The organism is Streptomyces sp. JHA26, assembly GCF_002005565.1.
Taxonomy (GTDB): domain Bacteria; phylum Actinomycetota; class Actinomycetes; order Streptomycetales; family Streptomycetaceae; genus Streptomyces.
In genome coordinates, this window is the sequence record NZ_BDJC01000047.1 from 1 (window position 1) to 57671 (window position 57671).

The 57671-nt window shown below is 73.2% G+C and carries 47 protein-coding genes and 1 pseudogene (1 of these 48 running past the window's edge); 30 read left to right on the forward strand and 18 right to left on the reverse strand.

Translation table 11 applies throughout. The features are described from left to right. A pseudogene (locus JHAT_RS24930) lies at window positions 1-591 on the reverse strand (hypothetical protein); the annotation flags it as partial. 20 nt (window positions 592-611) lie between these two features. Continuing rightward, window positions 612-1805, reverse strand: coding sequence for an AAA family ATPase (locus JHAT_RS24935; RefSeq protein ID WP_107482014.1), 1194 nt, complete (start codon window positions 1803-1805; stop codon window positions 612-614). A 408-nt stretch (window positions 1806-2213) separates the two neighbouring features. Between JHAT_RS24935 and JHAT_RS24940 the strand changes: the two genes are divergently transcribed. From JHAT_RS24940 to JHAT_RS24955, 4 genes are all read left to right on the forward strand, one after another. Then, a complete protein-coding gene (locus JHAT_RS24940) occupies window positions 2214-3008 on the forward strand; it encodes an RNA polymerase sigma factor SigF (protein WP_077800498.1) in 795 nt (264 codons plus the stop codon). Between the two features lie 162 nt (window positions 3009-3170). After that, window positions 3171-4301 carry a hypothetical protein gene (locus tag JHAT_RS24945; protein ID WP_077800499.1) on the forward strand — a complete coding sequence of 377 codons (1131 nt, stop codon included), beginning with the start codon at window positions 3171-3173 and terminating at the stop codon, window positions 4299-4301. A 144-nt stretch (window positions 4302-4445) separates the two neighbouring features. Then, on the forward strand, window positions 4446-5768 hold the full coding sequence (locus JHAT_RS24950) for an aminotransferase class I/II-fold pyridoxal phosphate-dependent enzyme (RefSeq protein WP_107482015.1): 1323 nt from the start codon (window positions 4446-4448) through the stop codon (window positions 5766-5768). Next, window positions 5765-6829, forward strand: a complete 1065-nt coding sequence (locus JHAT_RS24955; protein ID WP_077800500.1) for an MBL fold metallo-hydrolase — start codon at window positions 5765-5767, stop codon at window positions 6827-6829. The genes JHAT_RS24950 and JHAT_RS24955 overlap by 4 nt, the downstream gene beginning before the upstream one ends. Window positions 6830-6911: 82 nt before the next feature. Here the strand turns inward: JHAT_RS24955 and JHAT_RS24960 are convergent, their stop codons facing one another. Both JHAT_RS24960 and JHAT_RS24965 read right to left on the reverse strand, forming a co-directional pair. Then, window positions 6912-7538, reverse strand: coding sequence for a DedA family protein (locus JHAT_RS24960; RefSeq protein ID WP_077800501.1), 627 nt, complete (start codon window positions 7536-7538; stop codon window positions 6912-6914). Then, window positions 7535-8308, reverse strand: a complete 774-nt coding sequence (locus tag JHAT_RS24965; RefSeq protein ID WP_171991038.1) for an MBL fold metallo-hydrolase — start codon at window positions 8306-8308, stop codon at window positions 7535-7537. The genes JHAT_RS24960 and JHAT_RS24965 overlap by 4 nt, the downstream gene beginning before the upstream one ends. An 83-nt stretch (window positions 8309-8391) precedes the next feature. On the opposite strand from JHAT_RS24965, the gene JHAT_RS24970 reads away from it, so the two are divergent. The 4 genes from JHAT_RS24970 to JHAT_RS24985 all read left to right on the forward strand — a co-directional run bounded on the left by JHAT_RS24970 (window position 8392) and on the right by JHAT_RS24985 (window position 13065). Next, window positions 8392-8793: a recombinase family protein gene (locus JHAT_RS24970; protein ID WP_077800502.1), complete on the forward strand. Its 402-nt coding sequence runs from the start codon at window positions 8392-8394 to the stop codon at window positions 8791-8793. Window positions 8794-8918: 125 nt separating this feature from the next. Continuing rightward, window positions 8919-11051, forward strand: coding sequence for a phage holin family protein (locus JHAT_RS24975; protein WP_077800503.1), 2133 nt, complete (start codon window positions 8919-8921; stop codon window positions 11049-11051). Window positions 11052-11135: 84 nt separating this feature from the next. Beyond that, the gene (locus JHAT_RS24980; protein WP_077800504.1) at window positions 11136-12548 is read left to right on the forward strand and encodes an amino acid permease; all 1413 of its coding nucleotides are present in this window, start codon (window positions 11136-11138) and stop codon (window positions 12546-12548) included. A gap of 91 nt (window positions 12549-12639) precedes the next feature. Then, window positions 12640-13065, forward strand: coding sequence for an OsmC family protein (locus JHAT_RS24985; protein WP_077800505.1), 426 nt, complete (start codon window positions 12640-12642; stop codon window positions 13063-13065). An 83-nt stretch (window positions 13066-13148) separates the two neighbouring features. Here the strand turns inward: JHAT_RS24985 and JHAT_RS24990 are convergent, their stop codons facing one another. After that, a complete protein-coding gene (locus JHAT_RS24990; RefSeq protein WP_077800506.1) occupies window positions 13149-13964 on the reverse strand; it encodes an SAM-dependent methyltransferase in 816 nt (271 codons plus the stop codon). A 41-nt stretch (window positions 13965-14005) separates the two neighbouring features. After that, the gene (locus tag JHAT_RS24995) at window positions 14006-14869 is read right to left on the reverse strand and encodes a helix-turn-helix transcriptional regulator (protein ID WP_077800507.1); all 864 of its coding nucleotides are present in this window, start codon (window positions 14867-14869) and stop codon (window positions 14006-14008) included. Window positions 14870-15090: 221 nt separating this feature from the next. Between JHAT_RS24995 and JHAT_RS25000 the strand changes: the two genes are divergently transcribed. Next, window positions 15091-15516 (forward strand): hypothetical protein, encoded by a 426-nt coding sequence (locus tag JHAT_RS25000; protein ID WP_077800508.1) that lies wholly within the window; start codon window positions 15091-15093, stop codon window positions 15514-15516. On the opposite strand, the gene JHAT_RS25005 is transcribed toward JHAT_RS25000, so the two are convergent. Then, the gene (locus JHAT_RS25005; protein ID WP_077800509.1) at window positions 15498-16313 is read right to left on the reverse strand and encodes a helix-turn-helix domain-containing protein; all 816 of its coding nucleotides are present in this window, start codon (window positions 16311-16313) and stop codon (window positions 15498-15500) included. The genes JHAT_RS25000 and JHAT_RS25005 overlap by 19 nt on opposite strands. Window positions 16314-16455: 142 nt before the next feature. Here JHAT_RS25005 and JHAT_RS25010 point away from each other — a divergent pair, with 142 nt between their 5' ends. From JHAT_RS25010 to JHAT_RS25020, 3 genes are all read left to right on the forward strand, one after another. Then, window positions 16456-16761: a 4a-hydroxytetrahydrobiopterin dehydratase gene (locus tag JHAT_RS25010; RefSeq protein ID WP_077800510.1), complete on the forward strand. Its 306-nt coding sequence runs from the start codon at window positions 16456-16458 to the stop codon at window positions 16759-16761. 4 nt (window positions 16762-16765) lie between these two features. Then, entirely contained in the window at window positions 16766-17506 is a 741-nt protein-coding gene (locus JHAT_RS25015; protein WP_077800511.1) for a class I SAM-dependent methyltransferase, read from the forward strand. 77 nt (window positions 17507-17583) lie between these two features. Continuing rightward, window positions 17584-19458, forward strand: a complete 1875-nt coding sequence (locus JHAT_RS25020; RefSeq protein WP_077800512.1) for a rhamnogalacturonan lyase — start codon at window positions 17584-17586, stop codon at window positions 19456-19458. Window positions 19459-19759: 301 nt separating this feature from the next. Here the strand turns inward: JHAT_RS25020 and JHAT_RS25025 are convergent, their stop codons facing one another. Beyond that, window positions 19760-20173, reverse strand: coding sequence for a VOC family protein (locus tag JHAT_RS25025; RefSeq protein ID WP_077800513.1), 414 nt, complete (start codon window positions 20171-20173; stop codon window positions 19760-19762). 162 nt (window positions 20174-20335) lie between these two features. On the opposite strand from JHAT_RS25025, the gene JHAT_RS25030 reads away from it, so the two are divergent. Further along, complete coding sequence (locus JHAT_RS25030) at window positions 20336-21010, forward strand: hypothetical protein (RefSeq protein ID WP_077800514.1); 675 nt, start codon at window positions 20336-20338, stop codon at window positions 21008-21010. 84 nt (window positions 21011-21094) lie between these two features. Here the strand turns inward: JHAT_RS25030 and JHAT_RS25035 are convergent, their stop codons facing one another. Further along, window positions 21095-24016: a glycoside hydrolase family 48 protein gene (locus JHAT_RS25035; protein WP_077800515.1), complete on the reverse strand. Its 2922-nt coding sequence runs from the start codon at window positions 24014-24016 to the stop codon at window positions 21095-21097. A gap of 516 nt (window positions 24017-24532) precedes the next feature. On the opposite strand from JHAT_RS25035, the gene JHAT_RS25040 reads away from it, so the two are divergent. Together JHAT_RS25040 and JHAT_RS25045 are read left to right on the forward strand one after the other, a co-directional pair. Then, window positions 24533-26269 (forward strand): glycoside hydrolase family 6 protein, encoded by a 1737-nt coding sequence (locus tag JHAT_RS25040; protein WP_077800516.1) that lies wholly within the window; start codon window positions 24533-24535, stop codon window positions 26267-26269. A gap of 148 nt (window positions 26270-26417) precedes the next feature. Further along, complete coding sequence (locus JHAT_RS25045; RefSeq protein ID WP_077800517.1) at window positions 26418-27338, forward strand: trans-aconitate 2-methyltransferase; 921 nt, start codon at window positions 26418-26420, stop codon at window positions 27336-27338. Between the two features lie 92 nt (window positions 27339-27430). On the opposite strand, the gene JHAT_RS25050 is transcribed toward JHAT_RS25045, so the two are convergent. The 3 genes from JHAT_RS25050 to JHAT_RS25060 all read right to left on the reverse strand — a co-directional run bounded on the left by JHAT_RS25050 (window position 27431) and on the right by JHAT_RS25060 (window position 31340). After that, window positions 27431-28267 carry an aldo/keto reductase gene (locus tag JHAT_RS25050; protein ID WP_077800518.1) on the reverse strand — a complete coding sequence of 279 codons (837 nt, stop codon included), beginning with the start codon at window positions 28265-28267 and terminating at the stop codon, window positions 27431-27433. 83 nt (window positions 28268-28350) lie between these two features. Next, window positions 28351-30177, reverse strand: a complete 1827-nt coding sequence (locus JHAT_RS25055) for a long-chain fatty acid--CoA ligase (protein ID WP_077800519.1) — start codon at window positions 30175-30177, stop codon at window positions 28351-28353. Between the two features lie 275 nt (window positions 30178-30452). Beyond that, complete coding sequence (locus tag JHAT_RS25060) at window positions 30453-31340, reverse strand: LysR substrate-binding domain-containing protein (protein ID WP_077800542.1); 888 nt, start codon at window positions 31338-31340, stop codon at window positions 30453-30455. Between the two features lie 142 nt (window positions 31341-31482). On the opposite strand from JHAT_RS25060, the gene JHAT_RS25065 reads away from it, so the two are divergent. Then, window positions 31483-32520, forward strand: coding sequence for a bile acid:sodium symporter family protein (locus JHAT_RS25065; protein ID WP_077800520.1), 1038 nt, complete (start codon window positions 31483-31485; stop codon window positions 32518-32520). A gap of 6 nt (window positions 32521-32526) precedes the next feature. Here JHAT_RS25065 and JHAT_RS25070 read toward each other — a convergent pair whose 3' ends face one another. Continuing rightward, on the reverse strand, window positions 32527-33444 hold the full coding sequence (locus JHAT_RS25070) for a zinc-binding dehydrogenase (protein WP_077800521.1): 918 nt from the start codon (window positions 33442-33444) through the stop codon (window positions 32527-32529). Window positions 33445-33527: 83 nt separating this feature from the next. Here JHAT_RS25070 and JHAT_RS25075 point away from each other — a divergent pair, with 83 nt between their 5' ends. Beyond that, window positions 33528-33971 carry a MarR family winged helix-turn-helix transcriptional regulator gene (locus JHAT_RS25075; protein ID WP_077800522.1) on the forward strand — a complete coding sequence of 148 codons (444 nt, stop codon included), beginning with the start codon at window positions 33528-33530 and terminating at the stop codon, window positions 33969-33971. 187 nt (window positions 33972-34158) lie between these two features. Here the strand turns inward: JHAT_RS25075 and fdhD are convergent, their stop codons facing one another. From fdhD to JHAT_RS25100, 5 genes are read right to left on the reverse strand one after another with little or no spacing between them, the layout of a single operon-like run. Continuing rightward, entirely contained in the window at window positions 34159-35007 is an 849-nt protein-coding gene (fdhD, locus tag JHAT_RS25080) for a formate dehydrogenase accessory sulfurtransferase FdhD (RefSeq protein WP_077800523.1), read from the reverse strand. 17 nt (window positions 35008-35024) lie between these two features. After that, window positions 35025-35885 (reverse strand): 2Fe-2S iron-sulfur cluster-binding protein, encoded by an 861-nt coding sequence (locus JHAT_RS25085; RefSeq protein ID WP_077800524.1) that lies wholly within the window; start codon window positions 35883-35885, stop codon window positions 35025-35027. After that, complete coding sequence (locus JHAT_RS25090) at window positions 35882-37807, reverse strand: NADH-ubiquinone oxidoreductase-F iron-sulfur binding region domain-containing protein (protein ID WP_077800525.1); 1926 nt, start codon at window positions 37805-37807, stop codon at window positions 35882-35884. Before JHAT_RS25090 ends, JHAT_RS25085 begins: the two co-directional genes overlap by 4 nt. Beyond that, window positions 37788-39710 (reverse strand): molybdopterin oxidoreductase family protein, encoded by a 1923-nt coding sequence (locus tag JHAT_RS25095; RefSeq protein ID WP_077800526.1) that lies wholly within the window; start codon window positions 39708-39710, stop codon window positions 37788-37790. The genes JHAT_RS25090 and JHAT_RS25095 overlap by 20 nt, the downstream gene beginning before the upstream one ends. Beyond that, a complete protein-coding gene (locus tag JHAT_RS25100) occupies window positions 39707-40678 on the reverse strand; it encodes a 2-dehydropantoate 2-reductase (protein ID WP_077800527.1) in 972 nt (323 codons plus the stop codon). Before JHAT_RS25100 ends, JHAT_RS25095 begins: the two co-directional genes overlap by 4 nt. A 211-nt stretch (window positions 40679-40889) precedes the next feature. On the opposite strand from JHAT_RS25100, the gene JHAT_RS25105 reads away from it, so the two are divergent. The 13 genes from JHAT_RS25105 to JHAT_RS25160 form a co-directional block, all read left to right on the forward strand. Next, window positions 40890-42227, forward strand: coding sequence for an OFA family MFS transporter (locus JHAT_RS25105; RefSeq protein WP_077800528.1), 1338 nt, complete (start codon window positions 40890-40892; stop codon window positions 42225-42227). Then, window positions 42196-42339 (forward strand): hypothetical protein, encoded by a 144-nt coding sequence (locus JHAT_RS34745; protein ID WP_171991039.1) that lies wholly within the window; start codon window positions 42196-42198, stop codon window positions 42337-42339. The genes JHAT_RS25105 and JHAT_RS34745 overlap by 32 nt, the downstream gene beginning before the upstream one ends. 143 nt (window positions 42340-42482) lie before the next feature. Next, on the forward strand, window positions 42483-43430 hold the full coding sequence (locus JHAT_RS25110) for a beta-ketoacyl-ACP synthase III (RefSeq protein ID WP_077800529.1): 948 nt from the start codon (window positions 42483-42485) through the stop codon (window positions 43428-43430). Between the two features lie 159 nt (window positions 43431-43589). Further along, window positions 43590-44267, forward strand: coding sequence for a GntR family transcriptional regulator (locus tag JHAT_RS25115; RefSeq protein WP_077800530.1), 678 nt, complete (start codon window positions 43590-43592; stop codon window positions 44265-44267). Window positions 44268-44506: 239 nt separating this feature from the next. After that, window positions 44507-45688 (forward strand): ROK family transcriptional regulator, encoded by a 1182-nt coding sequence (locus JHAT_RS25120; RefSeq protein ID WP_077800531.1) that lies wholly within the window; start codon window positions 44507-44509, stop codon window positions 45686-45688. 104 nt (window positions 45689-45792) lie between these two features. Beyond that, window positions 45793-47310 (forward strand): sugar ABC transporter ATP-binding protein, encoded by a 1518-nt coding sequence (locus tag JHAT_RS25125; protein ID WP_077800532.1) that lies wholly within the window; start codon window positions 45793-45795, stop codon window positions 47308-47310. Continuing rightward, window positions 47307-48326 carry an ABC transporter permease gene (locus JHAT_RS25130; protein WP_077800533.1) on the forward strand — a complete coding sequence of 340 codons (1020 nt, stop codon included), beginning with the start codon at window positions 47307-47309 and terminating at the stop codon, window positions 48324-48326. The genes JHAT_RS25125 and JHAT_RS25130 overlap by 4 nt, the downstream gene beginning before the upstream one ends. 17 nt (window positions 48327-48343) lie before the next feature. Further along, a complete protein-coding gene (locus tag JHAT_RS25135) occupies window positions 48344-49387 on the forward strand; it encodes a substrate-binding domain-containing protein (protein ID WP_077800534.1) in 1044 nt (347 codons plus the stop codon). An 85-nt stretch (window positions 49388-49472) separates the two neighbouring features. Beyond that, complete coding sequence (locus JHAT_RS25140) at window positions 49473-50756, forward strand: Gfo/Idh/MocA family protein (protein ID WP_077800535.1); 1284 nt, start codon at window positions 49473-49475, stop codon at window positions 50754-50756. Between the two features lie 15 nt (window positions 50757-50771). Continuing rightward, window positions 50772-51770, forward strand: a complete 999-nt coding sequence (locus JHAT_RS25145) for a sugar phosphate isomerase/epimerase (protein WP_077800536.1) — start codon at window positions 50772-50774, stop codon at window positions 51768-51770. A gap of 267 nt (window positions 51771-52037) precedes the next feature. Further along, window positions 52038-55760, forward strand: coding sequence for a ThuA domain-containing protein (locus JHAT_RS25150; protein WP_077800537.1), 3723 nt, complete (start codon window positions 52038-52040; stop codon window positions 55758-55760). A 130-nt stretch (window positions 55761-55890) separates the two neighbouring features. Then, window positions 55891-57102: an inositol-3-phosphate synthase gene (locus JHAT_RS25155; protein ID WP_077800538.1), complete on the forward strand. Its 1212-nt coding sequence runs from the start codon at window positions 55891-55893 to the stop codon at window positions 57100-57102. Further along, window positions 57099-57671: part of an SCO3242 family prenyltransferase coding region (locus JHAT_RS25160; protein ID WP_077800539.1), annotated on the forward strand (this coding region is incomplete at its 3' end). The annotated region continues 168 nt past the right edge of the window; the window shows 573 of its 741 annotated nt. The genes JHAT_RS25155 and JHAT_RS25160, both read left to right, overlap by 4 nt.

Here is a 57671-nt window from a genome sequence, read left to right on the forward strand (position 1 = left end):
GGCACGCACACCGGGGACCGCCGCCGCGAGGGCCTGCGCGGCGTCCACGGCGGCCTGTCGCGCGGCGGCCTCGGCGGCCTCGTCCGCGGCCTGGTCCGGCGTCTCGCCCCTGGCGTCCCGCCGGGCCCTCTCCGCCCGCTCGGCCCGCTCCTGGGCGTCCCGGGAGTGCTCCAGCAGCCCGCGCAGCACGGAGGCCTGGGCGAGGACGGCCATGGCGGCGGCGTAGGGGTCCCCGACCGTCTCCCGGCGCAGCTCGGCGAACTCCGGTGACTCCGTCAGCGCCGTGAGGGCCTGGTGGTTGACCAGCCGGGAGACGGACATCTCCGTGCGGCCGCGCAGGCGCGGGCGGGCCTGGTAGGCGGCCAGGAACGCGTCGGTCAGGAGGTCGGCGGCGTGTTCGTGGCGCTCGGTCAGCTCCGCGGTCAGCTCCCGCAGTCCGGCCGACTGCTCGTAGGTGTCGCGCCAGGTGAGCCGGTCGAAGCGGTCCGCGACCACGGCCGAGGTGTGCTTCCCGGAAGCGGTGGCCGCCCGGTGCGGTCGTGCCCCGGCCCCGCCCGCCGGTCCGCCGGGTCCGCTCGGTGCCGTTCCCATGGTCCCGTCCGTCCCGCTGCTCAGAGCCGGTCCTGCACCGTGCTCGCGTCCACGCCGAGGGCCTCGGTGAGGACGCGGGCGCGGACGGCACGCCAGCGGCCGGTGACCCGGTCGATGGTGGCGGTGGAGCGGCCCGCGCCCGCCGCCTCCCCGCGCAGCTCCTCCAGCCGCTTCCCCGCCGTGGCGAGCCTGTTGTGGGCCTTCTTGATGACCCACTCGCTCAGCGCCTCGCGGGACTGCCCGGCCATCGCGTCCAGCTGGACCTCCAGCTCCTCGACGACGTCGGCCAGGTCGAGCGCCTCCTTGGCGTCCGGGTTGACCAGCTGCAGCACCTCGCGCTCGACGACCGGGCGCTGGGCGGGGGAGTCCCACAGCACGTGGGTCAGCACCGACAGGTCCCTCGCGGCGACCTCCGGACGGCCGTCGAGGAACGCGGAGGCCTGGAGCAGGCCCACCGCCTGCCGCCACCGGCGGTCCGAGGCGACGAGCTCCTTGCGGCGCAGGGCGGCCCGCAGCGTGCACACCGCGTCCACGATCGCGTCGGGGACCTCCACGGCCGGGACGGCCTCGGTCACGGCGTGCTGCAGGGCGGCCAGCTCCACCGTGGTCCGCCGCGGGGCCGCCGGGCGGGCGACGGCGGAGCGGACCAGCGCGGCGAAGTTCGAGGGGTCCTCCAGGTACCTCACCTCGATCCGCACCAGCAGCCGGTCGTAGATCGCGGCCGAGTCCTCTCCCCCGGGCAGCTCGTTGCTCGCCGTGATGGCGCCGATCAGCGGGCAGCGGATCGGCTCGCCGCCGTTCTCCGGGTGGTAGATCCGCTCGTTGAGGTAGCCCAGCGTCTCGTTCAGCGCGGCCGTGGAGCACTTGAAGATCTCGTCGATGAACGCGATGTGCGCGGTCGTGGCGCGGCCGTCGTAGACCTGGCGGTACTCGCCCCGGGCCAGCGCGGCGACGTCGATGGGACCGAACATCCTCGTCGGCGCGGTGAACTTCGACAGGAGGATCTCCCAGTAGGACGCCCCCTCGACCCTGCCCGTGAGCTCGCGGGCCATCTCGGACTTCGCCGTTCCGGGCGGGCCGAGCACCAGCGAGTGCTGTCCGGCCAGCAGCGTCACCACCAGCGTCCGCACCACGTCGGCCCGCTCGTAGAAACGGTCCGACAGCTCGTCGCCGATCGCCCGCAGCCTCCGGGCCGTGTCCTGCGCGTCCTCCATGGTCGACTCCCTTGCCTCCGGCACCCCGATGGGCCGACGAGACGGCCCCGCCCCCCGAGGTCACGACGCGGTGACAACGTAGCCGAGGCGATCGCCACGGTGCCGGGCCACCCCCCGTCCCCGTATCGGAACCGGGGACCGGGGTGTTTGACGCGGGCGCGCGGGGGCAGGCGCAGTTCCAGTGCTTCGGACAGGAGGCACGTCCGTGGGAGCCGCACGACGCCGCCGCGGACGCGTCCGTCCTGTTCCCGGACGCCCTCCCACGGTGACCGCCCGAACCCAGGGCCGTGTCGTCGCACCGCCGGCGCCCGTCCCGCGCCACGGAGAGCTCCGCGAGCCCCGGCGCCGGCCGGGCACCCGCCCGGCGGGACGACAGGACCCCGCACTCCGAAGGAGTTGCGACGCACCATGCCGATCCAAGCCGCCGCGAAGCACCCGCACGACGACGCCCCCGACACCGCGGACGCCTTCCACCGTCTGACCACCCTTCCCGAGGGCCCGGAGCGCGACGCGGTCCGGGACCGGATCGTCGAGGCCTGGCTGCCCATGGCCGAACGGCTCGCGGGACGCTTCCGCAGCCGCGGCGAGAGCTACGAGGACCTGCGCCAGGTCGCGGCCCTCGGTCTCGTCAAGGCCGTCGACCGGTACGACCCCGCCCGCGGAAGCGCCTTCGAGAGCTACGCCGTACCCACCGTCACCGGTGAGATCAAGCGCCACTTCCGTGACCACATGTGGACCCTGCACGTGCCGCGCCGGGTCCAGGAACTCCGCAACCGCGTCCGCTCCGCCGGGCAGGAGCTGTCCCAGACCACGCCCGGCCACAGGCCCACCGTCGCCGAGATCGCCGCACACGCCGATCTGAGCGAGGAGGACGTCCGGGTGGGCATGGAGGCCCTGGAGAGCTTCACGGCCCTGTCCCTGGACGCCGAGGTCTCCGGCAGCGACGACGGCTACTCGCTCGTCGACGGCCTCGGCGCCTCCGATCCGGCCCTCGACACCGTCGTCGACCGCGAGGCCGTCAGGGAACGGCTGGCCGCCCTGCCCGAGCGGGAGCGCGCCATCCTCTACATGCGGTTCTTCGACGACATGACCCAGAGCCGCATCGCCGAGCAGCTCGGCATCTCCCAGATGCACGTCTCCCGGCTGATCAGCCGGAGCTGCGACCGGGTGCGGGAACAGGTGCTGCGGGATCCGGCGGCCTGACCCGGCGGCGCGGCGGGCGTCCGAACCCGTCCCTCACCCACACGGGCGCCCCGGTCCCGCGAACGGCGCAGGGCGGCGCGCGCCGCCGGGCCGGGCGGGCTGTGATGGCCGGGGGCGCGAGTGCCGTGCCCCCGCAGCCGTCGCTCGAAGGAGCCCGAACCCATGCGCCGCACCACCCGTGTCCTGTCCGCCGCCGTACTCTCCGGTGCCGCCCTGGGCGTCTTCGCCGGGTCCGGCTCGGCGGACCCGGGCGGCACCCCGCGGCCGGCCGGCGCCGGTGGACCGGCCGCCGAGGTCAGTCCGGCCGACGCCGGTCCGGGCGACACCGTCACCGTCTCGGTCACCTGCGACCCGGCCGGCGGGGCCGCGCCGGACACCCTCGACGCGGTCTCGCCGGCCTTCGACGGGGGCACCGTCGCGCTGCTGAAGGTGGCGGGCGCGGACGGCGGGACCTCCCGGACCGCCTATCGCGGCACCGCGCGCATAGCCCCCGCCGGGGAACTGGAGGCCGACCCGGACGCGGCGGGCCCCGCCTCGCCGTGGACCGTCGACGGCACCTGCCCGGCGTCGTCCGGCGGTGGGGGCAGGCCCTGGAGCGCGGCGATGACGGTGTCCTCCCCGGCGAGCGGCGGCGCCGAACCCGGCCGGTCCCCGGGGAACGCCGCCCCCGAGCCCTCCTGCCGTCCGTCCACCGGGCCCCGCGACGAACCCGCCGTGCCGCGCGAGGCGCCGGTCGTGCCGCGTGAGGAACCCGTCGTCCCCGACGGCGAGCCGACGGCACGTGACGAGACCGCGCCGTATGCCGAGCCCGCCGCCCCGGGCGACGAGGCGGTACCGGACGAGGCGGCCCCGGGCGACGGGTCCGCCCTCGACGGGGAAACCGTCCCGGGCGACGGGTCCGTCCCCGGCGGGGAAACCGTCCCGAACGACGAGGCCGTCCCCGACGACCAGTCCGCCCTCTCCGGCCGGGCCGCCCCCGACGACCAGTCCGCCCTCTCCGGCCGGGTCACCTCCTACGACCGGTCCGCCCTCCCCGGCCGGGCCGCTCCCGCCGGCCACTCCGCCACGCACGGTGTGCCCTGCACGACCAGGCCGCCGTGCCCCGGGCCCACGGCGTGGGACGCGTCCTGCGGCGGCGGGAAGGCGGAGCACGGGGTGCAGGCCGGTACGGGAGGGTCCCTCACCGACTCCGTGCCCGCCCTGGCCGCCGGCGGCGTCCTGATCGCGGGCGCGTTCGGCGGGGCCGCGTACCGGCTGCGGCTGCGGCTGCGCAGGGGGACCCGGGCCCACTGACCCGCCCCGGCCGGGGTGATCGACGCGACGCGGGCCGGAGCCATGACCGGGCGGCCCGATGGGTACTCGGTGCACGACCGGAGCACGAGGAAGGAACCGGACCGTGGCCCGGCGGTGACACGACCCGGCACGACGGAGGCACCCATGCGGCGGACGGACCCCGAGGACGACGCCCCCGAACGCCACGCGGCGCCCGGGGCCGGGAGCCCCGTCGGCCGCGTGCCCGGGGACGACGACCCCGAAGGCCACGGCACCGTCCGCCAGGGCCCGCACCTTCCCGAGGACGGGCTGCCCGTGCTGCCCGAGCTGTCCGCCGTCCTCGCCGCCTCCGCGGGCCGCGCCCACGAGGAACCCGCCGGTGGCGCCCCGGCCCTGCTGGACGCCGCCTGCGGCTACTGGAACCGGCGCGGACTGCCCACCGACCCGGGCCACGTGGCCGCCGCCCCCGGCGCGGGCGCCCTGCTGCTCGCGCTGACCGCCGCGCTCGGCGGCGACGTCCTCGTACCGCGTCCCTGCGCCGCCTGGTGGGCACCGTACGCACGGCTGCTGGGCAGACCCGTCTTCCACGTCCCCACCCCCGCCGAGTCCGGTGGCGTCCCCGATCCGTACGCCCTCCTGGAGACCGTGCGCCGCGTCCGCGCCGAGGGCGGCGACCCGCGCCTGCTCGTGCTCTCCGTCGCCGACGACCCCACCGGCACCGTCGCGCCGCCCGAGCTGATGCACGAGACCGTCGAGGCCGCCGTCGGCGAGGGACTGCACCTGGCCGACGACGAGACCTGGCGCGACACCCTGCACGACCCGCACGCCACCGTGCTGCTCAGCCCCGCCGAGATGCTGCCCGACCACGTCACCGTCGTCACCGACCTGGCCGGCGCGCTGCTGCCGCCGGGCTGGCCGGCCGCGGTCGCCCGCTTCCCCGCGTCCGCCGCCGGGAACGGCCTGCACGCGCGCGTGCTCGACGTGCTCACCGCGCTCGGCGCCCGCATCGCCGCGCCCCTGACCGCCGCGGCCGGGTACGTGCTCACCGAACCCGAGTCGGTCACGGCCCGCCGGTCGGCAGCCGTACGCCTGCACGCGCGCGTGGCCGCCGCCGTGCACGCCGCCGTCGTCGCCGCGGGCGCCACCGCCCGGCCCCCGCAGGCCGGGCGCCACCTGTACGCCGACCTCGGCCCGCTGCGCGACGCGCTCGGCGCCCGGGGAGTCGGCGACGCCCAGGAACTGGAGGACTTCCTCACCGCCCGGCTCGGCATGCCCGCTCCCGGCGGCCACCGCTTCGGCGACGACCTCCTCGCCCTGCGCGTCCGGCTGTCCACCGGCCCGTTGCTGGGGGACACCGACGAGCGGCGCGCGGAATGCCTCGCCGCACCCGACCCGTTGGAACTTCCGCACGTGCACGCCGCGTTGACCGGTCTGAAGTCGGTCTTCGGCGATCTCTGTGACGCTCAGCGATGGGAGCCTCCTCGATGACGCAGCAGCCCCGGTCGACCGCGAGCACCACCACGCCCGTCCAGGACCAGGACACCCGCGCTCCCTCGGCCACGGCCGCCCCCTCCCCACCGCTCGCCGAGCCCCGGCCGCTGGCCGAACGCCGGGTGTGGCCGCGGACCTTCCACGACCGGCTGACCGCACCGCTGCCCGGTCTGAAGGCCTTCGCCAGATTCGCCCGCGAGGGCGCGGTCAGACCCGGCCCCGAGGGCCTCGCCGACATCCCCAGGCTGCCGTACGCCCCCGGCCCGCCGCCCCGCGTGGACGCCCGCACCGTCGCGGTGACCTGGGTGGGACACGCCAGCTGGGTGGTGAGCATCGGCGGGCTCACCGTGCTCACCGACCCGGTCTGGTCCCGCCGCATCATCGGCACCCCCGCCCGCATCACCCCCGTCGGCGTCGCCTGGAACGACCTGCCGCGGGTCGACGCGGTCGTCATCAGCCACAACCACTACGACCACCTGGACGCCCCGACGCTGCGCCGGCTCCCGCGCGACACCCCGGTGTTCGTCCCGGCCGGGCTCGGCCGCTGGTTCCACCGGCGCCGGTTCACCCGCGTCACCGAGCTGGACTGGTGGGAGGGGGCTCTGCTGGACGGGGTCCGCTTCGACTTCGTGCCGGCCCACCACTGGTCCAAGCGCAGCCTCACCGACACCTGCCGCACCCTGTGGGGCGGCTGGGTCCTCACCGGCCCCGACGGCCGGTGCGTGTACTTCGCCGGCGACACCGGGTACGGCCACTGGTTCTCCCGCATCGGCCGCCGCCACCCCGGCATCGACCTCGCGCTGCTCCCCATCGGCGCCTACGACCCGCGCTGGTGGCTCAGCGACGTGCACTGCGACCCGGAGGAGGCGGTCCGGGCCGCCCGGGACCTGGGGGCCCGGCGGATGGCGCCGATGCACTGGGGCACCTTCGTGCTGTCGGCCGAACCGGTCATGGAACCGCTCACCCGCGTACGCGCCGCGTGGGAGCGGGCGGGCCTGCCGCGGGAGGACCTGTGGGACCTGCCCGTCGGCGGCTCCCGCGTGCTGGACGACGAGTGACTCCCGCGTGCCGGACGGCGAGTGACTCCGGCGTGCCGGACGGCGAGCCGGCGCCAGGCGTAGGGGCCGCGTTCCGCCGTCCCTACGCCTTCGCCGGCCCCCGCAGCCGGCGCCAGGCGCTCGGTGCCGCGCCCACCAGCACGGTGAGCGCGATCGCCGCAGCCACGCCCTCCCACGGCTCGCTGAACAGCGAGCCGCTCAGGATCCCGATCAGCTGGTACGTCACCGCCCAGGCCACACAGGCCGGCAGGTTGCCCCGGGCGAAGCGGCGCGAGGGCCACTCGGCCAGCAGGCAGGCCAGCATCACCGGGATCCGGCCGGCCGGCACCAGCCGGGACAGCACGAGCACCGCGACGTCGTGCTCGGCGAGCTTCTCCCGCGCCTGCTCCAGCCGGTCCTCGGGCGCCCGGGACCGGATCACCTCCAGCCAGCGCGACCCGTTCTTCGAACCGACCCCGCGCCGCCCCAGCCAGTACAGCGCCATGTCCCCGCAGAACGCGGCCAGCGATGCCGTCACGAACACCATCAGCAGCGAGAACGGCAGCGTCTGGTGCATCGCCACCACCGCCGCCGAACTCACCAGCACGCCCGTCGGCACCACCGGCACCAGCGCCCCGATCAGCACCAGCAGGAACAACGACGGATAACCCAGCGCCTGCTGGGTCGGTTCGGTCGGGATGCTCGTCACGGCGGTGCCCAGCAAGGTCACCTCGAGGCCCCCACCCGCACGCTCTCGCCGTGCCCCAGCCGGTGCACCACCACGTCCGGCGCGCGCAGCGCCGACAGGCGCACGAACTCGTCGCCCGGCGTGTGGAACTCGTGGGGGCGCACGGCGTCCATCCCGATCGGCCAGTACGTGCCGTAGTGCACCGGCACCGCCGTGGACGGCGCCAGCCGGGCCAGCGCCTCGGCGGCCCGCCCCGCGTCCAGGTGGTCGGGCCCCAGGTACGGCCCCCAGCCGCCGACCGGCAGCAGCGCCGCGTCGACGGGCCCGACCTCCTTCTCCATCCCGTCGAACAGGCCGGTGTCCCCGGCGAAGTACGTGCGGCCCTCGCCCTCGACCACGTAACCGAGCGCGGGGGAGCGGTGCGGGCCGAGCGGCAGCCGCCGCCCGTCGTGCCGCGCGGGCACCACGCGTACGCGCAGGTCACCGACCGTCGTCTCGTCACCGGGCGCCACCTCGGTCAGCCGCAGGTGCCCGAGCCGGCGCAGCCCCGGCACCGCCCGTCGCGCGCCCCGGGGCACGAGCAGGCGCGTGCCCGGCGCGAGCCGCGCGAGCGACGGCACGTGCAGGTGGTCGGCGTGCAGGTGGGACACCAGCGTCACGTCCGCGCGCCAGGCGTCCGGCGGGGGCACCGGGCCCCGCCGGCGGCGCAGGTGGGCGAGCCGGCGGACGAACAGCGGGTCGGTGAGCACACGTATGTCCGAGTCCTCGACCGTGCAGGTGGCGTGACCCCACCACGTGAGCTCCACCGGCACCTCTTTGCCTCCTTCGCGCGACTCCCCGAAGCCTACGTCCAGGAGTAGGGTCGGCGGCGAAAACGGGAGGTGAGGGGGACACCGTGAGGACGTTACGGGTGACGGCGATCGCGAGTCTGACGCCACTGGAACGGCTGGACGACGATCCGTTCCTCGTCGACTCCCGCAGCCAGCACGCCATGTGCGCACGCTGGGCCGCCGAGCAGGGGTACGTCGTCACCCGGGAACTGCTGGTCAGCGGGTTGCGACCCGACCACGACGCGCTGTGGGACGACGTGCGCCCCGGGCAGGACCTGTTCGTGGCGCCCAGCCACCGGGTGCTGCGGAGCGCGCTGTCGTCCGTGGAGGAGTTCACCGCGGAGTGCGCGCGGCGCGGGGTGCGGGTGGAGACCGTCGGGCACGAGGAGCCGTCGTACGACGCCCGGATGAAGGCGTGCGTGCACCGCAGGCTGTCGATGCCGACGGCCGGGTACGACGGCCGCTGACCACCGGCCCGCCGGGAGACCGGGCGTGTCCCGGGTGAACGGGGCCAGGGGGGACAAAAAGGCGTTCCGGAGCGTTGTGGCAGGGTGGGGAGGGCCCGCGCGGACGACGGGCCGGGACGTGAGGTGTGCGGAGCGTGGGTGGAGGGCGTTGGCGCCGGGGCGCCAGTCAGATCGGGCGCAGCATCGCCGTGTGGGCCGTCTCCACGGTGACCATGCTGGTGCTCGCCGGGATCCTCCCGGACTTCCGGCTCCAGTCCCCCGACGGTGACAGCGCGACCGACATCGCCGTCACCGCCGCGGTCGGCGCCGGTGCCTTCGGCTTGTTGTCGGCCCTGGTGTGGCCGCTGCTGGTCCGGCTGCTGCTGCTGGTGCCCGCGCTGGTCCTCGGGCTGCTGGTCTTCTTCCTCAACGGCGGACTGCTGCTCCTCGCGCTGGACGTGAACCCGACCGCGCGCGGCGGCGTCGCCCCGGAGACCGCCGTGGTGGTGGCCGCCGTGATGTCCGCCGTGGCCTCGGCCACCGGGGGTGCCCTGGCCGTGCGCGACGACGACGCCTACCGGCGCCGGCTCTACCGGCTCGCCGACCGCCGCCGCAGATCCGGCCCGCCCTGCCCGACCGGCCCCGGCACCGTCTTCCTGCAACTGGACGGCGTCGGCCACGACGTGCTGCTGGACGCGGTCGACGGGGGCCTGATGCCCACCGTCGCCCGCTGGCTCGGCCGCGACGGCTCCTCCGCGACCCACCGGCTCGCCCCGTGGCGCACCGACTGGTCCAGCCAGACCGGCGCCAGCCAGCTCGGCATCCTGCACGGCAGCAACCACGACGTCCCGGCGTTCCGGTGGTACGAGAAGGACAGCGGCGAGGTGGTCGTCTGCAACCGCCCCACCAGCGCCGCCGACCTCCAGCGGCGGGCCATCGAGCGCACCGGCGACGGCGGACTGCTCACCTTCGACGGCGCCAGCCGCGGCAACCTGTTCAGCGGCGGCGCCGACGAACAGGCCCTCGTGCTGTCCATAGCCACCCGCCGCCGCAGCCGGGAGAACCGCTCCCGGTCCGGCTACTTCGCCTACTTCTCCGACCCGGCCAACGCGGTCCGCACCGCCCTGTCCTTCGTCGCCGAGGTGTGCCGGGAGATCGGCCAGTCCACCCGCGCCCGCGTCCACAAGGTCCGCCCCCGCGTCTCCCGCGGCGGCCTCTACCCCTTCGTCCGGGCCTTCGCGACCGTCGTCGAGCGGGACGTCGTCGTCGCCGCCGTGATGGGCGACATGCTCGCCGGACGCACCGCCGTCTACGCCGACCTGGTCGCCTACGACGAGGTCGCGCACCACTCGGGACCGCGCAGCCGGGACGCCGCGAAGGTCCTCCAGCGGCTCGACCGGTCCCTCGCGCTGATCGAGAAGGTCGCCGAGCACGCACCCCGCCGGTACCGGATCGTGGTCCTGTCCGACCACGGCCAGAGCCCCGGCGAGACCTTCCGCTCCCGTTACGGCCTCACCCTCGCCGACCTGGTGCGGGCCGGCTGCGGACTGCCCGTGCCGCGCCGGGCGCGGCGCACCCGCAGCGGCGCCGAGGCGCGCACCGCCGTCCGGGCCGCCCTGCACCGGCCCGTCGAGGAGGGCGAGGAGCGGCGCCGGCCCGCCGACCGCCACTCGGAGCCGGTCGTGCTGGCCTCCGGCAACCTCGGCCTCGTCTCCTTCCCGGACGTGCCGCACCGGATGAGCCGCGAGGAGATCGACGCCCGCCACCCGGCGCTGCTGCCCACCCTCGCCAACCACCCCGGCATCGGCTTCCTGCTGGTGCGCAGCGAGGAGCACGGCGGTGTGGTCCTCGGCGCGCGCGGCGCGGAGATGCCCCTGGACCGGCTCGACGAGGACCCCGGCCCGCTCGCGCCGTTCGGCCCCGGAGCCGCGGACGCCGTGCGCCGCACGCACTCCTTCCCGCACACCGCCGACATCATGGTCAACTCCTCCCACGACCCGGCCGACGGCGAGGTCCTCGCCTTCGAGGAGCAGATCGGCTCCCACGGCGGGCTCGGCGGCGCCCAGTCGCGGGCCTTCCTGCTGTCGCCCGTCGTCCTGTCCGCGCCGGCCGGCGACGGGACGGACATCGTCGGCGCCGAGCAGGTCCACCGGGTGCTGCGCCGCTGGCTGCGCGAGTCGAACGGCCCGCAGGTCCCCGTGGACGATTCCCGGTCCACGAGCCGGGACGGCGCACCTTTTGCGGTCCCCGAGGGGCTCGCGCAGGACAAAATCGCCTGATTTGGCACTGTACGCGTGGATGCCGGACCATGGGCGAGGCCCCGGCGATCCCGGGCACTCGTTCCAAGGAAGGCGTTCCACCCCATGCACGTCACCGGGACCGTCCCCCCACCGGCTCCGGACCAGCGGGAGACCCCCGCGGCCCCCACCCCGGAACCCGGCACCACCCGGCACGCCCGCCGCTTCGGGCTGCCCGTCGCCACCGCCCTGGTCATGGGCAACATCATCGGCGGCGGCATCTTCCTGCTCCCGGCCTCGGTCGCGCCCTTCGGCACGATCAGCCTGCTCGCCTTCGGCGTCCTGACCGTCGGCGCGATCACCCTCGCCCTGGTCTTCGGCCGGCTCGCCGCCCGCGACCCCCGCACCGGCGGCCCCTACGTCTACGCCCGCGGGGCCTTCGGCGACTTCGCCGGCTTCCTCGCCGCCTGGGCGTACTGGATCACCACCTGGGTGTCCAACGCGGCGCTCGCCGTCGCCGCCGTCGGCTACCTCGACGTCCTGATCCCGGTGAACGACCACCGCTGGACCGCGTGCCTGGCCGCGCTCGTCCTCCAGTGGCTGCCGGCGCTCGCCAACTTCGCCGGCACCCGCTACGTGGGCGCCGTCCAGCTGGTGTCCACGGTGCTGAAGTTCGCGCCGCTGCTGCTCGTCGCGATCGGCGGACTGTTCTTCTTCGACCCGGACAACCTCGGCCCGTTCAACGCGACCGGCGGCAGCGGCATCGGCGCGGTCTCCGCCGCCGCCGCGATCCTGCTCTTCTCCTACCTCGGCGTGGAGTCCGCCGCGGTCAGCGCGGGCGAGGTCAAGAACCCGCGCCGCACGGTCGGCCGGGCCACGGTCATCGGCACCTGCGGCGCGGCCCTCGTCTACCTGCTCGGCACCCTCTCCGTCTTCGGCACCGTCGCCCACGACCGCCTGGTCGACAGCTCCGCCCCCTTCTCCGACGCCGTGAACGCCATGTTCGGCGGCGCCTGGGGCGGCTGGGCCGTCGCGGTCGCCGCCCTGGTGTCGATGACCGGCTGCCTCAACGGCTGGACGCTGCTGAGCGCCCAGACCCCGTACGCCGCCGCGAAGGACGGCCTGTTCCCGGCCGTGTTCGCCCGCAAGCGGCGCGGTGTCCCCACCGTCGGCGTCGGCGTCACCGTCGTCCTCGCCTCCCTCCTCACCGTCTACAACTACACGTCCGGCTCGGCGAAGATCTTCGAGGTCCTGGTCCTCGTCACCACCTTCACCGCGGCCGTGCCCTACCTGCTGGCCACCGCCGCGCAGCTCTTCCACCTGGTCTCCGGGCAGCGCGAGCGCGTGAACCGCGCCCGGCTGGTGCGCGACGCCGTGATCGCCTCCGTGGCGGCCGCGTTCTCCCTGTGGCTGGTCGCCGGCGCCGGTTACGCGGCCGTCTACCAGGGCGTGCTGTTCCTGTTCGCGGGCGTACTGGTCTACGCGGTGATGGCGGCCCGGCGGCAGCGGACCCCGGAGGGGGAGCGGTCTTCCGGGTGAGCCGGGCCGGAGTGTGATCGGATGGGGGCGGGAACCCGGACACGGGCTTCCCACCGCCCCTGTACAGCAAGAGCATTCGAGAGGATCCGCCGTGGCAACCACGCGCTCCGCACACACCGTCTGGGAAGGCAGCCTGACCGAGGGAAGCGGTGTCGTCACCTTCGACTCGTCCGGCATCGGCGAGCAGTCGGTGTCGTGGCCGTCGCGCGCCGAGCAGGCCAACGGGAAGACCAGCCCGGAGGAGCTGATCGCCGCCGCCCACTCCAGCTGCTTCTCCATGGCGCTGTCGCACGGCCTGACCGGCGCCGGCACCCCGCCCGCCAAGCTGACCACCTCGGCCGACGTCACCTTCCAGCCGGGCACGGGCATCACCGGCATCCACCTCACCGTGGAGGGCGACGTCCCCGGCATCGACGAGGAGGCGTTCACCGCCGCCGCCGAGGACGCCAAGAAGAACTGCCCGGTCAGCCAGGCCCTGGCGGGCACGACCATCACCCTGACGGCCAAGCTGGCCTAGGGCCCGCCGTTCGGGTCGGCCGGAGGGAACGACGCCTTCCGGCCGACCCGGGCGGGGGCGGGCGTGCGGTACAGGGAGGGGGCTCAGGGCTTGCGCGCCACCCCCGCGTACACCGGGACGATGCCCTCCGCGTGGACCGCCACGTCCTCGGGGTCCGGCCGCCACCCGATCACCGGGATGACGCCGGGGCCGAGCAGCTCCAGGCCGTCGAAGAACCGCGCGAACTCGGCGAGCGGACGCGGGTGGAACGGCGTGCCGCCGCGGGCGAACAGCGCGGCGGCCCGGCCGACCGCCTCGGGGTTCAGGTCGGGCGTGACCTGGGAGAGGATCAGGTGGCTGCCGGGCGCGAGGACGTCGACGTACCGCTTCAGCAGCCCGTACACGTCGTCGCCGTCGACCGCGTCGTCCAGGTAGTGCGTGAGGGCCACCAGCGACAGGGCGACGGGCCGGTCGAAGTCCAGGCACTCGCCCGCCAGCCGCAGGATGGTGTCCGGGTCCCGGACGTCGGCGTGGACGTACTCGGTGGCGCCCTCCGCCGAGCCGTGCAGCAGCGCCTCGGCGTGCCGGAGCACGATCGGGTCGTTGTCGGCGTACACCACCCGCGCCTCGGGCGCGACGCCCTGGGCCACCTGGTGCAGGTTCGGCTCGGTGGGGATGCCCGTGCCGATGTCGAGGAACTGGCGCACCCCGGCCTCGGCGACCGTACGGACCGCCCGCTGCATGAACCGGCGGTTGGCACGCGCCCCGCGCACCGCCGTGTCGTCCGCGGCGAGGATCCTGCGGGCCAGCTCCTCGTCCACGGGGTAGTTGTCCTTGCCGCCCAGCCACCAGTCGTAGACACGGGCCGGATGCGGCCGGCTGGTGTCGACGGGGGCGGACGCGGCGTCGGGTCCGGTCATGCGGTGTCTTCTCCCTCGGGGGGTGCTGTCGGGCGGCCGGGTCAGTAGTCCTCGCGGTACTCCCGCAGGATCTTCTCGGTGCGCTGGGCGGAGGCGGCACGCGCCGTCATGTGGTCCAGGACCTCCAGGTGCGTGGAGACCTCCTCGCGCGAGTCCAGGTACAGCGCACCGGTCAGGTACTCGGTGAAGACCATGTCGGGCAGCTCCGGCTCGGCGAAGCGGAACAAGGTGAACGGCGCGTACGTCCCCGGGTGCGGACCGTCGTCGAACTCGGCGACCTGCAGCGTCACCCGGTCCCGGGCGGAGAGCTCCAGCAGCCGGTCGAGCTGTTCGCGCATCACCCGGCCGTGGACGCTGACCGGGCGCCGCAGCACCGTCTCGTCCATGATCACCCACAGGTGCGGCGGGTCCGGCCGGTCCAGCAGCCGCTGCCGCTCCATGCGCAGGGACACGTGCCGCTCGACGGCCTCCCGTCCCGAGTTCCCTATCGTCCCGGCGTCCAGGACCGCGCGCGCGTAGTCCTCGGTCTGGAACAGGCCGGGCACGAAGTGCGGTTCGTAGGAGCGGACGATCCGCGCCGCGCCCTCCAGGCTCACGTACAGGCTGAACCAGTCCGGCAGCACGTCGGTGTAGCGCTGCCACCAGCCCGGCCGGTTCGCCTCCTCGGCCAGCGCGACGAACGCCGCGACCTCGTCCTCGGGGACGCCGAACTCCGTCAACAGGATCTGGACGTACGGTATTTTCAGGGCGACCTCGGCCGTCTCCATGCGCCGTACGGTCGCCGGCGCCACCCGGAGCACCTTGGCGGCCTCCTCGCGCCTGAGGCCCGCCGCCTCCCGCAGCTCCTGCAGCCGCCTGCCCAGCACCACCTGACCCACGGTGGGTGCCGCCCGTCGCTCGCTCACGCCACGCCTCCCCAACGCGCCCAAGTCCGCCCGCAGTCTGTCATGTTCCCCTGTCGGTTCCACAAGGGGTGCGAGGGAGGGGAGGGGTCGATTACCCCCCGGGTAATCGACCCCTCCCCTCCCGGACGGGATCGTGGAGACACCGGGGGCCGGACCGGCGCACTCCGGCCCGGCCCCCGGCTCCCCGCAGCCTGTCCGATCCCGACGGAGGATGACTCACCATGTCCACGAACCAGCTCGCCGTACTCGCCCGCACCCTCGAGCCGCAGCTGATGCTCCGCCGCTTCCTGACCCTGGACGCGGCCGTGACCGGCGCCAACGCGCTCGCCTACCTCGCCCTGTCCGGGCCACTGGGCCGCTTCTTGGGGGCCGGGCCCGGGCTGGTGGCCGGTCTCGGCGCGTTCCTGGCCGCGTACGCGACGGCCGTGGGTCTGCTGGCCGCACGCCGGCACCCGCCGGCGCTCGCGGTGCGGGCCGTCGTGGAGGCCAACCTGGCCTGGGCGGCGCTGAGTTTCGCCGCCCTGGCCCTCTGGCTCACGCCCACCACGGCCGGCGCGGTGTGGACCGTGCTCCAGGCGCTCGTCGTCACGGGCTTCGCGCTGCTGCAGCACGCCGCGCTGAGGCAGCGTCAGGAAAGGGACGTGTGAAGGTACTCGACCGTCGCCGGGTCGGCCGGGAGCAGCGTCTCGATGGCCAGCTCGGCGACCGTCACGTCCATCGGTGTGTTGAAGGTGGAGATGGACGAGATGAACGACAGCGTCCGGCCCCCGTGCTCGATGCGCAACGGCAGCGCGAAGTACGGCACCGGCTCGTCCGGCTCCTCGTCGTGGGCGTCGTCCGGCACCGGGTACGCCGCGACCTCCTCGTACAGCGCCCGCAGGGATCGCGAACGGTCCAGGGCGATCTGCCGCCGCATCTGTTCCAGCAGATGACCGCGCCACTCGCGCAGGTTGCGGATGCGCGGCGCCAGGCCCTGCGGGTGCAGCGCCAGCCGCATCGCGTTCGGCCGGGGCGTGAGCAGGTGCCCGGGCAGGCCGTCCATCAGCATCGCGACGCCCTGGTTGGCCGCCAGCACGTCGTACGTCGCGTCGACCACCAGCGCGGGATAGGGCTCGTAGCCCTTGATCAGGCGTTCCATGCCCGCGCGCAGCGCGTCCAGCGCCGGGTCGTCCAGCGGGGTCTCCGGATAGTGCGGGGCGTAGCCCGCCGCCAGCAGCAGCGCGTTGCGCTCCCGCATGGGGACGTCGAGCCGCTCGGCGAGCCGCAGCACCATCTCCTCGCTCGGGCGGGAACGGCCCGTCTCGATGAAGCTGATGTGCCGGGCGGACGAGTCGGCGCGCAGCGCCAGCTCCAGCTGGCTGACCCGCCGCCTGACCCGCCAGGCCCGCAGCAGCGGACCCACGCCCCGGGCGGTGGGGGTGGTACCGGACACGAGTGCGGTCATACGCCGAACGGTAGTCGACCGCGGGCCCGCCCGGCCGGTGCTCCGATCCGGGCCGCGACGGCCCCGCTGTGGCAGGCTGGGAGGGGAACCGAGGACGTACGGGGCCGCCACCCGCGCCCCTGGCAGACGAGGAGCGCAGCCCATGCCCGTCGAACCGCTGTCGCAGAAGGAGATCGAGGAGCGGCTGGCCGAGCTGCCGGGCTGGTCCCTCGACGCCGGTCGCCTCACCCGCGCCTACCGGCTCGCCTCGCACTTCGCGGCCACCGCGATGGTCGTCCACATCGCGCAGGTGCAGGAGGAGCTCGACCACCACTCCGACCTGACCCTCGGCTACAACACGGTGACCCTGGCGGTCAGCACCCACAGCGCGGGCGGCGCCGTCACCGAGAAGGACGTCGAGCTCGCCCGCAGGGTGGAGGAACTGGCCGGGGGTCACGGGGCACACTGACCGTGTGCTCGACTACGACCAGGAAGCGGAACGCTACGACGCCCTGCGCGGCGGCGAACCCCGTGCCGAAGCCGCCGCACGGGCCGTCCTGAGCCTCGTGCCCCCTCGGGCGCGCGGCCTGCTGGACGTCGCCTGCGGCACCGGCATCGTCACCGGCCGGCTCGCGGCCGCGCGGGAGGGGCTGCGCGTGACCGGCGTCGACCTCGCCCCCGCCATGGCCCGCCGCGCCGCCGCCCGGCTCCCCGGCGCCGTCGTGCTGGCCGACAGCCGCCGACTTCCCTTCCGGGACGGCGAGTTCGACGCCGTGAGCAGCGTGTGGCTGCTGCACCTGGCCGGCGGCGTCGAGGACGCGCGCGCCATCGTCGGCGAGTGCGCCCGCGTGCTGCGGCCCGGCGGGGTGTACGTCACGACCGTCGACAAGGGGGCCGCGCACAACGTGGGCAGCGACATCGACGCCGTGCTCGCCGAGCGGCCGCCCAGCACCGCCCACGACGCCGCCGAGGCGGTCGAGTCGTACGCCCGCGCCCACGGCCTGGCACCGGTCGGCGAGGCCCGCTTCACCGGCCACGGCCAGGGCCGCAGCCCCCGGCGCACCATCGCCGACCTGCGGCGCGGCTGGTTCGTCACGCTGCCGCCGGGCGGGGAACTCGCCGAGCGCTTCGCCGAGCGCCTCGCGGCCCTGCCCGACCAGGACCGGCCCCGGCCCGATCCGGTCTTCACCCTCCGCGCGTTCGCGAAACCGTAGCCGGAGGGCGGCAACCCCGCTGTCCCCGGCGGCGACTGGGGGACGGAAAACCGTCCGTCCCCCAGGAGGTCCGCCCCGTGAGCCACCCCCACAAGCACCGCAGACGCCCCCTCGCCCTGGCCGCGGCCCTCGCCGCCGCCGGACTCCTCGGCACCGGCCTGACGACCCTCACCACCGACACCGCGCAGGCCGCCACCGCCCGGCAGGCCGAGGCCCTGGACCGGGGCGTGGTCAGCGTCCACACCGCCGACGGCAACCTGGTCGGCTGGCGCTGGCTCGGCACCGACCCGGACGACGTCGCCTTCAACGTCTACCGGGCCGGCACGAAGGTCAACTCCTCGCCCGTCACCGGCTCCACCACCTACTTCCACGCCGGCGCCCCCGCCCAGGCCGACTACACGGTCCGCGCCGTGGTGAACGGCGTCGAACAGGGCGACTCGGTCCACGCGATCCAGTTCCGGGCCGGCTACAAGGACGTCCCCGTCAGCCCGCCGGCCGGCGGCACGACCCCCGACGGCGTCTCCTACACCTACGAGGCCAACGACGCCTCCGTCGGCGACCTCGACGGCGACGGCGCCCTCGACATCGTCCTCAAGTGGCAGCCCACCAACGCCAAGGACAACTCCCAGGCCGGCTACACCGGCAACACGATCGTCGACGGCGTCAGGCTCGACGGCACACGCCTGTGGCGCGTCGACCTGGGCCGCAACATCCGCTCCGGCGCCCACTACACGCAGTTCCAGGTGTACGACTACGACGGCGACGGCAGGGCCGAGGTCGCCATGAAGACCGCCGACGGAACGAAGGACGGCACCGGCGCGGTCATCGGCAGCTCCTCGGCGGACCACCGCAACTCCTCCGGCTACGTCCTGTCCGGCCCCGAGTACCTGACGATGTTCGACGGGCGGACCGGCAAGGCCATGGGCACCGTCGACTACGTCCCCGCCCGGGGCACCGTCTCCTCCTGGGGCGACTCCTACGGCAACCGCGTCGACCGCTTCCTGGCGGGCACGGCGTACCTGGACGGCTCCCGGCCCTCCCTGATCATGGCCCGCGGCTACTACACGCGCACGGTCGTCGCCGCCTGGGACTGGCGCGGCGGGTCCTTCACCCGCCGCTGGACCTTCGACACCAACTCCTCGACCAACAGCGGCAAGGGCTACGACGGGCAGGGCAACCACCAGCTGTCCGTCGCGGACGTCGACGGCGACGGCAAGGACGAGATCGTCTACGGCGCCATGGCCGTCGACGACGACGGCGGCGCCCTGTGGACCACGCGCAACGGCCACGGCGACGCCATGCACGTCGGTGACCTGGATCCGTCCCGCCCCGGCCTGGAGGAGTTCAAGGTCGACGAGGACGGATCGAAGCCCTCGTCCTGGATGGCGGACGCGCGCACGGGGCAGGTCGTCTGGTCCACTCCCGCGGGCGGCGACAACGGCCGGGGCGTCTCGGCCGACATCTGGTCCGGCAGCGCGGGCGCCGAGTCCTGGTCGTCCGCCGAGAGCGGCATCCGCAACCCCAAGGGCACGGTGGTGAACGGCCGCAAGCCCTCCAGCACCAACTTCCTGTCCTGGTGGGACGGCGACCCCGTCCGCGAACTCCTCGACGGCACCCGCATCGACAAGTACGGCACCTCCGGTGACACCCGCCTGCTCACCGGCTCCGGCGTCGCGTCGAACAACGGCACCAAGGCCACGCCGGTCCTCTCCGGCGACATCCTCGGCGACTGGCGCGAGGAGGTCGTCTGGCGGACCAGCGACAACAAGGCCCTGCGCATCTACTCCACGCCGTACGACACAGACACCCGCATCACGACGCTGCTCCACGACACCCAGTACCGCACGGCTCTGGCCTGGCAGAACACCGCCTACAACCAGCCGCCCCACCCGAGCTTCTTCATCGGCGCCGGGATGGCGAGGGCACCGAGGCCGGCGGTGTTCACCCCCTGACCCCGGGCGCCCCGGTCACGCGGCCGGGGCGCTCCCGATCCCGAACCGATGGGCTCCGACGGGCCAGGCCCCCGCGGCGACGTGCGGCGATGGCATCCCGTTTCCGCACCTCCCGGGGGACCATGACGGACAGCGCTCCCGGCCGGCCCGCCACTTTGCCCGCCCCTGCCGAGCCGCCCGTCGCGCGGGGGAAGGGACCCGGCCCGCCCGCCGCCGGGCTCCTCGGCCCGGCCGTCCGCTGCCCGGCCACCGTCCGCACCGCCGCCGTCGACGCGTGGCTCCCCCTGCTTCGAAGCACGTCCTACCGGTCGCGCTCGGGCCAGATGAGGCCCTGATCGGTCCAGATGACACCCTTGTTGCGGCAGAGGCAGAAGGGGTGGCCGACGGGGTCGGTGTAGACGCGGAAGCCGTAGCCGTCGGGGTCGGCGCAGTCCCGCTGCAGGGTCGCGCCGAGGGCCAGGACGCGGTGCTGTTCGGCCTCGATGTCGTCGACCTCGAAGTCGAGGTGGAACTGCTTGGGGTGCTCGTTGTCGGGCCACTGCGGGGCGCGGTAGTCCTCCACCCGGATGAAGGCCAGCTCGATCTCGCCGAACCGGATACCGGCCCAGTTCTCGTCGCTGCCCTCCTTGACCGGCAGCCCCGACACCTCGGAGTAGAAGGCTGCCAGTGTCATCGTGTCCGGGCAGTCGATGATGAAGTCGGTCAGGCGTAGCATCCCGCGATCTTGCCACGGGACCGAACGGGCCGGACCCCGGGTCGGGCCCCGGGGCATCGACCGCACCGCGCCACCGACACGGTTTCGTCACGGGATCTTCACCCCGGGTGTTTCCGGGAGATGATGTGCCACGCAACCGCATCCGCCCCGGGGGGAAGAACCTTGAGTAACCACATCACGCCGCCGCCCGTGCCGCCCTACTGGCCGCCGGCGCCCCCGCAGCCCCCGAAGCGGAATCACACCGCGCTCGTCGCGGTCGCCGCCGCCGTGGTCGCCGCCGCGGTCGCGGTCGCGGTCACCGTCGGTGTCACCGGCGACGACGAGGCGAAGCCGGCGCCCACGGTCACCGTGACCGAGACCGTGGAGGCCGGGGCCGACGGAGACGCCGGGGACGCCGCCGCGGCCGACGAGGAGACCGAACCCGCCCCCGAGGCGTCCGACGACGGGGTGTACGCCCTCGGCGACACCGCCACCTACGCCAACGACATCCGGGTCGGCCTCTCCGGTTTCAAGCGGGCGGTGTCCACCGACACCGCCATGCCCGAGAGCACGCCGTACGTGAGGTTCACCGTCAAGGTCGACAACGGCGGCAGCGAGACGCTCGACGCCACCGCGCTCACCGTCAACTGCTCCTACGGCAAGGACGGCCACAGCAGCGAGGCCGTCTTCGACAGCGCCACGGGCCTGAACGGCGGCCCCGAGACGCAGCTCCTCGCCGGACGGTCGATCAACGTGCCGTGGGGCTGCGAACTCCCCAAGGGCGAGAAGCTCGTCCAGGTCGAGGTCGTTCCGGACTACGAATCGGACCCCGCCATCTTCACGGGCGAGATCAAGTAACACGCCTTCGGCGGAAGGCTGCGGGCCGGACACACCCGGCCCGCAGCCGGAGAACCGCTCCGTCCGCGGTGCGCCTCGCGGGGACTACTCGAGCAGCTCCGCGTACGCGCCCATGGCGAGGGCGATGTCCGCCTGCGCCCAGAAGCGGTGGTACGTGAACGTGGGCGCGGCACCGCCCGCGAGATAGCTCTCGATCTTCGACCAGGCGGGGTCGTCCTGGTAGAAGGAGCGGATCGAGGCGAAGGTCGACGACGAGTCGATCGTGTCGCCGTTCGGCATGGTGCCGCTCCAGCCGCCGGGGACGGAAACCGCGTCGTCGAAGCGGTTGTAGTCGGCGCGGGTCTCCGGGACGGCGATGCCGAGCGCGTCCTGGTCGTTCTCCCACATGCCGTCCAGCAGCGCCTTGGCGGTGGCGGCCGCCTCGGTGTCGCCCGAGCGGTCGGCGTAGTACGTCAGGGTCTTGGCGTACGCCGCCGCCACACCGACGTCGTTCGTGTAGTCGGCGACCGTGACGTGCAGGCCCGCGTTGGCGCCCGGGGACGCGGCGTTCCAGGTGTCGGGCTTGCCCGACCACTGCAGCGTCGACGGGATCCGGAAGCTGCCGTCCGGGTTGACCGTCGTCTCCGACAGCGCCCAGTCCACCCACTTGTCCAGGACCGTCTTGGCGTCGGCGTCACCGGTCTGCTGGTAGTACTCGGCGACCCGCTCCATGGACCACGCCTGGAAGCCGAACCACTGGTTGGACGGCGGGTCGTGGTACACCGGCTTCTCGTCGTAGTACATGCCGTAGAAGGTCGGCGTACCGGCCGGCGGCGTCGCGTACCGGCCCGCCCAGCTGTTGGTCGCGCCGCCCGCGATGGCGCCCTCGTCGGACTGCAGCCAGCGGTAGAACTCCAGCTGCCGGTCCAGGGACTTGGCCCAGTCCGCCGCGCCCGTCGCCGACTTGGGCTTCAGGTCGGCGTAGCTGCTCAGGGCGTAGGCGGCCAGCGGGTTCTGGTAGCCGCCGTGGGCGTGGCTGGAGCCGATGCGCCAGGCCCAGCCCGCCGAGGTGTCGGTGGCCCCGCCCCAGGCGTAGTACCAGGACAGCAGGTAGTGCGAGGAGTCCTTGCCGGTGCCGGCCGGGCAGCTCGCCGGGCCCACGCAGGTGCCGACCTTCTTGAAGTACTTGTCGTACATCGCGTAGCGCAGGTAGTCGCCCATCTTGGCCGCCTTGGCCACCGTTCCGGAGACCGCGGCGCCCTTGCCCTGCTGCTTGGCCCAGACGTCCGCCCAGTACGCGGCCTGCACGGCGCGCGCGTCGGCGTCCGGGGCGTTGGTGAACTTCCACTGCTTGGCGTAGGAGGAGTCACCGGTGAACAGGTCCAGGTAGCCGTTCCTCCCGCCGTACTTGAAGGCGTCGCAGGTCGGCTGCGGCACCGTCTCCCACACCGACTCCTGCGCGCCGCGCTGGAAGGTGTTGATGTACGACGGGCCGGTGTCGGAGGGGCCCGCCTCGCACTTGCCGGGCGAGTTGCCGTAGCCGTAGGTGTTGTCGACGTCCTGGAGCCAGTGCATGCCGTACACGTCGTCCGTGCCGTACGCCGACTTCAGCTCGGCGGCGATCGGGTCCGGGCCGACGGGCACGGTGCCGTCGAGCTTCGCCGGGTACTCCTCGGGCGTGTCCAGCTCGGGGGCGTACGTGGCCGGCTTGGACGCGTTGTAGAAGGAGCTGGTCGGCTGGTCGGCGTGCGTGGGGATCATGTACTTCTCCATGATTCCCCAGGCGTTGTTGAACTTGGACCAGTCACCGGTGACCTTGCCGTACATCGCCTGGAGCCACAGCAGGTAGCTGTACGCCTCGGACGTGGTCTCGTGCCCGTGGTCCGGTGCCTCGACGATCAGCGTCTCCACCGAGTGGTACGGGATGCCCTCGGGGGAGAAGTAACCGCTCGCCGGATCGGTGATCTTGCCGTACAGCTCCAGGAAGCGGGCGTCGTAGTCCTTCGCCGCCGCCAGCTGCGTCACCGTCACCGAGGCCTTGCCGTGCCCCGGGGCCGTCGACTCGAAGACCGCCGAGCCGGTACCGGAGGCGTCGGCGGCCACGGTCACCTTCTGCGCGGTCTGCCAGTTCGACGGGGTGAAGGTGAGACGGGCCCCGCCGGTGACGGACAGGCCGGTGTTGCCGCTCACCCGCGCCGTCGTCACCGTCACGTCCGCAGCCGGCTGCTTGGACAGCTTGACCTCGTACGTGGCCGACTCGCCCTGCTGGACCCCGAGTTGACTGGGCGTGGCGACCACGGCCGGTCCCGAGGCGACGGTGATGCCGACCGGGGTCGAGTCCGCGGAGGCGCCCTCGCTGTCGTAGGCCTTCGCCACCAGGGAATGACTGCCCACGGTCAAGCCGGAGGCCGAGTACGTGTAGGGCGCGCTGGTGTCCGTGCCCAGCAGGGTGGTGTCGTCGTAGAACTCCACCTTGGCTATGGTGGCGCCGTCCGCGGCGGCGGCCGTGGCCGCCAGGGGCACCGCCTCGCCCTGCGTGTACACGGCGCCCGCCTCCGGGCTGGTCAGCACGGCGATCGGCGGCTGGTGCGCGCCGGTGCACGGGGTGCCGTTGACCGCGAAACCCGTCGGTGCGGTGTTGGTGCCGCTGTAGGTGAACTGCCCGCCGGTGGAGACGGCGGCGCCGGCCGCGATCCGCGCGTTGTACGGGGCGTTCCTCACGGTGACCGTCCGGCCGGACTGGGACCAGCTGCCGTTCCAGCCGTTCGTCAGCTTCTGGTCACCCGTGTAGGAGTAGGTCAGCGTCCAGCCGTCGATGACGTCGGAACCGCGGTTGGTGAGGGTCAGATCGGCGGTGAAACCGGAGCCCCAGTCGTTGGTCCGGTAGTCGACGCTGCACTGGAGCGCCGCCGCCCGGGCGGGAGTCGCACCGGTGCCGACCATGGTGAGGGGAAGGGCGAGGGCCGCCGCCGCGGCCGTCCACAGGTGCCGTGTGCCACGGCGTCTGCGTCTGCGTAAGGGGTGCATGGTGCTGGTTCCTCCTTGCGGCTCGAAGGGGAGTGGGGGAGGAGCAACAAGCTGTGAACCAGTGGGAGCGCTCCCATAGTGGGGAGGGGGCTCCGGGCGGTCAAGATGTGTGAAGAGTCGAAAAGATTCGACGGGCGGCGCGGACCGGAAAGTCGGTTACTCCTCTGTTCTTTGCCGTCACTTGGCGCTACCTTCGCTTGCACCAGTGGGAGCGGTTCCACCAGTCGACGCGTCCGTCACGGCGCGCCCGAACTGCAAGGAGTCGCTCGTGCGTCACCCCCCGCTCCACCTTCCGCGTTCAGGACTTGTCGCCACCGATGCGGCCGGTCCGACGCGTGATCGTCCGATGTACCGGTGCACAGCTCTCCCCGAGGGCTGCTCCTCCCTGCCCGCGGGCCGCTCCCGGCCTCCGGTCGCGGCGGCGCCCCCGTGCCGCCCGGCGGCGGCCCGCCCCCGGCGGGCAGGCGGCCCCGCACACCCCCACCCGCACCCCGACGACAGAAGGAACCCCCACTCATGACCCGTACCAGAACCGCGATGCTCGCCGCCCTGACGCTGGTCGCCGGCGCCTCCGGCACGGCCCTCGCCACCCACTCCGCGAGCGCCGGCGCGGCGGCCGCCGCCTGTACCGTCGACTACACGGTGCAGAACGACTGGGGCAGTGGCTTCACCGCCGCCGTGACCGTCACCAACAACGGTGCCGCCACCTCCAGCTGGAAGCTGGGGTGGACGTACGCCGGCAACCAGAAGGTGACCAACAGCTGGAACGCGAAGGTCACCCAGAGCGGCGCCGCCGTCACCGCGGCCAACGAGTCCTACAACGGCACGCTGTCCACGGGCGGTTCGGCGAGCTTCGGTTTCCAGGGCACCTACAGCGGCAGCAACGCGATCCCGGCCACCTTCACCCTCAACGGCGTGACCTGCAACGTCGACGGCGGACCGACCGACCCGACGGATCCGACCGACCCCACGGACCCGACCGACCCCACGGACCCGTCCGGCCGGGTGGACAACCCCTACGCCGGCGCCAAGGGCTACGTGAACCCGGAGTGGTCCGCGCACGCGGCGGCCGAGCCCGGCGGCAGCCGGGTCGCCAACCAGCCCACCGGTGTCTGGCTGGACCGGATCGCGGCCATCGAGGGCGCGAACGGCGGCATGGGCCTGCGCGACCACCTCGACGAGGCGCTGGCGCAGAAGGGCGACGGCGAGCTGTACGTCCAGCTCGTCATCTACAACCTGCCCGGACGCGACTGCTCGGCCCTGGCCTCCAACGGCGAGCTGGGCCCGACGGAGATCGACCGGTACAAGACGGAGTACATCGACCCGATCGCCGAGATCCTCGCCGACCCGAAGTACGCCTCGCTGCGGATCGTCACCACGGTCGAGATCGACTCGCTGCCCAACCTCGTCACCAACGTCTCGGGCCGGCCGACCGCGGTGCCCAACTGCGACGTGATGAAGGCCAACGGCAACTACCAGAAGGGCGTCGGCTACGCGCTGAACAAGTTCGGCGACATCCCCAACGTCTACAACTACATCGACGCCGGCCACCACGGCTGGCTCGGCTGGGACGACAACTTCGGCCCCTCGGCCGAGATGTTCAAGACGGCCGCCACCACCGAGGGCGCGACCGTGGACGACGTCCACGGCTTCATCGTCAACACCGCCAACTACAGCGCGCTGAAGGAGGACAACTTCAAGATCACGGACAGTGTGAACGGCACGTCCGTGCGCCAGTCCAAGTGGGTCGACTGGAACCGCTACACCGACGAGCTCTCCTACGCCCAGGCCATGCGCGACAAGCTGGTCTCGATCGGCTTCGACGAGAACATCGGCATGCTCATCGACACCTCCCGCAACGGCTGGGGCGGCACCCAGCGCCCCACCGGCCCCGGCGCCACCACCAACGTCGACACCTACGTCAACGGTGGCCGCTACGACCGGCGCATCCACCCCGGCAACTGGTGCAACCAGTCCGGAGCGGGTCTCGGCGAACGGCCGCAGGCCAACCCCGAACCGGGCATCGACGCCTACGTGTGGATGAAGCCGCCGGGGGAGTCGGACGGCGCGAGCAAGGAGATCTCGAACGACGAGGGCAAGGGCTTCGACCGGATGTGCGACCCGACGTACACCGGCAACGCCCGTAACGGCAACAGCATGTCCGGTGCCCTCCCGGACGCCCCGCTCTCCGGGAAGTGGTTCTCCGCGCAGTTCCAGGAGCTGATGAAGAACGCCTACCCGCCCCTGCCGTAGGCGGGCTCCGGCGCAGCCGTACACCGTCGGGGTCCGGCCCACCGCGGCCGGACCCCGCACGGTCCTTTTGCGACAACGGCAACAGAACTTGCCCCGACGCGGTGAGCCGTCGCACGCTGACGGCCCCGCGAACGGAAGGCCGACCGGCATGGCGCACGACCACCACGACCACCGTCACCAGGGCGACCACGAGCCCGGTCGCCACCACGACCACGATCACGACCACGCCGTCGACTGGGCCGCGATGGCCCCGCTGCTGGAGGCGCAGGCGGAGCTGCTCACCCCCCTGTACCGGCAGGCCATGGCCTGGCTGGCGCGGGAGGTGACCGGACCGGGGCTGGTCGTCGACGCGGGCAGCGGACCCGGCGTCGTCTCCTGCCTGTTCGCCGAGGCCTTCCCGGACGCCGGGGTCGTCGCCGTCGACGGGGCCGGACCCCTCCTGGAGCGGGCCCGCGACCGGGCCGCCCGGCTCGGCGTCGCCGACCGCTTCGGCACCCTCACCGGTGACCTGCCGGGCGTCTTGGGCGAGCTCGAGCACCCGGCCGGCCTGCTGTGGGCGAGCCAGAGCCTGCACCACCTGGGCGACCAGCGCGCCGCCCTCGCCGCGTTCGCCGGTCACCTCGCCCCCGGCGGCACGCTGGCGGTCCTGGAGGGCGGCCTGCCCGCCCGCTTCCTGCCCCGGGACATCGGCATCGGCCGCCCGGGGCTGCAGGCCAGGCTGCACGCCGTCGAGGAGGACGCGTTCGCCGAGATGCGCGCGAGCCTGCCCGGCTCCGTGGCCGTGGCCGAGGACTGGCCGGCGCTGCTGACCGCGGCGGGCCTGGAGCACACCGGCACGCGCAGCTTCCTGCTGGACCTGCCCGCTCCCGTCTCCGACGAGGCCCGCGCCCACGTCACCGCCTCCCTGTCCCGGGTGCGGGAGCGCTTCGGCGACGGCCTCGACGCCGAGGACCGGGCCACCCTCGACCGGCTCCTCGACCCCGCGGACGAGGCGAGCGTGCACCGGCGGTCCGACGTGTTCGTCCTGCTGGCGCACACCGTCCACACGGCGGTACGGCCCGCGGACTGACGGCGGTGCGGTCCGTGGACCGGCGGCGGGGACCCGGGCGGTACGGGAAGGGCCCGGTCCCCACGGACCGGGCCCCTCCACGCGCGTACGGGTCAGACGACGTCGAACACCGCCGGGTCCGGGCCCAGTCGGCGGTCCTCGTTCAGCGCGCTGATCGCCGCGAGGTCCTCGGTGTCCAGGGAGAAGCCGAACACGTCGATGTTCTCCTTGATCCGCGACGGCGTCACGGACTTCGGGATCACGACGTTGCCGAGCTGCAGGTGCCAGCGCAGCACGACCTGGGCCGGGGTGCGGCCGTGCTTCTGGGCGATCGCCACGATCGCCGGGATCTCCAGGATGCCCTTGCCCGAGCCGAGCGGGGACCACGCCTCGGTGGCGATGCCCCGCTTCGCGTGGGCCTCGCGGGCGGCGTGCTGCTGGAGGTGCGGGTGCAGCTCGATCTGGTTGACGGCCGGGACGACCGACGTCTCGGCGATCAGCCGCTCCAGGTGCTCCGGCAGGAAGTTGGAGACGCCGATGGCCCGGACCCGGCCGTCGGCGTGCAGCTTCTCGAACGCCTTGTACGTGTCGACGTAGCGGTCCTTCGACGGCAGCGGCCAGTGGATCAGGTACAGGTCGACGTAGTCGAGGCCGAGCTTGGCCAGCGAGGTGTCGAAGGCGCGCAGGGTGGAGTCGTACCCCTGGTCGCTGTTCCAGAGCTTGGTGGTGACGAAGAGGTCCTCGCGGGCGATGCCGGAGGCGGCGATGGCCTTGCCGGTGCCCTCTTCATTGCCGTAGATCGCCGCTGTGTCGATGCTGCGGTACCCGGCCTCCAGGGCCGTGGCGACGGCCGTCTCGGCCTCGTCGTCCGGCACCTGCCAGACGCCGAAGCCCAGCTGGGGCATCTCGACGCCGTTGTTCAGGGTGATCGGGGGGACCTTGCTGCTCACGAGCTCTCGATCCTTCGGTTGTGGTCAGGTGGTACTCCCATGGTCAACGATCACGGGGCGTCGTGCATTCCTGACCGCGGAACTCATGTCCGGTACAGCGCCTCGACCTCGGCGGCGTAGGCCTTCTCGATGGCCTTGCGCTTGAGCTTCAGCGACGGGGTCAGCAGCCCGTGCTCCTCGGTGAACGGCTGGGCCAGGATGCGGAAGGTGCGGATCGACTCGGCCTGGGAGACGAGCGTGTTGGCCGCGACGACCGCGCGCCGCACCTCCGTCTCCAGGTCGGCGTCGTGCACCAGGTCGGCCGGGGACATCCGGGGCTTGTTGCGCATCGTCAGCCAGTGCTCGACCGCCTCCTGGTCGAGGGTGATCAGGGCGGCGACGTAGGGGCGGTCGTTGCCGACGACGATGCACTGGTTGACCAGCGGGTGGTCCCGGACGCGCTCCTCCAGCAGGCCCGGCGAGACGCTCTTGCCGCCGGAGGTCACCAGGATCTCCTTCTTGCGGCCGGTGATGGTGAGGTAGCCGTCCTCGTCCAGCGAGCCCAGGTCGCCGGTGGCCAGCCAGCCGTCGTGGAGGGTCTCGTCGGTGGCCTTCGGGTTGTTGAGGTACCCCTGGAAGACGTTGTCGCCGTTCAGCCAGATCTCGCCGTCGTCCGCGATGTGCACGGTGACGCCGGGGATGGGACGGCCGACCGTGCCGTAGCGGGTGCGCTCGGGCGGGTTGGCGGTGGCCGCCGCCGTGCACTCGGTCAGGCCGTAGCCCTCGTAGATCTGCACGCCCGCGCCCGCGAAGAACAGGCCGAGCCGCCGGTCCATCGCCGAACCGCCCGACATGGCGTTGCGGATGCGTCCGCCCATCGCGGCCCGCACCTTGGCGTAGACGAGCTTGTCGAACAGCTGGTGCTGCATGCGCAGGGCCGCCGACGGGCCGGGCCCGGTGCCCCAGGCCTTCGCCTCCACCGCCTCCGCGTACCTCACGGCCACCTCGACGGCCTTCTCGAAGGGACCGGCCTTCCCCTCCTTCTCCGCGGTGCGCCGGGCCGCGTGGAACACCTTCTCGAAGATGTACGGCACGGCCAGGATGAACGTCGGACGGAAGGCGGCCAGGTCGGGCAGGAGCGCGGCGGCGTTCAGCTGCGGCTGGTGGCCGAAGCGGACCCGGCCGCGGATCGCCGCGACCTCCACCATCCGCCCGAAGACGTGCGCGAGCGGCAGGAACAGCAGGGTCGACGCCTCGTCGCCCTTCCTGGAGTGGAACACCGGCTCCCAGCGCTCGATGACGGTGTCCGCCTCGTACATGAGGTTGCCGTGCGAGATGACGCAGCCCTTGGGGCGGCCCGTGGTGCCCGAGGTGTAGATGACGGTGGCGACCGAGTCGGGCGTGACCGCCCGCCGGTGCCGGTGCACCACCTCGTCGTCGAGGTGGGCGCCCGCGTCGTACAGCTGCTGGACGGCGCCGGAGTCCAGCTGCCACAGCCCGCGCAGGTGCGGCAGCCGGTCGATGACGGTGGCGATCGTCATCGCGTGGTCCTCGTGCTCCACGACCGCCGCCGTCACCTCCGCGTCGTGCAGCATCCACAGGCACTGCTCGGCCGACGAGGTCGGGTAGATCGGCACCACCTGGGCGCCGATCGCCCACAGCGCGAAGTCGAAGAGCGTCCACTCGTAGCGGGTGCGGGACATGACGGCGATCCGGTCGCCGAAGCGGACGCCCTGGGCGAGCAGGCCCTTGGCGAGGGCCAGCACCTCGTCGCGGAAGGCCGCGGCGGTCACGTCCCGCCACCGCCCGTCCTCGTCCTTGCGGCCCAGGGCGATGTGCCGCGGGTCCTCCTGGGCATGCCGGAAGACCACGTCGGCCAGGCCGCCCACCGGTGGTGCCGACGCCGACGGAGGGTTGGTGAACTCGCGCAAACCCCGCTCCCCGTTCCTGGTGACGCCCTGCACAGCGCGGTGAAAGCTACCCCACGCGGAATGGGGGTGGGAGGGCCGGCGAGGCGGGCCGGGACTCGTGGCCGTGCCGGTCGGGGAGAGGAAATGCGCTCACATGGGGAAGGGTCGGACAGTTTCCTGACGGTTGAGTAAGTTTCGGTGCCGTAATCTCCACCGAATCTGTACGACCCGCCGTCCGCCGCGGGAACCACCGAAACCGCCGCTCTCCTTCTTCAGCGCGGGTGCCCCGGATTCCGTCACACCTGCGCGAGATCCGCGCGCCGAGGACGGTGCAGCCGGTCGCCTCCCGCCAGGACGGCCGCCGCCAGGGCGTCCGCGGCGCCCTGCGCCGAGGGGCGGCGGCGCCCGTGCACCAGCACGAAGTCGACGCGGCCCAGCTCCGGCAGCCCGGCCCGGTCGGGGACGCGCACCAGGCCGGGCGGGACGAGCCCCCGCGAGTGCGCCATCACGCCGAGGCCCGCGCGGGCCGCCGCGATCAGCCCGTTGAGGCTGCCGCTGGTGCAGACGATGCGCCACTCGCGGCCCTGTCGCTGCAGCGCGTCCAGCGCGAGCGCCCGGGTGATGCCGGGCGGCGGGTAGACGATCAGCGGTACCGGACGGTCCGGGTCCAGACGCAGCCGCTCGCCGCCGATCCACACCAGCCGGTCCTGCCACACCGGCTCGCCGCGCGGGTCCTCGGGGCGCCGCTTGGCCAGCACCAGGTCGAGTTTCCCGGCGGCCAGCTGCTCGTGCAGCGTGCCCGACAGCTCGACCGTCAGCTCCAGGTCGACCTCGGGATGTTCCTGCCGGAAGCCCTCGAGGATCTCCGGCAGCCGGGTCAGCACGAAGTCCTCGGACGCCCCGAAGCGCAGCCGGCCGCGCAGCCGGGTGCCGGTGAAGAACGCCGTCGCCTGCTCGTGCACCTCCAGGATCCGGCGCGCGAAGCCCAGCATCGCCTCGCCGTCCTCCGTCAGCTCCACGGAGTGCGTGTCGCGCGTGAACAGCTGGCGTCCGGCGGAGTCCTCCAGCCGCCGCACGTGCTGGCTCACCGTGGACTGGCGCAGCCCGAGCCGCCGCGCCGCCTGCGTGAAGCTCAGCGTCTGGGACACGGCCAGGAAGGACCGCAGATGGGAGGGGTCGTACACGCGGCCCACCGTACCCGGTCATCGCAAAGCGTGATGACAGTGAGAGCGGTGTACCGGATTCCCGATCGCAGGGTGAGGGAGCACGATGGGGCGGGGACCCGTGTCCCGTGGAACAGGGAAACGAACGAGCAAGTGGAGTACCGTGAAACGCCTGCGCCGGCCGCGTCGGACACCGATCGACCCGTACGTCCTGCTGCTGCTCGGGACGGTGGGCCTCGCGGCGCTGCTGCCGGCCCGCGGGACGGGCGCCGACGTCGCCTCCGGGGCCTCCACCCTCGCGATCGCGTTCCTCTTCTTCCTGTACGGGGCCCGGCTCTCCACCCGGGAGGCGATGGACGGGCTGCGCCACTGGCGCCTCCACGTCACCGTGCTGGCCTGCACCTTCGTCGTCTTCCCGCTGCTGGGCCTGGCGACCCGCGGACTCGTCCCGGTCCTGCTGACCGACCCCCTGCAGCAGGGGCTGCTCTTCCTCACCCTGGTCCCGTCCACCATCCAGTCGTCGATCGCCTTCACCTCCATGGCCCGCGGCAACGTGCCCGCCGCGATCTGCGCGGGTTCCTTCTCCTCGCTGGTCGGCATCGTCGTCACCCCGCTGCTGGCCGCCGCCCTGCTCGGTGGCGGCGGGGGCGGGTTCTCCGCCGACTCGGTGGTCGGGATCGTGCTGCACCTGCTGGTGCCGTTCGTCGCCGGGCAGGTGCTGCGCCGCTGGATCGGCGGGTTCGTCGCCCGGCACAGGAAGGTGCTCGGGCTCGTCGACCGCGGCTCGATCCTCCTCGTCGTGTACACGGCGTTCAGTGAGGGCATGGTGCAGGGCGTCTGGCACCAGGTGAGCCCGGTCCGGCTGGCCGGCCTGCTGGCCGTGGAGGCGGTGCTGCTCGCCGTGATGCTGCTGCTGACCTGGTACGGGGCGAGGGCGCTGGGCTTCGGCCGGGCCGACCGGATCGCGATCCAGTTCGCCGGTTCCAAGAAGTCCCTCGCCTCCGGTCTTCCCATGGCGAGCGTCCTGTTCGGCGCGCACGCCTCGCTGGCCGTGCTGCCGCTGATGCTCTTCCACCAGATGCAGCTGATGGTGTGCGCGGTCATCGCCAAGCGCCGGGCGCACGACCCCGAGGCGGACTCCGCGCGGGAGGCGGACGGGGCGTCGCGGGCGGCCGTCGGCACGGGGACGGGCCCCCGCTGAGCCGCGTCAGGGGACGAGGACGACCTTCCCCAGGTTGGCGTGCGACTCGACGGCCTCGTGCGCCTTCGCCGCGTCCGCCAGGGCGAACGTGCCGTGCACGGAGGGCCGCAGCGTCCCCTCGGCGAACAGCGCCCACAGCTCCCGCCGCCACCGCTCGTACAGCTCCGGCTCCTCGCGGGCGATCCGCGCCACCTGGAACCCGGTGACCGTCTTCGAGCCCACCAGCAGGTCGTAGGCCCGCACGTGCCCGCCGCCGGAGCCGTACGCCACCAGCCGGCCGCCCGGGGCGAGGGCGGCGACGGCCGGGGTGAGCAGGTCGCCACCGACCCCGTCGAGGACGTAGTCGACGGGCTCGCCCCAGCCGTCGTCGCCGTAGACCACCACGTCGTCGGCGCCCAGGGAGCGCACGAAGTCCGCCTTGGCCGGGTCGGAGACGGCGCCCACGACCCGGACCGCGCCGCGTGTGCGCGCGAGCCGCACGGCCAGGTGGCCCACGCCGCTCGCCGCCGCGGTGACGAGCGCCGACTCGCCCGGCCGGGGCCGCGCGGCCGTCAGGGCGCCCAGCGCGACGAGGCCGCTGCGGACCAGGGCCACCGCGTCGACCGCGCCGGCGCCGTCGGGGACCGGCGTGGCCATCGACCGGTGCAGGACGGCGAAGTCGGCGTAGCCGTGGCCGAAGCACAGCCCCGTCACCCGGTCGCCGATCCGGAAGCCGGTCGCCTCGCCACCGGTGGCCACCACCTCCCCGGCGATCTCGCCCCCGAGGGGGATCGGCTCGGGGGCCTCCGTGACCTTGCGGACGACCGGCAGGGTGACGCCGACCGCCTCGCAGCGCACCAGCAGCTCGTCCGGGCCCGGCTCGGGGACGGGGACCTCCTCCAGGAACAGCGGACCTCCGGTGGACGCGTACCGGACACGGCGCATCGCCGCACCTCCCTTTTCGTTGGTGGTCCCAACGGTAGGGGGAGGTCGTGGGGATGTCCAACGACTTTGGCTAGGCTGGCCCCATGGCCGACGCACCGCTTCCCGAGATCCGTTCCCTCCCCAGCTGGCAGCTGGGCCGCGCAGCCGCCCGCGGCCGGGCCCTGGTGGCCGAGGCGCTGGCCGCGGAGGGGCTGAAGATGTGGCACCACGTGGTGCTCTCCGCCGTCCGCGACCTCGCCCCCGTCGCCCAGGCCGACCTCGGCCGCGGTATCGGGCTCGACCCGAAGGACCTGGTCGGCGTCCTCAACGACCTCCAGTCCGCGAACCTCGTCGTCCGGGCGCCGGACCCGGGGGACCGCCGCAAGAACGCCGTGTCCCTCACCGAGGAGGGCGACCGGGTGCTCACGCGGTGCGAGAAGGCGGCCCGCGCGGCCAACGAGGCACTGCTCGCGCCCCTCTCGGCGCAGGAGCGGGCGCGGTTCATGGACATGGTCGGGCGGGTCGCCGGCACGGACGGCGACGGGTGACGGCGAGCCGCGTGCACCGGCACCGGGGCACGGCGGCGGGTATCCCGGCGGAAGGCGGCTGACACCGGGCGTCCGGGCGCCCTGGCGGCCGACGGCGGCTCGTGGGCCGTGATGAGGCGGGGCCCCTGCGGCGCAGGGGGCGCTCCCCGCCGGCCGGGGCCCCGCCGCCGTGCCGCGGAAGAGGTGGTCAGCCCTGGGCGGCCGCGGCCTGCAGGGCGACGCGGTCCTCACCCGCGTACACGTTCATGGAGGCGCCCCGCAGGAAGCCCACGAGGGTCAGCCCCGTCTCGGCGGCCAGGTCCACCGCCAGCGAGGACGGCGCCGAGACCGCCGCGAGCACCGGGATGCCCGCCATCACCGCCTTCTGCGCCAGTTCGAAGGAGGCCCGGCCCGACACCAGCAGCACGGACCGGGACAGCGGCAGGTCCCCGTTCTGCAGGGCCCGGCCGACCAGCTTGTCGACCGCGTTGTGCCGGCCCACGTCCTCCCGCACGTCGAGGAGTGCGCCGTGCTCGTCGAACAGGGCCGCCGCGTGCAGTCCGCCCGTGCGGTCGAAGACCCGCTGGGCCGCCCGCAGCCGGTCCGGCAGCCCGGCCAGCAGCTCCGGCGTCACCCGCAGCGGCGGGGCGTCGGCGATCGGGTGACGGGTCGTGGTGCGCACCGCGTCCAGGCTGGCCTTGCCGCACAGACCGCAGGACGAGGTGGTGTAGACGTTGCGCTCCAGCGTGATGTCGGGGACGGTCACCCCCGGGGCGGTCGTCACGTCGACCACGTTGTACGTGTTCGACCCGTCGGCCGTCGCCCCGGCGCAGTAGACGATGTTGCGCAGGTCCGAGGCGTCGGCCAGCACGCCCTCGCTGACCAGGAAGCCGGCCGCCAGCGCGAAGTCGTCGCCCGGGGTGCGCATGGTGATCGCGAGCGGTCTGCCGTTGAGCCGGATCTCCAGGGGCTCCTCGGCGACGAGCGTGTCCGGGCGGGTGGAGACCGCCCCGTCCCGGATGCGGATCACCTTGCGTCGTTCCGTGACTCGTCCCATGTCCCTGTCCGTTCCGTTCAGTCCCGGCTCTGCACGTGCTGGTAGCCGAACCGGCCCTTGATGCACAGGTTGCCGTGGGTCACCGGGTTGTCGTGCGGCGACGTGACCTTCACGATCTCATTGTCCTGCACATGGAGCGTCAGGTTGCAGCCCACGCCGCAGTAGGCGCACACGGTCGTCGTGCGCGTCTGCCGCGACTCGTCCCACGTACCCGCCGCCCGCATGTCGAACTCCGACTTGAACGACAGCGCCCCGGTCGGGCACACCTCGATGCAGTTGCCGCAGTACACGCACGCCGAGTCGGTCAGCGGACCGTCGTGCTCGACCGAGACGCGGGCGTCGAAGCCGCGCCCGGAGACGGAGATGGCGAACGTGTTCTGCCACTGGTCGCCGCAGGCGTCCACGCACTTGTAGCAGAGGATGCACTTGCCCAGGTCGCGCACGTACAGCTCGTTGTCGATCCTCGGCTGTCCGTCGACGCGGGCCGCGTCCGGGCCGAAGCGGTCCGGTTCCGCCCCGTACTCCTTGATCCAGTCGGCCGCCCGGGGGGTCGTGGACAGGTCGACGGAGGACGCGAGCAGTTCGAGGACGAGCCTGCGGCTGTGCCGGACGCGCTCGGTGTCCGTCCTGACCACCATGCCCGGCTCCGCCTTCCGCGAGCAGGCCGGGACGAGGGTGCGGGAGCCCTCGACCTCCACCACGCACACCCGGCAGGCGTTCTTCGGGGTGAGCGTGTCGCCCTCGCACAGGGTCGGCACGTCCAGGTCCGCGGCCCGGCAGGCGTCGAGGACGGTCGAGCCCTCGGGCACCCGAGCCTCCCGTCCGTCGACGGTGAACTCCACCATCCGGCGCGGCACGCCCAGCGGTATCGCGGTCACTTGTAGGCCCCCAGACGGTCGATGGCGGATTCCACGGCGTTCCACGCGGTCTGCCCCAGACCGCAGATCGAGGCGTCCCGCATCGCGCGGCCGACGTCCCGCAGCAGGGCGATGTCCCCGGCGGCACCGGCGCCCGTGCGGTCCACGATCCGCCGCAGCGCCTCCTCCTGCCGCACGGTCCCGACCCGGCACGGCACGCACTGCCCGCACGACTCGTCGCGGAAGAACTCGGCGATGCGCAGCAGGAGGCGGGGGAGCGGCACCGTGTCGTCGAAGGCCATGACGACGCCCGAACCGAGGGTCGTGCCCGCCTCTCGGGTGCCCTCGAAGGTGAGGGGGAGATCCAGTTCGTCGGGGCGCACGAAGCCGCCCGCGGCCCCGCCGAGCAGCACCGCCCGCAGTCCGTCCCGCACCCCGGCGAGCGTGAGCAGCTCGCCCAGCGTCGCGCCGAACGGCAGCTCGTAGACGCCGGGACGGTCCACGCTGCCCGACACGCAGAACAGCTTCGGGCCCGTGGACGCCGCCGTGCCGATCGCCGCGTACGCCGGGGCGCCCAGGGTGAGGATCGGCAGCACGTTGACCAGGGTCTCGACGTTGTTCTCCACCGTGGGCCCGCCGAACAGGCCCTTCTCCACCGGGAACGGCGGCTTGGAACGCGGCTCGCCCCGGTGGCCCTCGATGGAGTTGAACAGGGCCGTCTCCTCGCCGCAGACGTACGCGCCCGCGCCCCGCCGGATCTCGATGTCGAAGGCGTAGCCCTGCCCGAGGACGTCGTCGCCGAGCAGTCCGCGGGCGCGGGCCCGGGTGATCGCGTGGGTGAGGCGGGCCAGCGCGCGCGGGTACTCGCCGCGGAGGTAGAGGTAGCCCTGGTGCGCGCCGGTGGCGTACCCGGCGATCGTCATCGCCTCGACGAGCGCGTACGGGTCGCCCTCCATGAGGACGCGGTCCTTGAAGGTGCCCGGCTCGGACTCGTCGGCGTTGCAGACGAGGTAGTGGGGGCGGTCGGGCCGGGCGGCCGTGGCCTGCCACTTGCGTCCGGTGGGGAAGGCGGCGCCGCCGCGGCCGAGCAGGCCGGAGTCGGTGACCTCGCGGATGACGCCGGCCGGACCGAGGGCGAAGGCCCGGCGCAGGGCGGTGTAGCCGCCGTGGGCGCGGTAGTCGTCCAGGGAGGCGGGATCGACGGTGCCGACGCGTCCGAGGAGGGTGAGCGCGGGGTCGCCCGCCTGGGGGACCGCGGCCGCGGGCGGGGGTTCGGGGGCGGCGGATTCGGGGGCGGTGGCGGCGCCGAGGGCGGTCTCCACCGTGGCGGGGGCGCACACGGCGGTGGCGTGGAGCCTCTCCCGCCCCCGCCGCCCCGTCCCGTCCCCGGGGGCCGCCGCCCCCGGGCCCCCGTCTCCGGCCCGGACGGCCTCGTCCTCGAGCGCCGGACGGGCCGGTGCGCCCGCGCGTATCGCCAGCGCCGCCGGGGCCCGCTCGCACAGCCCCAGGCACGGGCTGCGCTCGACCTCCACCCCACTCTCCGGACCCAGCCGCGCCTCCACGTCCGCGCACAGCCCGGTCGCCCCCGCCGCCGTGCACGCCAGGTCCGTGCAGACGTGCAGCACGGTCGCGGGGCGGGGGCGCACCGAGAACATGGCGTAGAAGGTGGCGACCCCGTACGCCTCCGCCGGCGGGACCGTCAGGCGCCGGCACAGGTAGTCCAGGGCGCCCGCGCTGATCCAGCCGACCCGGTCGTTGAGCGCGTGCAGCCCCGGCAGCAGCAGGTCGCGCCGGTCGCGGGCCTCCCGCCCGCCACGGGCCCACCGGAGGTCGGCGTCGGAGCGGTCCGCGCCCTCCCAGGAGGACTCCGGCGGGCCGAGGAGGGCGTCGACGGCCTCCCGTTCCTCGTCCGTCGGTCTGCTGTCACCGAAGCGCAGGTCCACTGCTGCTCACCTTCTCGATACGGATCGCCGACGCCTTGAACTCCGCCGTCCCCGCGATCGGGCAGTTGGCCTCGATCGTCAGCCGGTTGGTGTCCACCTCGTCGGGGAAGTGGAAGCTCATGAACGCGAGCCCGGGACGCAGCGCGGTGTCGACCCACACGGGCGCCTCCACCGACCCGCGCCGCGACACCACCCGCACCCGCTCGCCGACCGCGACCCCGTACCGCTCGGCGTCCTCCGGACTGAGCTCGACGGACTCGCCGCGCCGCAGGGGGGACGCGTAACCGCCGCTCTGCACACCGGTGTTGTAGGAGTCGAGCCGTCGGCCGGTGGTCAGCCGGACCGGGTACTCCTCGTCGGTGAGGTCCACCGGCGGATCGTGCCGGACGATCCCGAAGGGCGCGGGCCGCCCCCGCCGTTCCGGGTCGGGATCCCACAACCTGCTGTGAAGGTAAGGGGGTTCGAGTCCCTCGGTGCTCGGGCACGGCCACTGGATGCCCTGGTGCTCCGCGAGGCGCGCGTACGTCATCCCGTGGTGGTCCGGGGAGAGGGACCGCAGCTCGTTCCACACCGCCTCGGCGTCCGGGTACTTCCAGTCGTGACCGAGGCGCACCGCCAGGTCGCAGAGGATGTCGATGTCCTCCCGGGCCTCGCCGGGCGGGGTGACGGCCCTGCGGACGCGCTGCACGCGCCGCTCGCTGTTGGTGGTGGTGCCCTCGGTCTCCGCCCAGCCGGCGGTCGCCGGGAGGACCACGTCGGCGAGCTCGGCGGTCCTCGTCAGGAAGATGTCCTGGACGACGAGGAAGTCCAGCGCGTTCAGCCGGCGCACCGCCTGTTCGCCGTCCGCCTCCGACTGCGCGGGGTTCTCGCCGATGCAGTAGACGGCCTTCAGCGTGCCGTCCTCCATGGCCTCGAACATCTCCGTCAGGGTCATTCCGTACCGCGGCGGGATGACGGTGTCCCACGCCGACTCGAACCTGAGCCGCACGTCCGCGTCGAGGATGTCCTGGAAGCCGGGCAGCCGGTTGGGGATCGCGCCCATGTCGCCGCCGCCCTGCACGTTGTTCTGGCCGCGCAGGGGCTGCAGCCCGGAGCCGTAGCGGCCGACGTGGCCCGTGAGCAGGGACAGGTTGATCAGCGCCCGGACGTTGTCGGTGCCGTTGTGGTGCTCGGTGATGCCGAGGGTCCAGCACAGCTGGGCGCGCTCGGCGCGGGCGTAGGCGTGGGCCAGTTGGCGGACGGCGGCGGCGGGGACGCCCGTCACCTTCTCCGCCAGCGACGGCGTCCACGGTTCGACCAGCGCCCGGTACTCCTCGAAGCCGGTGGTCGCCCGCGCGACGAACGCCTCGTCGGTCAGCCCCGCGTGGATGATCTCGCGGCCGACCGCGTGCGCCAGCGGGATGTCGGTGCCGACGTTCAGGCCGAGCCAGCCCTCCGCCCACTCGGCCGTGGAGGTGCGCCGCGGGTCGACGGCGTACATGCGGGCGCCGTTGCGTATCCCCTTCAGCACGTGCTGGAAGAAGATCGGGTGGGCGAAGCGGGCGTTGGAGCCCCACATCACGATGACGTCGGTGTGCTCGATCTCCTCGTACGACGAGGTCCCGCCGCCCGATCCGAAGGCGGCCGACAGGCCCGCGACGCTCGGTGCGTGACAGGTGCGGTTGCAGGAGTCGACGTTGTTGGTGCCCATCACGACCCGGGCGAACTTCTGCGCCACGTAGTTCATCTCGTTGGTCGCGCGGGCGCAGGAGAACATCCCGAACGCGCCGCGGTGGCGCGCCAGGCCGCGTGCGACCCGGTCGAGCGCCTCGTCCCAGGACGCCCGGCGGAAGGGCTCGTCGCGGGAGTCCCGGACCAGGGGGTGCGTCAGCCGGGCGTAGGTCTTCGGTTCCCGTTTCCTCATGCGGCGCTCCTCAGCGCGAGCAGGTCCGACAGGGCGTGCACGGTGCGCAGGGTGGGCACCTCGACGCCGGTGATCCCCGCCAGTTCGACGACGGCCGCGAGCAGGACGTCGAGTTCCAGCGGCTTGCCGCGCTCCAGGTCCTGGAGCGTGGAGGTGCGGTGGTCGCCGACCCTCTCGGCGCCCGCGAGCCGGCGCTCGATGGAGACGCCGACCTCGCAGCCGAGGGCCGCGGCGACCGCGAGCGTCTCGGTCATCATGGTCTCGATGACCTGCCGGGTGCCGCCGTGCAGGCACATCTGCCGCATGGTGGCGCGGGCCAGCGCGCTGATCGGGTTGAAGGAGATGTTGCCCAGCAGCTTCAGCCAGATGTCGGCCCGCAGGTCCGGCTCGACCGGGCACTTCAGTCCGCCGGCCCGCATCGCCTCGCTGAACGCCAGGCAGCGCTCCGAGACGCCCCGGCCGGGTTCGCCGACCGAGAACCGCGTGCCCTCCACGTGCCGGACGACGCCCGGCCCTTCCAGTTCGGTGGCCGCGTAGACGACGCAGCCGACGGCCCGTTCGGGCGCGAGCACCGCACTGACCGCGCCGTCCGGGTCCACGCTCTCCAGGCGGCGCCCGTCGTACGGACCGCCGTGCCGGTGGAAGTACCACCAGGGAATGCCGTTCTGCGCGGCCACGACGGCCGTGGTGTCGTGCAGCAGCGGCTCGATCAGCGGCCCGCACGCCGCGTACGCGTGGGCCTTCAGGCCCAGGAACACGTAGTCGGCCGGGCCCACTTCGGCCGGGTCGTCGGTGGCGCGGGGTCGTGCGGTGAAGTCACCGCGCGGACTGCGCACGCGTACTCCGTCCCGCCGCATGGCCGCCAGGTGCGGTCCACGGGCGATGAGGTGGACGTCGGCGCCCGCGCGGTGGAGCGCGGCGCCGACGTAGGCGCCGATCGCCCCGGCGCCGAGGACTGCGACTTTCATGACGGGGGAGCTCCGTTCGGTCGAGGGATACCGAGGAACCGCGGGCCGGGACGAGCCAGCCGGCCCAGTGTCGACGAAATATTGTCTACAGTATGGAGGTTGCCCCAGCAAGGCTCCGGGCACGGCTTGGTACGAGCGGGGCCGGCCGTTCGTTGGTTGCTCCCTCAACTGTCTTCTCAACCCGGCCGTCACTGCCTACGGTTGGGGACTCATGAGTCCCCCCATGGCACCCGCGGGCTGGAGCCGCTGGCTCGTTCCCCCCGCCGCCCTCTCGGTCCACCTCTCCATCGGCCAGGCCTACGCCTGGTCCGTGTTCAAACCGCCCCTCGAATCCGCGCTCGGCCTCAGCGGCACGCAGAGCGCGCTGCCCTTCCAGCTCGGCATCGTCATGCTCGGCCTGTCCGCCGCGTTCGGCGGCACGCTCGTGGAACGGCACGGACCGCGCTGGGCGATGACCGTCGCCCTGGTCTGCTTCTCGTCCGGCTTCCTGCTCTCCGCGCTCGGCGCCGCGGTGGAGCAGTACTGGCTGATCGTCCTCGGCTACGGCTTCGTCGGCGGGATCGGCCTCGGCATCGGCTACATCTCGCCGGTCTCCACCCTGATCAAGTGGTTCCCCGACCGGCCCGGCATGGCCACCGGCATCGCCATCATGGGCTTCGGCGGCGGCGCGCTGATCGCCTCGCCCTGGTCGGCGCAGATGCTGGAGTCCTTCGGCACCGACGACACGGGCATCGCGCTGGCCTTCCTCGTGCACGGGCTGACCTACGCCGTCTTCATGCTGCTGGGCGTGCTGCTGGTACGGGTGCCGCGCCCGCGGGAACGCGCCGGGGACGGCCCGGACGGTGCCGAGGGCGTGCGGGTCTCGGCGCGCCAGGCGGTGCGCACCCCGCAGTTCTGGCTGCTGTGGATCGCGCTCTGCACGAACGTCACCGCCGGCATCGGCATCCTGGAGAAGGCCGCCCCGATGATCACGGACTTCTTCGCCGACACCTCCACCCCCGTGTCGGCCACGGCCGCCGCCGGGTTCGTCGCACTGCTGTCGGCGGCCAACATGGCCGGCCGGCTCGGCTGGTCCACGGCCTCCGACCTGATCGGACGCAAGAACGTCTACCGGCTCTACCTGGGCGTCGGCGCGCTGATGTACGCGCTCGTCGCCCTGTTCGGCGACTCCTCCAAGCCGCTGTTCGTGCTGTGCGCCCTCGTCGTCCTCTCCTTCTACGGCGGCGGCTTCGCCACGGCGCCCGCCTACCTCAAGGACCTCTTCGGCACCTACCAGGTCGGTGCCATCCACGGGCGGCTGCTCACCGCCTGGTCCACGGCCGGCGTCCTCGGGCCGCTGATCGTCAACTGGATCGCGGACCGGCAGGAGGAGGCCGGACGGCACGGCCCGTCCCTGTACGGGCTGTCGTTCGTCATCATGATCGGGCTGCTGGCCGTCGGCTTCGCCGCCAACGAGTGCATCCGCCCGGTCCACTCCCGCCACCACATGCCCGCCCCGGCACGCAAGGAGGCCGCCGATGTCGCACGACAGCAGCCAGAGTCCGCCTGACCCGCCCGCCCGGCGTCCGCTGATCGCGTTCACCTGGCTCTGGGTGGGCGCACCGCTCGCCTACGGGCTGTACGAACTCGTCCGGAAGGCGACCCAGCTGTTCACCGGATGAGGGACGGGGGCAGAGGGCGCCACGGATGCTGACCGAAGCCGACAAGACGGGCGCCCGATTCCTGTCGCTTCACCTGCCGTCGTACTCACCGGTCACTGAACACACTGGTGGATCCCGTCCCCGAGGCACCGAGGATTCCACCCATGCACGGCTCCCGCATCACCGCCGTCGGCCACCACCAGCCCGCCGGGACCCTGACCAACGAGGACCTGGCGGGCATGGTCGACACCAGCGACGAGTGGATCAGGAGCCGGGTGGGCATCCGTACCCGCCACATCGCCGGACCCGACGAGCCCGTCGACGAGCTGGCCGGCCACGCCGCCGCCAAGGCGCTCGCCGCGGCCGGCCTGACGCCCGCGGACGTGGACCTGGTGCTGGTCGCCACCTCCACCGCCGTCGACCGCTCACCGAACATGGCGGCCCGGGTCGCCGCCCGCCTGGGCATCCCCGGGCCCGCCGTGATGGACCTCAACGTCGTCTGCGCCGGCTTCACCCACGCCCTGGCCACCGCCGACCACGCCGTCCGGGCCGGTTCGGCGGACCGCGCCCTGGTCATCGGCGCGGACAAGATGTCCGAGGTGACCGACTGGACCGACCGCACCACCTGCGTGCTCGTCGGCGACGGGGCGGGGGCCGCCGTCGTGGAGCGCTGCGCCCTGGGCGAGGACGCGGGGATCGGCCCCGTCCTGTGGGGCTCGGTGCCCGAGATGGGCAACGCGGTCCGCATCGAGGGCACGCCCCCGCGGTTCGCGCAGGAGGGACAGAGCGTCTACCGCTGGGCCACCACGAAACTGCCCGCCATCGCCCGCCGGGCCTGCGAACGCTCCGGGCTCGAGCCCGCCGACCTCGCCGCCGTCGTCCTGCACCAGGCCAACCTGCGCATCATCGAACCCCTCGCCGCGAAGATCGGCGCCGTCAACGCGGTCGTCGCCCGCGACGTCGTGGAGTCCGGCAACACCTCGGCGGCGAGCATCCCCCTCGCCTTCTCCAAGCTCGTCGAACGGGGCGACATCACGACCGGGGACCCGGTGCTGCTCTTCGGCTTCGGCGGGAACCTCTCCTACGCCGGACAGGTCGTCCGCTGCCCGTGACGCGACGTGCCGCGACGTGCCGTGACGCGACGCGGACCGGCCCGGACCGGGGTGTGACGTGGCCGACACTCACGGCCCCGGCCCCCGCGCGCCGTAGACTGTAGACGAAAGACAATCGATACTCGGCGTACTGCTCGTGCCGTCCTTCGAGGGGGACCGATGTTGTCCGCAGGACTGCCGCAGGGTGCGGTGCCCAAGCTCGAACGGCCCGGCCCGCTGCGCGACCGCGTCTACGAGGCGCTGCTCGAACTCATCACCACGCGCGCCCTCCGGCCCGGCCAGCACCTCGTCGAGAGCGAGCTCGCCGGCCACCTCGGGGTGTCCCGCCAGCCCGTGCGGGAGGCGCTCCAGCGGCTCAACACCGAGGGCTGGGTCGATCTGCGCCCCGCCCAGGGCGCGTTCGTGCACGAGCCGACCGAGGAGGAGGCCGACCAGCTCCTGGCGGTCCGGACGCTGCTGGAGGCCGAGGCGGCCCGGCTGGCCGCCGCCAACGCCTCCCGTGCGGGCGTGGCCGTGCTGGAGGAACTGTGCGCGGAGGGGGAGCGGGCCGTCGCCGCCGACGACGTGGACGCCACCGTCGCCCTCAACGCCCGCTTCCACGCGGAGGTCATGGAACTGGCCGGCAACGCCGTCCTCGCCGAACTCGCCGCGCAGGTCGACCGCCGGGTCCGCTGGTACCACACGCCGGTCGCCCGGCAGCGCGGCATGCAGTCCTGGATCGAGCACCGGGAGCTGATCGCCGCCATCGCCGACCGCGACGAGCAGCGGGCGAAGCAGCTGATGTGCGAGCACACGGAGCACACGCGGACCTCCTACCACCAGCACCGCACTTCCTGAGACCGCAGCCTCCCCAGGGCCGCCCGGCGCACCGGCCGGGCGGCCCCGTCCTGTTCCGGGCCGCCGGACCCGTCGCACGCCTTTGTCCTCTCAGTGGAGAAAGTTCGCAGCAATTCATGCGCGACTTCTTCCCACACCCGGCGCTCACTGCTACGTTCCCTCCGAAAGCACGCCACGGACGTGGCCGGAAACACCGGTACACTCAAGCCGATCGAGGCGGGGAGGGGTTCGTGAGACGTATGACGGCACGACCTGCGAACGCCCATCAGGCCCGGCTGCTGCAGCTGTTGCGCGACGGCGGCCCCAACTCCCGCGCCCAGCTCGGCGACCAGGTCGACCTGTCCCGGTCCAAGCTGGCGGTCGAGGTGGACCGGCTGCTGGAGACCGGGCTGGTGGTGGCCGACGGACTCGCCGCCTCGCGCGGCGGCCGCCGTTCCCACAACGTCCGCCTCAACCCCGAACTCCGCTTCCTCGGCGTCGACATCGGCGCGACCTCGATCGACCTCGCGGTCACCAACGCCGAACTGGAGATCCTCGGGCACATCAACCAGCCCATGGACGTGCGCGAGGGGCCGGTCGCGGTCTTCGAGCAGGTGCTGGCCATGGCCGCCAAGCTGCGGGCCTCGGGGCTCGCGGAGGGCTTCGACGGCGCCGGCATCGGCGTCCCGGGCCCGGTCCGCTTCCCCGAGGGCGTGCCGGTGGCTCCGCCGATCATGCCGGGCTGGGACGGCTTCCCCGTGCGGGAGGCGCTCAGCCAGGAGCTCGGCTGCCCGGTGATGGTCGACAACGACGTGAACCTGATGGCGCTGGGGGAGCAGCACGCGGGCGTCGCCCGCACCGTCGCCGACTTCCTCGTCGTCAAGATCGGTACCGGCATCGGCTGCGGCATCGTCGTCGGCGGTGACGTCTACCGGGGCACGACGGGCAGCGCGGGCGACATCGGCCACATCCAGGCCGTGCCCGACGGACGCCCCTGCGCCTGCGGCAACCGGGGCTGCCTGGAAGCGCACTTCAGCGGCGCCGCACTGGCCCGGGACGCCACGGAGGCCGCCCAACAGGGCCGGTCCGCCGAGCTCGCGAGCCGGCTGGAGGCGGGCGGGGGCCTCAGCGCCGCCGACGTCGCCGCCGCGGCCGCCGCGGGCGACGCCACCGCACTCGACCTGATCCGGGAGGGCGGCCGCAGCACCGGCCAGGTCATCGCCGGCCTGGTCAGCTTCTTCAACCCGGGCCTGGTCGTGATCGGCGGCGGGGTGACCGGCCTCGGGCACAACCTGCTCGCCGCGATCCGCACGCAGGTCTACCGCCAGTCGCTGCCGCTGGCGACCGGCAACCTGCCCATCGTCCTCGGGGAGCTGGGTCCCACCGCCGGAGTCATCGGCGCGGCCCGGCTGATCAGCGACCACCTGTTCTCACCCGCGTAGGCGCCAGGCGCCTTCCGAGTCCCACCAGCACAGCGCTCTGCCCTGCCCTGCTCTGCCCTGCTCTGCCCTGACACCGGCCCGTACGCCCGCCTAGGGGACCTCACATGGCACCAGAACCACCGCTGCTCAGCATGTCCGGCATCACCAAGTCGTTCCCCGGAGTCCGGGCCCTCGACGGCGTCGACCTCGAGGTCCAGGCCGGTGAGGTGCACTGCCTGCTCGGCCAGAACGGGGCCGGCAAGTCCACCCTCATCAAGGTGCTCGCCGGCGCCCACCAGCCCGACACCGGCACCATCCGCTGGCGTGGCGAGGACGTCACCCTGCGCTCACCGATCGCGGCCATGCGCCTCGGCATCGCCACCATCTACCAGGAACTCGACCTGGTGGAGCACCTGTCGGTCGCCGAGAACGTCCACCTCGGCCACGAGCCGACCACCGCCGGCTTCGTGGTGCGGGGCAGGACGGCCAAGGCGTCGACCGCCCAGCTGCTCGAACGGCTCGGGCACCCCGAGATCGACCCCGGGCGGCTGGTCGGCGACCTGTCGGCGGCGCAGCAGCAGATCGTGTCCATGGCGCGGGCGCTCTCCCACGACGTACGGCTGATCGTGATGGACGAGCCGTCCGCGGCCCTCGACCCGGACGAGGTCGACAACCTCTTCCGCATCGTCGCCGACCTCACCGCCGACGGGGTCGCCGTCGTCTACATCTCGCACCGGCTGGAGGAGATCCGCCGCATCGGCGACCGGGTCACCGTCCTGAAGGACGGCCGGGCCGTCGCCGGCGGGCTGCCCGCCGAGTCGACGCCGACCCGCGACGTGGTGGCGCTGATGACGGGGCGCAACGTCGAGTACGTCTTCCCCGAGCGGCCCGACTCGCCGCCGACGGCGGAGCCCGTGCTGAGCGTGCGGGGACTGACCCGGGAGGGCGAGTTCGCCCCGCTCGACCTGGACGTCCGCCCCGGCGAGATCGTCGGCCTGGCCGGACTGGTCGGCTCCGGCCGCTCCGAGATCCTGGAGACCGTCTACGGGGCCCGCAGGGCCGACGCCGGCGAGGTCCTCGTGGAGGGCCGCCCGCTGCGGCCCGGCAGCGTGCGCGCCGCCGTGCGCGCCGGACTCGGGCTCGCCCCCGAGGAACGCAAGGCGCAGGCCCTGCTGATGCTGGAGTCCGTCACCCGCAACGTGTCGGTCTCCGCCCTGTCCCGCTTCTCGCGCGGCGGCTGGATCGACCGCGGCGCCGAACTGGGCGCCGCCCGGGCGGCCACCCGCGAACTGTCCCTGCGGCCCGACAACCCGTCCGTGCCCGTGCGCACCCTCTCCGGCGGCAACCAGCAGAAGGCGGTCCTCGCCCGCTGGCTGCTGCGCGGCTGCCGGGTCCTGCTCCTGGACGAACCCACCCGCGGCGTCGACGTCGGCGCCCGCGCCGAGCTGTACGCGGTCATCCGCCGCCTCGCCGACGAGGGCCTCGCCGTGCTGCTGGTCTCCAGCGAGGTGCCCGAGGTGCTCGGCCTCGCCGACCGCGTGCTGGTGCTGCGCGAGGGCCGTGTCGTGCACGAGGCCCCCGCCCGCGAACTCGACGAACACCGCGTACTCGACCTCGTGATGGAAGGAAGCCCGGCGTCATGACGCAGCACATGTCCCCGCCACGGGGCGGCACCGGCAAGACGGCGGCGGCGGACGGTCCGTCCGCCTGGCGGAGCCTGACGGCCCGCGCCGACCTGCGCACCCTGAGCCTGCTCGGCGTGCTCGCCGTCCTGGTCCTCATCGGCGGCATCACCCAGCCCGACGCGTTCCTCGACACCCGCAACCTGCAGCTGGTGCTCACCCAGGCGTCCGTGATCGGCGTCGTCACCGTCGGCATGACCTTCGTGATCATCTCCGGCGGCATCGACCTGTCCGTCGGCGCGATCGTCGCCCTCGCCTCGGTGTGGGCGACCACGGTGGCGACCCAGGAGTTCGGCTTCGTCGGCATCCTGTTCACCGCGGTCGTCGTCGGCGTGGGCTGCGGGCTGGTCAACGGCGTGCTCATCGCCTACGGCCGGATGGTCCCGTTCATCGCCACCCTCGCCATGCTGGCCTCGGCGCGCGGCCTCGCCCTGCAGATCACCGACGGCCGCACCCAGGTCGTCACCGTCCCCAGCGTCCTGGACCTCGGCGAACGCGACTCCTACGTCCTGGGCATCCCGCCGCTGGTCCTGGTCTTCGCGGCCGTCACCGTCGTCGGCTGGCTGGCGCTCAACCGCACCACCTTCGGGCGCCGCACCGTCGCCGTCGGCGGCAACGCGGAGGCCGCGCGGCTCGCCGGCATCGACGTCCGCCGCCAGCGGCTCTACCTCTACCTGCTGTCCGGACTGTGCTGCGGCATCGCCGCCTTCCTGCTGATCGTCCTGGCCGGCTCCGGCCAGAACACCAACGGCAACCTCTACGAACTCGACGCCATCGCCGCCGCGATCATCGGCGGCACGCTCCTCACCGGAGGCCGCGGCACCATCGTCGGCTCCGTGCTCGGCGTCCTCGTCTTCACCACGATCACCAACATCTTCGCCCTGAACAACCTGCAGACCGACGTCCAGCAGATCGCCAAGGGAGCGATCATCGTCGCCGCCGTGCTGGTCCAGCGCCGTTCCGCGAGCACGACCTGAGGAAAGGGTTCACCACCATGCAGCAACTCAACGCGAGTCGCAGAGGACTGCTCTTCGGAGCCGCCGCCGTGGGCGCCGGTGCCTTCCTCACCGGCTGCACGAGCAACGAGACCGACGACGAGAAGCCCGCCGCGAACGACCAGCCGGCCGCCGCCGACAAGCCCGGCAAGCAGGTCACCATCGGCTACGCCGGCCCCCAGGCCGACCACGGCTGGCTCAACGCCATCAACGACAACGCCAAGAAGCGCGCCGAGAAGTACTCGGACGTCACCCTCGAGGTCACCGAGGGCTCCAACGACACCGCCCAGCAGATCGGCCAGATCGAGACCCTCATCAACAAGAAGGTCGACGTCCTCGTGGTGCTGCCCGCCGACGGCAAGGCGCTCACCCAGGTCGGTCTGAAGGCGATGCGCGCCGGCATCCCGGTCGTCAACCTCGACCGCATCTTCAACAGCCCCCAGGCGTACCGCTGCTGGATCGGCGGCGACAACTACGGCATGGGCCTCAACGCCGGCCACTACATCGGCGAGAAGCTCAAGGACAAGCCCGACGCCAAGGTCATCGAACTGGCCGGCCTGGACAACCTGGAGCTGACCCAGCAGCGCACCCAGGGCTTCGACGACGCCCTCAAGAACTACCCGAACATCAAGAAGGTGGCCCGTCAGGCCGCCGATTTCACCGTCGAGTCCGGCCAGGCCAAGATGGCCCAGCTCCTCCAGGCCCAGTCGTCGTTCGACGCCCTGTGGAACCACGACGACGACCAGGGCGTGGGCGCGCTGCGCGCCATCGAGCAGGCGGGCCGCGACGACTTCCTGATGGTCGGCGGAGCCGGGGCGCTCTCCGCCTTCCAGGCCATCAAGGCGGACAGCGGCGTCCTGAAGGCGACCGTGCTGTACCCGCCGACCATGGCCGCCTCCGCCATCGACCTGGCCCGCGCCCTCGGCCAGGGCAAGGGGGTCAGCGGGCTCGCCGAGTTCGAGATCCCCTCGACGGTCACCTGCTACTCGGCCGTCGTCGACAAGGAGAACGTGGACCAGTACATGTCCACCGGCTTCAAGTGAGGGCCGCCGCCCCGGCCCGGCCCGACCAGCCGGCCGGGGCGGGGCCCACCCCCCACCGCGCCACCACGACGAGGAGGACATCCGCATGGGACAGCCGCAGCAGCCCGAGGGGGCCGGGGCGGACGCAGCAGCGACCGGTACCGGAACCGGTACCGGCACCACGGCCACGGGGGCATCCGCGACCAGACCGCCGCTGCGCGTCGGCATGGTCGGCTACGCCTTCATGGGCGCCGCCCACTCCCAGGGCTGGCGCACCGCCGGCCGGGTCTTCGACCTGCCGCTGAACCCGGTCATGACCGCCATCTGCGGCCGGGACGCCGACGCCGTCCGCACGGCGGCCGACCGGTACGGCTGGGCGAGCGCCGAGACCGACTGGCGGGCCCTGGTGGAACGGGAGGACATCGACCTCGTCGACATCTGCACCCCCGGTGACAGCCACGCCGAGATCGCGCTGGCCGCGCTCGCCGCCGGCAAGCACGTCCTGTGCGAGAAACCCCTCGCCAACACCGTCGCCGAGGCGGAGGAGATGACCCGGGCCGCCGAGGAGGCGGGCGCACGCGGCCAGCTGGCCATGGTCGGCTTCAACTACCGCCGGGTGCCCGCCACCGCGCTGGCCCGGCGCATGGTCGCCGAGGGCCGCATCGGCCGGCTGCGGCACGTGCGGGTGACGTACCTCCAGGACTGGCTGGTGGACCCCGAGGCCCCGCTGACCTGGCGGCTGCGCAAGGAGCAGGCCGGCTCCGGCGCGCTCGGCGACCTGGGCGCGCACATCGTCGACCTCGCCCAGTACCTGACCGGGGAGCGGCTGGCCGGCGTCTCCGCCCTCACCGAGACCTTCGTGCGGGTGCGCCCCCTGCCCGGCGGTACGGCACGGGGCCTGTCCGCCACGTCGGCCGCCGGCACGGGGGAGGTCACCGTGGACGACGCCGCCGTGTTCACCGGCCGCTTCACCTCCGGCGCCCTCGCCTCCTTCGAGGCCACCCGCTACGCCACCGGCCGCAAGAACGCCCTGCGCATCGAACTCAACGGTGAGCGCGGTTCGCTCGCCTTCGACCTGGAGCGGCTCAACGAGCTGTCGTACCACGACGGCACCGAGCCCGGTGAGCACGCCGGTTTCCGCCGCATCCTCGTCACCGAGCCCGAGCACCCCTACCTGCACGCCTGGTGGCCGCCGGGCCACGGACTGGGCTACGAGCACACCTTCGCCCACCAGGTGCGCGACCTCGTCCACGCGGTCGCCGAGGGCCGCGCACCCGAACCCTCCTTCGCCGACGGGCTGCAGGTGCAGCGGGTGCTCGCGGCCGTGGAGGAGAGCGCCGAGAAGAACTCCGTCTACACCCCCGTCGCCATCACGTCGACCGTCGTCTGAGGAGGCCAGAAGCGCATGCCGCGCAACTTCACACTGTTCACCGGGCAGTGGGCCGACCTGCCTCTGGAGGAGGTCTGCCGGCTCGCCCGCGACTTCGGCTACGACGGCCTCGAACTCGCCTGCTGGGGCGACCACTTCGAGGTCGACAAGGCCCTCGCGGACCCGTCCTACGTGGACTCCCGGCACCAGTTGCTCGACAAGTACGGCCTGAAGTGCTGGGCGATCTCCAACCACCTCGTCGGGCAGGCCGTCTGCGACGCCATCATCGACGAGCGCCACCAGGCCATCCTGCCCGCCCGCATCTGGGGCGACGGGGAGGCGGAGGGCGTGCGGCGGCGTGCCGCCGCGGAGATCGCGGACACCGCCCGCGCCGCCGCCGCGTTCGGCGTCGACACCGTCATCGGCTTCACCGGGTCCGCCATCTGGCACCTGGTCGCCATGTTCCCGCCGGCGCCCGAGTCGATGATCGAGCGCGGCTACCAGGACTTCGCGGACCGCTGGAACCCGATCCTGGACGTCTTCGACGCCGAGGGCGTGCGGTTCGCGCACGAGGTCCACCCCAGCGAGATCGCCTACGACTACTGGACCACGCAGCGCGCGCTGGAGGCGGTGGACCACCGGCCCGCGTTCGGCCTCAACTTCGACCCGTCGCACTTCGTGTGGCAGGACCTGGACCCGGTCGGCTTCCTGTGGGACTTCCGGGACCGGATCTACCACGTCGACTGCAAGGAGGCCCGCAGGCGCCTCGACGGCCGCAACGGCCGCCTCGGCTCCCACCTGCCGTGGGGCGACCCGCGGCGCGGCTGGGACTTCGTGTCGGCCGGGCACGGGGACGTCCCCTGGGAGGACGTCTTCCGCATGCTGCGCTCCATCGACTACGGGGGCCCGGTCTCCGTCGAGTGGGAGGACGCCGGCATGGACCGGCTCCAGGGCGCCCCCGAGGCCCTCACCCGGCTCAAGGCGTTCGACTTCGAGCCGCCCAGCGCGTCCTTCGACGCCGCGTTCAACAGCTGATCCACGCGCCCGGCAGCAGGTCGGCACGGGGGCCGGAACATCCGCCGGTCCCCGGTCCGACGTGCCCGGACCCCGCTTTGTCCTGCGCGGGGCAAAAGTTCAACTATTCGGGATCCAAGGGGTGTTCGCACAGGACGAACACAGCTAACGTCCCTGATGTGTTCAGGACACACACGTCTCCGGGGTGACGGCGCACCCCGGCGCCCGCACCGCACGCATGCCTTCGCACCCGTTCCGTACGGCCCATTCCGTTCCCGGAGGGACTTCGTGCACAGAAGCAGAATCAGAGGCACCGGCACCACGAGACGGCCCGGACTCCGCACCGCCCTCGCCCTGCTCACCGGCCTCGCCCTGGCGGTGGCCACCCCGGCGACCGTCGCCGGCGCCCAGCCCGGCAGCTCCCCCCTCGACGCCACCGCGGCCCCCGCGGCCGCCGAGGGACAGTTCCAGCAGGTACCGCTCGCCAAGGGCGAGCCGGAGATGGGCGAGCCGATGTCGCTCGCCGTCCTCCCGGACCGCAGCGTCCTGCACACCGCCCGCGACGGCACGCTGCGCCTCACCGACCAGGGCGGCGTCACCAAGGTCGCCGGCCGCATCCCCGTCTACAGCCACGACGAGGAGGGCCTCCAGGGCGTCGGCGTCGACCCGGACTTCGAGAACAACCGGGCGATCTACCTCTACTACGCCCCGCCGCTCGACACCCCCGAGGGCGACGCCCCGGAGAACGGCACCGCCGAGGACTTCAAGAAGTTCGACGGCGTCAACCGCCTCTCCCGCTTCGTCCTCAACCCCAACGGCACGCTGGACATGGCCAGCGAGAAGAAGGTCCTGGAGGTCGCCACCTCCCGCGGCACCTGCTGCCACGTCGGCGGCGACATCGCCTTCGACGCCGAGGGGAACCTCTACCTCTCCACCGGCGACGACACCAACCCCTTCGCCTCCGACGGGTACAGCCCGATCGACGAACGCCCGGACCGCAACCCGGCCTTCGACGCCCGCCGCAGCGCCGGCAACACCAACGACCTGCGCGGCAAGATCCTGCGCATCAAGGTCGCCGAGGACGGCTCGTACACCATCCCGGAGGGCAACCTCTTCCCCCCGGGCACCGAGAAGACCCGCCCCGAGATCTACGCGATGGGCTTCCGCAACCCGTTCCGCATCAGCGTCGACAAGAAGACCGGCACGGTCTACGTCGGTGACTACGGCCCCGACGCCGGCGCCGCCGACCCCCAGCGCGGCCCGGCCGGACAGGTCGAGTTCGCCAAGGTCACCAAGGCCGCCAACTTCGGCTGGCCGTTCTGCACCGGTGACAACGACCCGTACGTCGACTACGACTTCGCCACCAAGACCTCCGGCGAGACGTTCGACTGCGCCGCCCCGAAGAACACCTCGCCGCACAACACCGGCCTCGTCGACCTGCCGCCCGCGCAGGCCGCCTGGATCCCGTACGACGACGACTCCGTGCCCGAGTTCGGCAGCGGCTCCGAGTCCCCGATGGGCGGCCCGGTCTACCGCTACGACCCCGACCTCGACTCCAAGGTCAAGTTCCCCGAGGAGTACGACGGCGACTTCTTCGCGGGTGAGTTCGGCCGCCGCTGGATCAAGCGGATCGAGCAGAACGACGACGGGTCGGTCGCGAAGATCAACGACTTCCCGTGGACCGGCACCCAGATCATGGACATGGAGTTCGGCCCCGACGGCGCGCTCTACGTCCTCGACTACGGACTGTCCTGGTTCCAGGGCGACAAGGACTCCGCCCTGTACCGGATCGAGAACGCCGCGGACGGCTTCTCCCCGATCGCCGAGGTGAGCGCGAACAGGACGTCCGGCGCCACCGGCCTGAAGGTCACCTTCACCGGCTCCGCCAAGGACGCCGACTCCCCGGACCTCACCTACAGCTGGGACTTCGGCGACGGCACCAAGGGCGAGGGCCTCACGCCCACCCACCAGTACAAGAAGGCCGGCACCTACACCGCGACCTTCACCGCGAAGGACCCCGAGGGCAACACCGGCAACGCCAGCGTCCGGATCGTGGTCGGCAACACCGCGCCCAAGGTGACCATCGAGACCCCCGGCAACGGCACCCTCCTCCCCATGGGGCAGCCCATCCCCTTCAAGGTGAAGGTCACCGACCCCGAGGAGACGATCGACTGCTCCAGGGTCAAGGTCGCCTACAGCCTCGGCCACGACTCCCACGCCCACGAGCTGACCAGCGAGACGGGCTGTGAGGGCACCCTCAACCCGCCGCCGGGCGACGGCGGCCACGACCCCAACGCCAACATCTACGGCGTCGTCGGCGCCAGCTACACCGACGGCGGCGCGAACGGCCAGGAGGCCCTGACCGGGACCGCCCGCACCGTGATCCAGCCGCCGCACCGCCAGGCCGAGCACTTCACGGCCCAGCAGGGCGTGTCGCCGATCGACAAGACCGGCGCCAACGGCGGCAAGACCGTCGGCGACATCAACGACGGCGACTGGATCTCCTTCAGTCCCTACAAGTTCGACGGGCAGAAGAAGCTGACCGTACGGGCCTCCTCCGGCGGCGCCGGCGGATACCTCGAGGTGCGCACCGGCTCGCCCACCGGCCCGCTGCACGGCTCGGCGTACATCCCGCCGACCGGCAGCTGGGAGACCTTCCAGGACGTCGACGTGCCGCTGCGGGCCCTGCCCAGGAAGACCACCGACGTCTACCTGGTCTTCAAGGGCGGCGAGGGCGCGCTGTTCGACATCGACGACTTCGAGTTCTCCACGGAGCCGTTCACGGCCGGCAAGAAGGTCCTGGTCTTCTCCAAGACCGCGGGCTTCCGCCACGACTCCATCCCGGCCGGCATCGCCGCCCTGAAGGAGCTGGGCGCCCCGGCCGGCATCTCCGTCACCGCGACCGAGGAGGCCAGGCAGTTCACCACCGCCAACCTCGCCAAGTACGACGCGGTCGCCTTCCTGTCCACCACCGGTGACGTCCTCGACGCCGACCAGCAGAAGGCGTTCGAGAACTACGTCGCGAACGGCGGCGGCTACATGGGCGTCCACGCCGCCGCCGACACCGAGTACGACTGGAAGTTCTACGGCGGCCTCGTCGGCGCCTACTTCGCCTCGCACCCGGCCATCCAGAAGGCCACCGTCCGCGTCGAGGACCACGACCACCCGGCCACCGCGCACCTGGGCGACACCTGGGAGCGCACCGACGAGCTGTACAACTACCGCACCAACCCGCGCGAGCAGGCCAAGGTCCTCGCCACCCTCGACGAGACCACCTACCAGGGCGGCACCATGAAGGGCGACCACCCGATCGCCTGGTGCCAGAACTACGGCGGCGGCCGCTCCTTCTACACCGGCCTCGGCCACACCAAGGAGTCCTACGCCGACGAGACGTTCCGCGCCCACCTGCTCGGCGGCATGCAGTACGCCACCGGCCAGGTCAAGGCCGACTGCAAGCCGGCCAAGGGCTACCGGAGCATCTTCAACGGCCAGACCCTGGACGGCTGGAAGCAGGCCGGCCCCGGAAAGTTCAACGTCAAGGACGGCGTCCTGGAGTCCGAGGGCGGCATGGGCCTGCTCTGGTACCAGGCCAAGGAGCTGAAGTCGTACTCCCTCAAGCTCGACTGGAAGATGCAGGGCGACGACAACTCCGGTGTCTTCGTGGGCTTCCCGGCCTCCGACGACCCCTGGTCCGCGGTGGACAAGGGCTACGAGGTCCAGATCGACGCCACGGACGCCGTGGACCGCACCACCGGTGCGATCTACACGTTCAAGGCGGCGAACATCAAGGCCCGTGACCAGGTCCTGCGGCCGCCCGGCCAGTGGAACTCCTACGAGATCAAGGTCCAGGGCGAACGCCTCCAGGTGTTCCTCAACGGAGTCAAGATCAACGACTTCACCAACAAGGACCCCGAGCGGAGCCTGACCAACGGCTACATCGGCCTGCAGAACCACGGCGCCGACGACCAGGTCTCCTTCCGCAACATCCAGCTGAAGGAACTGCCCCGGTAGGGCGACCCGAACGGCGGCGGGCGGAGGACGCCGGATCTCCGCCCGCCGTCACCCCAGGCCCAGCGCCCGGCACCCCGCTCGTCCCCCTCCGGCACCCCCGCCCGGTTCGCGTACGACAAGGAGGCTGCCCATGTCCGCCGAACCGTCCCTGCCCACCACGTCCCCGGCCCCGCGCTTCGGCGTCTGGCTCATCGGAGCGCGCGGATCCGTCGCCACGACCGCGATCGCGGGCTGCGCCGCCGTCGCCGCCGGGCTCCACCCGCCGGCCGGCATGGTCACCGAGACCCCCGACTTCGCCTCGAGCGGTCTGCCGGCGCTGTCCTCCCTCGTCTTCGGGGGCCACGACACCGTCGACTGCCCGCTGCCCAAACGCGCCGAACACCTCGCCGACGGCGGCGTCCTGCCGCACGGCCTGCCGGCCGCCGTGCACGCCGAACTGGCCGCCGCCGACGAGGAGATCAGGCCCGGCGGCCCCCTGCCCGGCGACACGGACCGCGGCTTTGGCCGGGGCGACGACGCGTTGATCGACGTGTTCGCGGACGACATCCGCGACTTCGTGCGCCGCCGGGGCCTCGCGGGCGCCGTCGTGGTGAACGTCGCCTCCACCGAGCCCGCACCCACCGACGGCTCCCTGCCACCCAGCTCCCTCTACGCGGCGGCCGCCCTGCGCGCCGGCTGCCCCTACGTCAACTTCACCCCCTCCACGGGCCTGCACCACCCGGCGCTCGCCCCGCTCGCCGCGTCCTCGGGCGTGCCGTACGCGGGCCGCGACGGCAAGACCGGGCAGACCCTGCTGCGCTCCGTGCTCGGCCCGATGTTCGCGCAGCGCGCCCTCGCCGTGCGCGCCTGGTCCGGCACCAACCTGCTGGGCGGGGGCGACGGCGCCGCCCTCGCCGACCCCGCTGCCGCCGCCGCCAAGAACGCCGGCAAGGAACGCGTCCTCGCCGACACCCTCGGCGCGGCACCCGAGGGCGAGGTCCACATCGACGACGTCCCCGCGCTCGGCGACTGGAAGACGGCCTGGGACCACATCGCCTTCGACGGCTTCCTCGGCTCCCGCATGATCCTGCAGACCATCTGGCAGGGCTGCGACTCCGCGCTCGCCGCCCCCCTCGTCCTCGACCTGGCCCGGCTGGCCGTCCGCGCCCAGGAGAAGGGCCTGACCGGCCCGCTGGGCGAACTCGGCTTCTACTTCAAGGACCCGGTGGGGGACGGCCCGGCGTCGCTGGCCGAGCAGTACGCGGAACTGAGGCGCTTCGCCGCGCGGCTGCGGGACGACGCGGGGCCGGGGGACCGCGGACGTTCGGACGACGGCGCCGACGGCCGAGGAGCGCGGCGATGAGCCGCGTGGCCGCCACGGCGCGGGGCGCGTCCTCGCCCGCGGGAACGGCGACGGCCGACGACCCCACCACGGAGGCCGGGGCCGCCGTCCCGGTCGCCGACGGCCCGGCACCCGGTTCCTCCGGCACCCCCGGACCGCGTTCCGGCCGCGCCGGCGCCTGGGCCGAACTGCTGCGCCTGCCCGCGCTGTTCACCGTCCCCGGCGACGCCCTGGCCGGCGCCGCCGCGGCCGGCGCGCGCCCCGGGCCCCGCACCCTGCTCGCCATCGGTTCCTCCCTGTGCCTGTACGAGGCCGGCATGGCCCTGAACGACTGGGCGGACCGGGCCGAGGACGCCGCGGAGCGCCCGCACCGCCCGATCCCGTCCGGCCGCATCCGCCCGGCCGCCGCCCTCACCGCCGCCGGTGTCCTCACCGGCGCCGGCCTGGCGCTCGCCGCCGGTGCGGGGAGGCCCGCCCTCACGGTGGCCGCGCCCCTGGCCGCGACCGTCTGGGCCTACGACCTCGCCCTGAAGCACACGCCCGCCGGTCCCGCGGCCATGGCCGCCGCCCGCGGACTGGACCTGCTCCTG

Bases quoted from the DNA above. Each gene is read 5' to 3' on its own strand.
- JHAT_RS24935 (WP_107482014.1), bottom strand. From the start codon at position 1,805: ATGGAGGACGCGCAGGACACGGCCCGGAGGCTGCGGGCGATCGGCGAC.
- JHAT_RS24940 (WP_077800498.1), top strand. From the start codon at position 2,214: ATGCCGATCCAAGCCGCCGCGAAGCACCCGCACGACGACGCCCCCGAC.
- JHAT_RS24945 (WP_077800499.1), top strand. From the start codon at position 3,171: ATGCGCCGCACCACCCGTGTCCTGTCCGCCGCCGTACTCTCCGGTGCC.
- JHAT_RS24950 (WP_107482015.1), top strand. From the start codon at position 4,446: ATGCGGCGGACGGACCCCGAGGACGACGCCCCCGAACGCCACGCGGCG.
- JHAT_RS24955 (WP_077800500.1), top strand. From the start codon at position 5,765: ATGACGCAGCAGCCCCGGTCGACCGCGAGCACCACCACGCCCGTCCAG.
- JHAT_RS24980 (WP_077800504.1), top strand. From the start codon at position 11,136: ATGCACGTCACCGGGACCGTCCCCCCACCGGCTCCGGACCAGCGGGAG.
- JHAT_RS24990 (WP_077800506.1), bottom strand. From the start codon at position 13,964: ATGACCGGACCCGACGCCGCGTCCGCCCCCGTCGACACCAGCCGGCCG.
- JHAT_RS25000 (WP_077800508.1), top strand. From the start codon at position 15,091: ATGTCCACGAACCAGCTCGCCGTACTCGCCCGCACCCTCGAGCCGCAG.
- JHAT_RS25005 (WP_077800509.1), bottom strand. From the start codon at position 16,313: ATGACCGCACTCGTGTCCGGTACCACCCCCACCGCCCGGGGCGTGGGT.
- JHAT_RS25010 (WP_077800510.1), top strand. From the start codon at position 16,456: ATGCCCGTCGAACCGCTGTCGCAGAAGGAGATCGAGGAGCGGCTGGCC.
- JHAT_RS25025 (WP_077800513.1), bottom strand. From the start codon at position 20,173: ATGCTACGCCTGACCGACTTCATCATCGACTGCCCGGACACGATGACA.
- JHAT_RS25035 (WP_077800515.1), bottom strand. From the start codon at position 24,016: ATGCACCCCTTACGCAGACGCAGACGCCGTGGCACACGGCACCTGTGG.
- JHAT_RS25040 (WP_077800516.1), top strand. From the start codon at position 24,533: ATGACCCGTACCAGAACCGCGATGCTCGCCGCCCTGACGCTGGTCGCC.
- JHAT_RS25045 (WP_077800517.1), top strand. From the start codon at position 26,418: ATGGCGCACGACCACCACGACCACCGTCACCAGGGCGACCACGAGCCC.
- JHAT_RS25070 (WP_077800521.1), bottom strand. From the start codon at position 33,444: ATGCGCCGTGTCCGGTACGCGTCCACCGGAGGTCCGCTGTTCCTGGAG.
- JHAT_RS25075 (WP_077800522.1), top strand. From the start codon at position 33,528: ATGGCCGACGCACCGCTTCCCGAGATCCGTTCCCTCCCCAGCTGGCAG.
- fdhD (WP_077800523.1), bottom strand. From the start codon at position 35,007: ATGGGACGAGTCACGGAACGACGCAAGGTGATCCGCATCCGGGACGGG.
- JHAT_RS25095 (WP_077800526.1), bottom strand. From the start codon at position 39,710: ATGAGGAAACGGGAACCGAAGACCTACGCCCGGCTGACGCACCCCCTG.
- JHAT_RS25100 (WP_077800527.1), bottom strand. From the start codon at position 40,678: ATGAAAGTCGCAGTCCTCGGCGCCGGGGCGATCGGCGCCTACGTCGGC.
- JHAT_RS25105 (WP_077800528.1), top strand. From the start codon at position 40,890: ATGAGTCCCCCCATGGCACCCGCGGGCTGGAGCCGCTGGCTCGTTCCC.
- JHAT_RS34745 (WP_171991039.1), top strand. From the start codon at position 42,196: ATGTCGCACGACAGCAGCCAGAGTCCGCCTGACCCGCCCGCCCGGCGT.
- JHAT_RS25110 (WP_077800529.1), top strand. From the start codon at position 42,483: ATGCACGGCTCCCGCATCACCGCCGTCGGCCACCACCAGCCCGCCGGG.
- JHAT_RS25115 (WP_077800530.1), top strand. From the start codon at position 43,590: ATGTTGTCCGCAGGACTGCCGCAGGGTGCGGTGCCCAAGCTCGAACGG.
- JHAT_RS25120 (WP_077800531.1), top strand. From the start codon at position 44,507: ATGACGGCACGACCTGCGAACGCCCATCAGGCCCGGCTGCTGCAGCTG.
- JHAT_RS25125 (WP_077800532.1), top strand. From the start codon at position 45,793: ATGGCACCAGAACCACCGCTGCTCAGCATGTCCGGCATCACCAAGTCG.
- JHAT_RS25130 (WP_077800533.1), top strand. From the start codon at position 47,307: ATGACGCAGCACATGTCCCCGCCACGGGGCGGCACCGGCAAGACGGCG.
- JHAT_RS25135 (WP_077800534.1), top strand. From the start codon at position 48,344: ATGCAGCAACTCAACGCGAGTCGCAGAGGACTGCTCTTCGGAGCCGCC.
- JHAT_RS25140 (WP_077800535.1), top strand. From the start codon at position 49,473: ATGGGACAGCCGCAGCAGCCCGAGGGGGCCGGGGCGGACGCAGCAGCG.
- JHAT_RS25145 (WP_077800536.1), top strand. From the start codon at position 50,772: ATGCCGCGCAACTTCACACTGTTCACCGGGCAGTGGGCCGACCTGCCT.
- JHAT_RS25155 (WP_077800538.1), top strand. From the start codon at position 55,891: ATGTCCGCCGAACCGTCCCTGCCCACCACGTCCCCGGCCCCGCGCTTC.